The sequence below is a fragment of the Pseudovibrio flavus genome (assembly GCF_009711345.1).
GTDB classification, from domain to species: domain Bacteria; phylum Pseudomonadota; class Alphaproteobacteria; order Rhizobiales; family Stappiaceae; genus Pseudovibrio; species Pseudovibrio flavus.
In genome coordinates this window covers 111,062-157,553 of the sequence record NZ_SMMA01000056.1, presented here as the reverse complement: position 1 = coordinate 157,553, position 46,492 = coordinate 111,062, and the positions used below count along the sequence as shown (strand labels likewise).

The window sequence follows — 46,492 nt, the reverse complement described above, 5'->3', positions numbered from 1 at the left end:
TGCTCCGTAGTTGTTGTGTCTCCCTGAGGTTTTTCCGTAAGTTTTGGAACGACCTCTAAGTCCGGTGCACTTGTGGGGGTGCGTATCATGCCTCTGGCGAGTAAAATTGGTTGCGAACGCGTATCAGCCAGTCAGCTTGGAGCTGACGGTTACCCAATGCGCGCAATTGATGCCCTGGGAAGGGGAGATGGTCTGCGCAGTCACAAAGTTGCAGCCGACAATAGTGTGCAGCCTTCCATAGAAGGACGGCTTGCTTCTTTGAAACAATCAATCGACGCTGTCATGCAGGGTGATGAGGATTTCTCTCTCCTCGTGAATATGATTGAGGAAGTTCAGGGTGATCTCAGTAGCTATCAGGTTTCTGGATCTGAGCGTCTTAGAGCGGAACTTGCCGCGCAACAATGCGAACCTATTAGTAAAGAGCATGAAGCCACTATTGATGTAGCAGGCAAGCAATCTGCTGGATTGGCTGCATGTTTGTCGCTGAATGACATCAATAGTGCGCAGAGCAAGTACGCCTCTTGGGGTAAGCCCGACGGTGATATGCCATTTATGGCTGCGATAGGGCTGGCTGGAAAGGTTGGCTCTTCGCTGAATTATTCGCGAATCCCGATCTCTGACGGTCGCCTAACTCATCTCCAAGATCTTTGAACTATTAAAGTTTTAGGAAAACACCTGTCTGTTTTATCCGCTATTTTTTGGTGAATAGTGAGGTCCTCCGGCGCTATTAGGCGAGCTGGTCTGCCTAAGGCCATTTTCGCGCAAGGTTGTTGCGCGAAGTTAGCGGCAATATTGTCACCCTTTCGAGGTCCTTTATGGCAGCCCGCGAAAACGCCGAAAAAATTTACTCGAACTTGGCACAGCTTGGAACGCAGCGGCTTATAGCGCTGGCGTTTGTCGGCGTGCTTACGTTTGTGGCCATTGGCGTTGCTGCCTATTTGCTTTCTAGGCCCGATCAGGAAGTTCTTTACGCAAACCTTGCCAGAGATGATGTTAGTCAGATCGGTATGGCCCTTCAGACTGCCGGTATTCCTTTTGACGTCAGTGCTGACGGCACCGTTGTAACGGTAAGCATGGGTACAACAGCGCGGGCTCGAATGCTGTTGGCGGAGAAAGGGCTTCCTCGCGGCTCAGGCGCAGGTTACGAACTCTTTGACCAGATGGGATCACTGGGGTTGACTTCCTTTATGCAAGGCGTGACCAGAATTCGTGCGCTTGAAGGAGAAGTTGCGCGAACGATCCAGTCCATGCGAGGGGTGAAGGCCGCGCGCGTGCACCTCGTTTTGCCGGAAAAAGCAAGCTTCAGGCGTGATACTCAAAAGCCATCGGCATCTGTCGTTATTAGAACGGAAGGGGCTGCCTCCAATGCCATGGCACAGTCCATTCGCCACTTGGTTTCTGCTGCCGTGCCCGGTCTCGCTGCGGATGCGGTAACAGTTCTCGATACCGACGGTACGTTGTTGGCTGCAGGTGAGGATGCGCAGAGCGCTTCTACCGGCCGTAAAGCAACAATTGAAGATACTGTAGCGCACCGCGTTGAAAGCAACGTTCGCCGTGCGCTTGCTCCGTATCTGGGCATTGGCAATTTCGAAGTCAGTGTTGCCGCAGCGATCAACACCGATACGCAGAAGGTATCGGAGACAACGTTTGATCCGGACTCCCGCGTAGAACGCTCTTTCCGCGTTGTTCGTGAAAATAACAAGGCTCAGAATTCCTCTCTGGAAACGCCAACGACTGTTGAGCAGAACCTTCCAGAAGAAGATGTTAGCGCGCAGGGTGGTGAGCGCTCCAGTGAAGAGGCTGATCGCCGCGAAGAGCTAACCAACTACGAAATCTCCTCCCGCACCGTCGAAACATACTTTGACGATTACCGCGTAGAGCGTTTGACCATCGCAGTCGTTGTTAATCAGGAGCGTATCGGCGAAGCGCTGGCTCGCGCTGGTGGTGAAGCATCTCCTGAAGCTGTGGAAGCCAAGCTTTCTGAAATTCAGCAGATCATTTCTGCGGCCGCTGGCACCAATGCTGATCGCGGTGACACGATCAATGTTTCCGCCGTGAACTTCCTCACCAGTGAGGAGCAGCTCGCCGCAATTCCTGAAAGCACCTTGATGGATGCCTTGATGCGCAACATGGGCAGCGTTGTAAACGCACTTGCCATCCTCGTTGTGACACTGATGATCATCTGGTTCGGCTTGCGTCCAGCTGTTGCCTTCCTTCTGCCAGTTCAGCAAGAGGTGGTGGCTGAAGGTCCAAACGTTGGTGCCGATGGCAGCATGGGCACAATCCATGAAAACGTCGGCTTCGATGATGTTGATGCAATCGAGCGCCTTATCATTAATGAGGAAGAAGGCAGCACTGTCGTCAACCGTGTATCTCTCAAGAAGCTTGAACGTGCTGTGGAGCTGGATGATGTTCAGGCCGCAATCATTCTCAAGCAGTGGATGTATAACGGAGAGATGGCCTGATGGCGCGTTCCATAGCTGAATGTCTTGCGGATTTTGAAAGCTCGTCGGGATCAGCTGAAACCCAAGCTGCGGAAATGCAGGATGTCGTCTCCCTTCTTCCTAAGGGCTACGGCGAGGGCGGCGACTGGGTAACGCGCGTTTTTGAAGCTTATGAGAACGGCTTCTCCGAAGGACAAGAAGCTTCTAAAAGTGAATGCGATGCTCGTATCGAAGAGATGCGCAAGGAGATGGAAGCTGCGCTTGTAAAGGGCGAGCAAGAGTGGAAGATGCAGCAGGGGCAGGAGCTGCGCACTGCCGTTACAGCTTCGCTGCAAAACATAGAAGTGCGGGTTGCTGAAAGTGTTGCCGCTATTCTTGTTCCATTCCTTGATGAGCAGTCGCGCCACATGGCTGTCGGTGCGCTCTCGGAGGTGCTGAAGCGCCATCTTTCTGCAAGCAAAGAGCCAATTTTGGAAGTGAGCGGACCGCGCTCGCTATTTGACCTGTTTCAAGAAAAGTTGGGCGCGAATGCGCCAGCCATGGACTATGTCGAAAGTTCTGGTGTGGATTTGAATGTGTCAGTGGGGAATATGAATTTGTCCACGGGCCTTGAGCAATGGTTGCAGCAATTGCACTCGACCGTAGGTGATGGGCAGTAATGGGCAAGTTGGATCAACAAGAACTGATTATCATTCGCCGTCGCTATCAGGGGCTTGAAGAGAGCCACTCGCACGGTGTGTGGAAGATCGCCTATGCCGACTTCACAACCGCGATGATGGCTTTCTTCCTCGTCATGTGGCTGATTAACGCGTCTGATGAAACGACGCGCCAAGGCATGGTTCAGTACTTCAACCCAATCAAGCTTGTCGAGTCTGCTGCGCAACCTAAGGGCTTGCGAGACCCTCTTGATGATGCTGCTCCTTCCGATGGTGAAGAGGGGATTGATAGCGGTAAGCCCGCTGGCGTAGGTGGTACTGAGCTTGAAGGTCCATCCCAAGGCGGTGGTAGCGAACAGACAACACCGATTACAGAGAATAAGAACCTCAGCAAGCCGACAGACCGCGGTGAGACCAAAATGACCCAAGAAGGGGATGGTCGTAAATTGCTGGTTGCCGACCAGCAGTCTGAAGCGCGCTACACGGAAGAAGAACTCTTCGATAACCCATATGCCATTCTTGCTGCTTTGGCCGTCGAAGCAGAAGCTCTAGTTCATACAGATGGCTCCCCAGGTGCAGGCGGACCAGGTGCGTTGGCTCAGGCCAATACGCCGATCCTGTTTGCAGCTCCCAACCGTGATCCTGATGGTGAGGGCCTCGCTGATGGTATGAGCTTCCGTGATCCTTTCGATCCATCAGGCTGGCAGAAGGAGCCGTTGCCGGGTAATGCGGCGCTGCTCGCCACTATTCCTGCACTTGAGGTTGATGACGAAGGGCTGAAGGTAGAAGAACTGACCGCCGCGCAGATCAAGCTTCTGGAAAATGCAGCCGACCTTGCTCGCGGTGGTAAAACGATTACAGGTCTTGCTCAGGCGGACGTAACGGAAGGCGTCAAATTAAAGATTGCCTCAGTCGAACAAGAAGAAATTGAACAGTCGGACTTGGGCAAGGGTATCGCAACTCTGTTCCAGAGTGAAAAGCTCATGAAGGATGTGGCTCCTGCGCAGGAAAAGCCTGAAAAAGCTACTGTGCAAAGCCAAGTGGTTCCTCAGGTTCAAGCGGCAGAGCTCAAACAAGTAGAACAGGCCCCAGCTGCAAAGCCGGTTAAACAGCTAGAAGAAAAAACAGCTGATAAGACCGTTGAGGTTGCTTCAAAGTCAGGTGAAGACAAAGAGGTTCTGTCTGACAACAAGCTCGTTGATGTCAAAAACGCAGTAGGTAATGCGCTCGAAGGCATTGCATCAGGTGCAAGCATCGAATTTGCACAGCATGCAGACGGTGTTTTGATCCAGATTACCGATAACGAGAAATTCGGAATGTTCTCGGTTGGCTCCGCAGAGCCTCGTCCTGAAATCGTTTTGGCAATGGAAAAGATCGCGGGTGTGCTGAAGTCGCGTGAAGGTGACATCGTAGTGCGTGGCCACACCGATGGCCGGCCGTTCCGATCCAAAAACTACGATAACTGGCGTCTTTCAACTGCTCGTGCCCACATGGCTTATCACATGCTGGTGCATGGCGGCTTGGACGAAGAGAGAATTGTCGCAATCGAAGGTTATTCGGATCGTCGTTTGAAGGTCGCGGAAGACGCTTATGCGCCGCAGAACCGCCGTATCGAGATTATCTTGATGAACGGGGTTGCCGATGCTGGCTGAAAAAACTTCTAAGCTAAGAATGTGGGCAAAGGGCGCGGTATCTGCCGTCGCCCTTACTGCCGTTATTTTCAGCCATCAGGCCCACGCACAAATTGATGTCACAAGTGACCCAGATGCTATGGTTCTGGAGCTCCAAATTCTTCAAGACGAAATTATTGAAGGAAACTTGGAAGCCTACAAACTCTTGCAGCCTTCGCTTCTTGTTCTTGGTCGGCGCTTTTTGATGCTGGATGAAGCTGTATGGAATGAGCGCAGGCACGCCAACGCGGCTATTGCTTTTATGCTCAGCGGCGGTTCCGGCGCGGTGTTTCAGGAGCTAGCGCGCAGAGGCGTAGAGTTTAACGCAGACGCCAACCTGTTTGCTGGGGCAATGGCCTATTCGCAGGGCAATCGTGCAGTTGCCCGCAACCTTCTAATGAAGGTGGATGCCATGAAGCAACCGGTAAGCCTTGCAGGGCAGATTGCGCTTGCACAAGGTATCTTGCTTTCTCTGGAAGATCCAAAAGAAGCCAACCGATATTTCGATCTGGCTCGCCTGTTTATGCCCGGAACGCTAGTGGAAGAAAGTGCCTTGCGCCGTCAGACACCGCTCGTTGCTAAGATGGGTGACCACCAGAAATTCCAGCGCTTGGCACAGCGATACCTATTCCAATACGCACGTTCGGTTTTCGCAGACAGCTTCAGGGACCAGATGGCGGACGCCATTGTTGAATCCGAATACCTGAAGGCCGAGGATGACTGGACACGCGTTGAGCAGATTGTCTCCGAATTCGAAGGTAACTCTCAGGTCGTTATGCTCTCCAAAATCTCACGAGCGTCTTTGTTAAATGGCAACAAGAGCTTTGCGCTGAACGCAAGCGACCTTCTGCTTAAAAACGAAGCGCGTACCAAAGAGCAGGAAGAAGCTGCAATTGTCTACAAGGCAGGGGCAATGGCAGTGGGTGAAAGCTGGAATGAGGCATTGCGTTTAGCGTCCAGCGCAGACCACGCAAAGCTTTCTTCGCAAGATCAGGTTCTGGCAAGCGTCATCGTAGATACTGCAAACAGCATCAGAACTTGGCCAACGCCTCCAGTCTCTCATAGTGCAGAGTTTGGCGTTGCTGTCCCGCAATACGGTCTTGAGGAACGATTAAGCGATCCCGAGATGTTTGTGGGTGTTGAAGGTGCATTGGAAAGCGCGCATCAGGTGTTACTAGGAGCTGAGTTTTGAATAGCTTGCTAACAGTTCTTTCAGCCTCGTCAAATCAGATTAAGGGCGCAGCCGGTCGAACGGGCGCGGAAAATGCTGCCGCTGACGATAATGGATTTTCTTCTTTCATCGACGATATGGGCGAGCGCTCTAAAGCTTTGCAGCCCAAGGGCGAGAATACTGAAGCACCCAATGGAGATGCTCTGGAAACTACTGTTTCTGGCAGTGGTGACGGCGAAACTGGCGCGATGCCTGAAGAGCTGAAAAACCTTCTGGATTCCATCAATAAGGATAGCCAGAAAGACCTTTCTTCTCTGTTGGAGCAAGTTGGCAGCGAGCTGGAAGTTAAGCTGGACGCCTCCAAAGTTGAGAACCCAGCGGACGCACTTAAAGTACTCAAGCAAGTACTGGCAGCGCAGACTCTGCGGGCTGAGGGCGAGGGCGCTACACTTCTGCCAGCTGAGGCTGGTGAAGACGGCGTGCAGCTAAAAACAGCTCAAGCCAACACACAAGTTTCCGCCATCGATAAACTCCTCCAAACCACAGGGCTTGCTGACAGCACGAGTGCGTTGAAAGCTGCAAAGATTGGCGAGGGTCAGTCTGCGATTTTGCAAAGCTACCTTGGTACCTCAGAAAAGCCGTTGGATGCTAAGTTGCAGAGCAATTCGGCCGCGCAAGCTTTGGGGCAAAACGGAAAAGTACCTCTGGAAGGGCTGGTTAAGCCACAAGAGGTTCAGGTTCAGCTTTCTGACCAAATGGCTAAACAGCAAGGCGCGTTAGCAGACTTACAAGCATCTGGCTCGTTGAAAACGGCAGCGACGGCTTCTCAGGTTTCCGAACTCCAATTGGAGGCCGCGAACAACGGTACTGGCAAGTCAGCAGGTGCTGAGGCGCTGGACGTAAAGGTTCTGAAAACCGAAACCCACCTGCCTCCTGCGCTTGACAATCGGATTCCGGCCAAACAGGTCGGTGATGCAATTTTGAAAACCTTGCCGGAGATTAGAACCGCAAGAGAGCAGAGCGCCCAGCTGGACATTCAAAGAGCACCACAGGTGATGAAGCAGTTGGATATCCAGCTCCGTCCCGACAACCTCGGTGTTGTTAAAGTATCCATGCAGCTGCGCGGCAACGAGCTCAACGTTTCTATGGTGACAAGCACTATAGAGGCATTCGAGATGCTGCAGAAGGATACCAACGTTCTCAGCAAAATCCTCAGAGAAGCCGGTTACCGGGCAGAAAACGCCCAGATTTCAGTACAGTTTAAAGACGACGCTGCTGACAGCTTTAGGCAATCTACAGGTAACGGAGATCGTGGTTTCGTGAACCACGGACAGGACGAGCGCTCCGGTAGTTCTGGTCGTCAAGCTCAGGCAGGAGAGGGTGAGGGCGGTTCAAATAATCACGGACCGGACCATGCTGACGAACTGTTGTCATCAGGGGCAGAGCATGCGTCGCTTTCTGAGCGTGATGTGCGTAGCGGCCACTATTTCTAGTGGGGCCACATCCTCTACTCTCGCGGAAACCAAAGTAGATGTGAGGCTGTGCGAACGGGAAATGCAGAATGCGGCACGTAAATATGATGTGCCGCTCGGTATTCTCTATTCCGTTGGTATTACGGAAACCGGAAAAGGCAATTCGCTTCATCCCTATGCAATGAACATTGAGGGTAAGCCCTACTATGCGCGCTCCATAAGGGATGGTCAGCGCAAAGTCGCGTGGGAGCAGGCGAGGGGCAAAAAGCTTATCGACGTTGGCTGCATGCAGATCAACATTCACTACCACGGCCACCGGTTTGCATCTGTGTCGGATATGTTCCGACCAAGGCAGAACGTTCAATATGCTGCGCGGTTTTTGTCAGAATTAAAAAAACGAGAGGGCTCGTGGACCATGGCGGTGGCACGCTACCACGCAGGCCCAAATAACAATCCAGCGCAAAAACGCTACATCTGCCGCGTAATCACAAACATGGTTGCAAGCGGCTTTGGAAAGTGGACGCCAGAGGCGCGAACCTTCTGCAATTAAAATACAATTTAGGAAACTATCTGAGCAGATTATGCCAGTCAGGCTCGGACAAGTTTGCTCCTTTTTACTGTACCTAACGAAATTCCATTTCTGCGACAAAGGAGAACCTCATGGGCCTCTACGGTATTATGAATACCAGCGTGTCTGGCATGAACGCGCAGTCAAATAAGCTTGGCACTGTTGCCGACAACATCGCGAACGTCAGCACCATCGGCTACAAGAAGGTTTCGACTGAGTTCCAGAGCATGGTTATTGGTGGTTCCGGTGGTAACTACAACTCCGGTTCTATCAAATCCATAACGAAACAGTCTGTAACAACGGCTGGTCCTTACCAGTTCACAACAAGCGGCACTGACCTTGCTATCAATGGCTCCGGTTTCTTCGCTGTTGCGGACCAGAACGGCGCAACCTACCTGACACGCGCAGGTTCGTTTGTGATTGACGCCAAGGGCGACGTTGTAAACTCCATGGGCTACGGCTTGCAGGGAGTGCCTCTCAATGGCCGCGATCCTGAAGACGTAGACAGTGTTGCAGGTCTCCAGACCGTCAACGTTGACGGTGTGGAAATGAAAGCTTCCGCAACAACTGAAGGTCTTCTGCAGGTTAACTTGGATTCCAACGCTGCTGTTGGCGCGGTGGAAACGACTTCTATCGTTACCTACGATAACGTGGGCAACAAGGTAGAAGTCACTGCGACTTACACCAAGACTGCTGCAAACGAATGGGAAGTCGAATTTACCGACGGTGGTGGTAACACCTTGACCGGCGGCGGAACACTGGAATTCGATCCAGCAAACGGCACCCTCGTTGCTCCAGATCCAGCAAGCTTGAACGTCACCATTCCAAACGGTCAGGTCACTACTTTCAGCATTGAAGGTACCACCGAACTGGCTTCCGAGTTTTCCGCTCTTAAAGTGGAAGCAAACGGTAACGAGCCTTCCAGCATCGATGCTATCCGCATCGATGAAAGCGGTATTCTTTACGCTGTTTACGGCAACGGCGAGGAAGAAGCGCTTTACAAGCTGCCTTTGGCCGATGTTGCAAGCCCTGACAACCTTCAGCACGTTGGTAGCTCCCTTTATGCGGTCACCAACAGCTCTGGCACCATCAACTGGGGCTTCCCGTCTACCGGCGGTATGGGTTCTATGCTGAGCGGTGCACTTGAAGGTTCCAACGTTGACCTTGCATCAGAACTTACTGAAATGATCCAGGCGCAGCGTACCTACAGTGCGAACTCACGAGTATTCAGCACCAGCTCCGAGTTGCTTCAGGAACTCGTGAACCTCCGTTAAGGCTAGCTATCGATGTCTCTTACTTCGGCCATGCTGACAGCGCAGTCCTCCGTTCAGGCGAGGGCTGCTGAAATTGCGATTACAACACAGAACGTAAACGGCGCGAATAATCCTGCCTATAGCCGTCAGACCGCTGTTGTTTCCAATCTGGTAAACTCATCCGGTTCGGTTGTTTATGTTTCCAACGTATCGCGTGCTGTTAATCAGGCGGCGTCCACTGCGGTGCTCAATACCGGTTCGGTTGCAACAGCGACAGGCTCTTATGCCACGCTGCTCGATACCGTATGTGGGCCCAATTCCACGCCGCTCATGGGTGAGGTGGCGACATCGATTTCAAAGCTTGAGAGCGATCTGCAGGCATGGGCAAACGACCCGTCCAGCTTGGCTTTGGGCCAAACCGTTGTGGATTCTTCCAAGGCGCTTGTCACCAAAATCAACAACGACGCACAGTCTGTTGCCGAAGCCCGCAAACGTGCTGATGAATCCATGGCGGCAGCCGTGGACAACATCAACACGATCCTGTCGGACTTTGAAAAACTCAACACCGACATCGTCAGAAAAACCGCCCTCGGTGAAAATGTAAACCACTTGCTCGATGAACGAGACGAGATGCTTCGCGTCCTCTCGGAGGAAATCGGCATTGAGGTAATGCATCGCGATAACAACGATGTTGCAATTTACACCGACAGCGGCGTTACACTTTTTGAAAAAACCGCTCGCGAAGTAACGTTTGACTCCACTGCGACGTTCCCGTCAGGCACGACTGGTAACGCCATTTTCGTTGACGGTATTTCTGTAGCGGGTCCAAACGCGAAGAAACCAGTCTCCGGCGGCGCTATTGCCGGTTACGCCAAGATGCGTGACGAGACCGGCGTGACAATGCAAAGCCAGCTTGATGAAATGGCTAAAGCACTTGTTGCGGCGTTCAAGGAAGTTGATCCTGCAGGCGTTGGCGCGGATATGGATGGCCTGTTCACCGGAACGGACGCTGCTTCCCTTTCCATCAACGCGGCTGTTGACCCTTCACTCGGCGGTGACATCAACAAAATCCGTGACGGTATCAACTACGACTACAACACTGGCGATCTGGCAGGTTTCTCTGATCGGCTGAATCTCTTCATCACAGAGATCAATGCACCGCGCACCTTTGATGCATCGGCAGGTGTAACCACCCAGTCCAGCCTCAAAGACTTCGCTGTCAACTCGGCCAGCTGGTATTCGGCCGAGCGTCAACGCGCAACTGAATTGGCCGTGCTGGATGCTTCTGCCTACACCAGTGCTACGACTACAATGTCAAACAGCACCGGCGTTCACTTGGATACCGAGCTGTCGCGCATGCTCGCAATCGAAAGCGCGTACTCGGCATCTGCCCAGCTAATGACCATCATCGATAACATGTTCGAAGAACTCCTCACGGTGGCACGATAACTATGGCGCTCTATAACGTTTCCACGCTGACCATGACCAACAGCATGATCAGCAACATCCAGAAGAAAACGAACGAGTTTCATAAGCTCTCCAAGGAGGTGCTTGAAGGCAAGCACTACGACATGGGGCTGGAACTGGGTGCAAACCACGGCACTACCATCTCCCTTCGTAACGATTACGAGTCTATTGAAAAGCTTCTGCTTTCCAACTCCCAGACCGATATGCGGTTGGAAGCTGCCTACACGGCGATGGAAACCTCCCGCGAGACAGCTGAGAGCTTTAAAGCCGAGCTGGTTGGTCTGCGTGACAGTGGTGGCACGCTTTCTACAGCCGGTCCGCTTGCTATGGCTAATCTGGATGCTCTGCTTGGCCAGCTAAACACCAACGTTGGCGGCGTATTCGTGTTTGGCGGACAGAATGTTTCCAACGGAACAGCCAACGAATTTACCGATGCCATGAGCGCGACTGTTGACGGCTGGCTTGACGACTTCATGGCAACGGAAGGTATTGCTGACCGCGGATCCATGACGCAGGCCGACATGGAAAAGTTCCTGCAAAATGACTTCAAAACCAACTTTGATGCCATGTGGGAAGGTCAGATTTCCAACGCAACTGACGACGTGATGAAAGCTACCGTCGGCGATGGTACGACTATCGACAGCACGGTCAGCGCAAACGATCAGGCTTTCAAAGATGTAGCAGCAGCCTACGTGATGCTTGGCGTATTCGGCAGCGATGAAACACTCAGCGAAGGCGCTCAGGCCGCATTGATCGATGATGCGATTTTGACGCTGGAAAGTGGCGGCACTGCAATGACCGCAGCGCAGGCGCAAGTTGGTTCTGCAAGAAGCACTCTGGAAAATTCTGATGAGTACCTGAAGGCTGAAAAAACGCTGCTGAACACTTTCATCAACGACCTTGAAAACGTCGATATGAACCAGGTTGGCGTGGAGTTGACTGCAGTTGAAACGCAGCTGGAGAACCTCTTCGCCATTACCAACCGCATGCGCTCGCTTTCGTTGTTGAACCATCTCTAAGCGCTTGATGGTCCAGCAAATCACGACAGCTAGATAAACTGTAGGAAGCTAAAATGTACCAAATGTCCTATGCAGAAACACTGGCAGATTCTTCTCAGGATCGCCGCGCTCAGGAAAAAGAGGTCTTTACTCTGGCGATCCTCCAGCTGCGCGCCGCAAAAGAAGCGGGCGTGAATTCTGACGAGGCTGTCAAGGCACTTACGATCATTCGCCGCTTGTGGGGTTTCCTTATCGAGGATCTGGGAAGCGCGGATAACGCACTGCCAGAAAAACTGCGCGCGGAACTGATTTCTATCGGTATTTGGTGCGTGGGCCACGCCGACAAAATCCGTAGCGGCGAAAGTGAAGATTTCGACTCCCTTATCGAGATCAACGAACACATTCGTGACGGACTGAACTAGGAGGCGAACGAACCATGCGGATCTTTTTGCGGGCAGGGGAGAAAATCTTCGTCAACGGTGCGGTGATCTCCGTAAACCAGAAGACGTCGATCAATCTTCTTAACGACGCTGTATTCCTTCTGGGCAGCCACGTTCTTCAGGTGGAAGAAACGACCACGCCTTTGAAACAGCTTTACTTTGTGATCCAGAACGTACTGATCGAACCGACTGCGGAAGGTATCAGTATGGATCACTACAAGCATCTGCTTTCCGGTGTTCGTCACGCTTTTAGCAACCTTGATGTCCATAGCGGTCTTGATGATGTTGAAAGACATGTCGAAAACAAGCGCTACTTCGATGCGCTGAAAGTTCTGCGCAAGCTCTTCCCTGTAGAGCAGGAAATCATGGAAGGGCTGGATGATGCCAGCCAAGTATTTATTCGCCCTCTTGCCGCGACCGCAGCAGCATAATCTCCAAAAGGACTAAAAAATGGTCGACGCAGTATCCGGAGTTCAGCCTACGGTTCAAAATAGCCAGCAGCAGCCAACAACCAGCACTGGCAGCGAAACGCTTGATTATGACGCGTTCCTCATGCTCTTCATGGAATCCTTGAAGCATCAGGACCCGACAGAGCCAATGAGCACCGCTGAGTGGATGGGCCAGATGGCGCAGTTCTCTATCGTTGAACAGACCACCGTTACCAACCAGAACCTCGTGCACATGTTCCAGCAGGCAGCTGTTAATCAGGCGGCGAACCTGATTGGTATGGAACTGACCCTTGCTGATGGCACCAAAGGCATCATCGAAAGCGTGCAGGTCTATACTGATGGTTCTGTTGCAAAGCTTGAAGACGGCACCGTTGTTCTGCTTGAGCCGGGCGTGACAATCTCCAAGCCGGGCACTGGCGATGTGACCGACCCTGAGGTTGGCGAGCCGGACAAGCCGGGTGAGGGCGGTGAGCAGCCAGAGAAACAATTCTTCTCCTTCAACGCTTGAGCTTGACCTGAATGAATGAGGCTGATGCCCTCGATATCGTAAGAAATGCAGTCTGGACCGTGATTGTTGCAACCGGTCCAGCTGTCGGTACTGCTATGCTTGTCGGCCTTGTCATCGCGTTGTTTCAGGCCCTCACGCAAATTCAGGAAATGACGCTGACGTTCATTCCTAAAATCGTGGTCATTCTAGCCATGATCGCGATCAGCGGCCCGTTTATCGGCGGGCAGATATTCTCCTTCACGGAAGTATTATACGGGCGCATCGAAAACGGATTTTAGGGCAGATAACTGCCCTGATCTTTTCAAGGGACACTGACTTCCCCTCGCGCCTCCATCCTCACACAAGTTTATTCCCTCATTTTCCTATCCAAGTGAAAGAACGGGAGAGGTGCGTCTCGCGTTACCTCTTCCATTTGAGACTGAATTTGTAATTCTAGGCGGAATGCTACCTGATGACGGGATCCGGAAAACGCGATATTGGCTTTGCCATAGGCATCATATTTATTTTGTCGGTGCTCTTCCTGCCAATGCCGACATTTATGATCGACTTTGGCTTGGCGATTTCTGTGGCCTTTTCCGTCGTGATCCTCATGGTTTCATTGTGGATTCAACGGCCGCTTGAGTTCTCTTCCTTTCCAACAATTCTTCTTATCGCAACCATGTTGCGACTGGCGCTCAATATCGCCACAACGCGCGCAATTCTTGCCAATGGCCATGAAGGAGAGCTGGCCGCTGGTTATGTGATCTACGGCTTCTCGCAGTTTGTGATGAGCGGTGACTTTGTCATCGGTCTTATCGTGTTTGCGATCTTGGTCATTGTGAACTTCCTCGTTATCACCAAGGGTGCCACGCGTATCGCGGAAGTGGGCGCACGCTTTACCTTGGACGCGATCCCCGGCAAGCAGATGGCAATCGATGCCGATCTTTCCGCAGGTATGATCGATGATCGGGAAGCGCAGCGCCGCCGCCGCGAACTGGAAGAAGAAAGCTCTTTCTTCGGTGCGATGGACGGTGCGTCCAAGTTCGTGCGCGGTGATGCCGTTGCAGGCCTTATTATTACCGCGGTCAACATTTTGGGTGGCATCATCATCGGTGTTACCCGCTATGGCATGGAGCTGGGCGAAGCTGCTGACGTATTCACCAAGCTGTCCGTTGGTGACGGCCTTGTCTCGCAGATCCCTGCGCTGATTGTATCCCTTGCTGCTGGTCTTCTTGTTTCCAAGGGTGGTACGCGCGGTTCTGCCGAACAAGCGGTGATGGGCCAGCTAAGCGGCTATCCAAAAGCGCTGCTCATCTCCGGCGTGCTCATGGCAATCATGGGTGTGTTGCCGGGCCTGCCGTTCTTCCCGTTCATGCTCCTTTCCGGCATCCTGCTAGCTGCGGCCATCGTCATTCCTCGACAGGCCGAAGAACAGCGCAAGCTTGAAGAAGCCGAGCAGAAAAAGCAGGCGGAGCAAACACAGGCGCAAAAGAAGGAATCTGTCAAAGAAAGCCTCGATCTTCCAGAGATCGAAGTTCGCCTTGGCAAACAGCTGACAGCAAGACTACTTGCGAACAAGCCGGAGATTGCCAGCCGCATCAACAAGATGCGCAAGAAGTTTGCCGAGCAGTACGGCTTCGTGGTTCCTGAAATCAAGATCAGCGACAACATTGACCTTACGCCAAAGACCTACGAGTTCCGCATTCACGGTACAATCGTAGCCTCTCAGGCAATGCATGTTGGTGAGGTGCTGGTGATCGGCGGTGATAGAGCCCTGCCGCAATTACCGGGCAAGGAAACCAAAGAACCTGCCTTTGGCATGAAAGCCAAATGGATTGCGCCAGCATTTGAGTTTGAGGCCAAGCGCCAAGGCTACACCACGGTCGATAACCTCTCTGTAGTGCTTACCCACCTAAGCGAAGTCATCCGCAACAACCTTTCCCAGTTGTTATCCTATAAGGACGTTCGTGCACTGCTGGATCGTCTCGATCCTGCTTACAAGCGTCTGATTGACGATATCTGTCCAGCCCATATTTCGTATTCCGGCCTTCAGGCGGTCCTCAAGCTTCTTCTGGCAGAGCGTATCTCGGTCCGTAACCTTGCAATGATTATGGAAGCGATTGCTGAGATCGCGCCCCATGCACGCCGACCTGAACAGATTGCCGACCATGTGCGCGTACGCATGGCGACACAGATCTGCGGTGACATTGCTCAGGACGGTATGCTGAAGGTGCTGCGTTTGGGTAACCGCTGGGATTTGGCATTCCACCAAGCGCTACGACGTGACAATAACGGTGATCCTATCGAGTTCGATATGGAGCCAAAGCAAGTTGAAGAGTTTGCGCGAGAAAGTGCTGCCGCGATTAAGAAGAAGATTGCCGCCGGTCACCGGTTTGCCATCGTGGTATCGCCGGAAGCGCGCCAGTATGTGCGCATGATTACAGAACGTATGTTCCCATCGCTTCCTGTGCTATCTCACCTTGAGATTGCCAGAGGCGTAGAGATAGAAGCTCTGGGGACTGTTTCGTGACAACAGCCATCCTGCCGGATTACCTGCTTTCTATGTTCATCGTTTTTTGCAGGGTCGGCGGCTGTCTCATGACAATGCCGGGGTTTTCATCGCCCCGCTTGACGTTGAACATCAGGATCTTTCTGGCATTGGCTGTCTCGCTCGCCATGTCTCCTATGTTGATGCCGTTTGTTTATCCGGTCATTTCAACGGCTTCTCATTCCACCATTCTCCTAACGGTGGCAACGGAAGTCCTCATTGGTGGGCTGATCGGGTTTTTCGGTAGAGCATTCTTTGGCGCACTGCAGATGATGGCAGGCGCTATGGCGAATGCGTCCAGCTTCAACATGCCGTCCATGACCGTGGAAGAGTACGAGCAGTTGCCACCTATGGCGTCTCTCGTCACGCTTACAGCAACGGCTATGCTTTTTATTAGCGGGGCGCATGCAGACGTTTTCGTAGCTGTGGCAGAAACCTACACGGTTGCGCCCGTAGGCGAGGGCTTTGCAGCACAAGCGGCGTTTGAACAATATGTCGGCAAGCTATCAGCAGCGATGTACCTTTGCCTGCGCATTACTGCACCGTTCATGGTCTACGGTATCATCATCAACCTTTCTCTCGGTCTCACCAACCGTCTAATGCCGCAAATGCCGGTCTACTTTGTGGGTCTTCCTGCAATCGTTTGCGGCGGCCTTTTCCTTCTTTGGATGACGATCACCGAAATGGTGTCTCTCTTCTTTGAAGGGCTTGGCAACTGGCTCTCTTTGGTTTGAGAATATGGAAAAGAAGCGACTAGAGCGCCTGACGCGCATTATGAAAATGCAGCAGCAACGCGAAACAGCAGTAAAGTTTGATTTGAGCGTGGTGGATACGTCCATTGAAGAGCTCAAACAGAGCTCGACTGACTTGAGCAGTCAGTGGGGCCTGCATGATGGCGCGCTAGGCGAAATTATGAATCGGACGGTGGACCAGAAAATCCGCCGCAACGCCCGTGAGCAAGCCCGCTTGGAAAAGCGAAAAGGCGAGCTGATGGAAGAGCTGATGAACCGGCAGCGCGAAAGCAAGATGACCGAGAAAGAGCAAAAACGCGTTGGGGTGGCTTACGGAAGAAAGCAGGAAACAGAGCGGCTTTTCGAGGTTCTGGAGGGTGTTGTCTCTCAAAAAAGGTCAGGTCCGGATAAGTCTCGCTAGGTATTCTTTTGCCCAGCTGTACTGCAAAGTCTCACCCAAGGTAAGTGAATATGGCCGTTCAACCTGTAGGCGACATCATTCTTGATGTTCTAAAAGGCGCAGACCCTCTTGCAAGGGCAGAAGCGACGAGTGCGCTCTCTAGGCCAACTAAAGTGGCTGCTGATTTACCGACACTTTCTGATCCGGGCGGGTTTTCCGCTGCTATGGATAGTGCTCTGGAGCGGGTTTCATCCGTATCACGTTCTGGCGTCGCCTTTACCGGCTCTGCTAGCGAAACAGTTACAGCTATGAAGAATTTGAGCGCTACTGCACCAGCAGGCCGTGACCTTGGTCAGGAATTGGAAGCTGCCATTCTCCATACCCTTGTAGAGTCCATGATGCCGAAAGACATGGCCTCCATCTACGGCGGCGGTACAGCAGGCAACACCTACAAATCAATGTTGGCAGAGCAGCTGGCAAACAAGATTGCTGACAGCGGTGGTATCGGCCTTGCAGATATGCTCGTTACCGATGAACTTCTCAACCAGTCAGCCAAGAAAGAAGCATAATGGCCAATACTCAGGTTCCAGAAGTTTTTGAAATCCAGCAGGAATTGGTAGTCGCTGAAGAGAGCGCTCCAATCAAGTTTGTATCCAACGAAGATGTTGTGGCAATAAACAGTATCCTGAGCCGCGTGGAAGCGCTGGTTGAAGAAGAAATCGCAGGTCTCACCAACCAAGGTAAATCCGATCTTGATGACACAGCCTACCGGAAATATTCCGCGATGCTGGAACTGGAGAAGGTCAGTGAGATTATTCGCCCTGAGAACCTGCCAAGCGAGACTGTTGAGCGGCTACAAACCCTGAAAGATCGCTTGCAGTTCAACATGCGGTTGCTCGATACGCACCTTACTGCCGTGCGAAATGTTTCTGAAAGTATTTCTTCCCGTATCCGAGAAATTGAATCTGATGGCACCTATGATGCCACAGCGGGCCACTACTAGGAATTTTAGATGCTTAAGGTCCTACTGACAGGTCTTTGGATCGGCGCGGTTACACTTGGAACCGGATACGTCACTGTAAACTACAAAACCCAGAACGACCCAATGGTGCGTAAAGAGGCGCATCTGGAAGGGCTGGATTACCAGAAAACGCCAACGATCAATGTGCCTGTTCTGGAAGACGGCAAGATCCATGGCTATGTGATCGCTCAGTTCGTTTTCACGGTTGACGGTGAGACGCTTAAGAAGCTGGCTGTGCCTCCCCATGCATTCGTGGTGGACGAGGCATTCCGCTATATTTATGAGCGGGCAGACAAGCGCTTTGCTGAGCTAAGCAAACATGATCTGGGTGAGATGACGGAAGCGGTCAGAACCAACGTAAACAAGCGTTTTGGCGTTGAGATCGTGCAGCATGTTCTTGTTCAAGACTTCGCGTTCCACGTCCCTGGCATGATGGAGGGCGTGGCCGCCCAAACTGCTGGGTAGGACCTCTCATAAAACATCTACAATCGAAGCCGCATTGCTCTTGCTCTGCGGCTTTTTTGTTGCTCTGAGCCTTGGGCCGTCGGGCAGGAAAAGAGGCAATAAAAAAGGGCAGGAAGCTGACTTCCTGCCCTTCAAAACTATTTGTAACGCTATTGAAAGCTATCAGTAGCCTTGCTGCGCGTTTCTATGACGCTCTGCCTGAAGTACTGCGTATGTTGTCAGGTGGTCCATCAGCTCTTTAACGGCGATGTCAGCGCGGGCAGAATCTGAATCTGCAACAGCCTGAGCAAGGTCACGGTGAAGAATTGCGGAGTCTTCCAAACGTTCGTTACCGCGGAAAGCGCTCCACGCACGACGGCTCATGGTCTGCAGTGGTGCGACAGCGCGAGCGGTGTACGGGTTGCGCGATACTGCACAAAGCACTTCGTCGAATACTTTATCTGCACGCAGGTAGCCCTTTACATCGCCTTCGCGAGCAAAGTGTAGCATCTCTTCAGCGCAAGTAAGAAGCTGAGCGCGCTCTTCGTCTGTTGCACGTTCAACAGCAGATGCGACCAATAGCTGCTCAAGAGGACGGCGGGTTTCCAGCACCAGCACATATTCCTCTGGCTCTACTTCGGAAACGAACAAGCCTTTGCGAGGGCGAATGACAATCAGACCTTCAGTAGAAAGGCGCTTGATACCTTCGCGAACAGGCGTACGGCCGATGCCGGTGCGCTCGCAAAGGTCGCCTTCAGTCAGGGCCATGCCCGGAGAAAGGTCCAGATTAACAATCAGCTCCTCAATCAGGCGGTATGCCTTATCGGCCAGACTTTCTCTAGCAGGGTCTGCCAGAATTTGCTCACTCGCCATTCGTATTTCTTTCGTCTTCTGACTAGCCTAGTCAATTCAAAGAGTTAATTTGGCTAGGCTTTATGCCAAATACAATTGTGACACGTTGATACAGGGCGCACACTGTGCATAACCCGTGCAACGTAAGAATAGGATGCGGCTTGGTCGCTTCGCAACCCTCAAACGCACCCTAAGGTAACTTTCAGCTCTCCAGAATGCCTTCCAATGCATTCTTACTGCGTTGACTTCCCAAAAGCTTAAGAAGTGCATCACCAGAGCGCGTAAAGCGATGAGAACGCCGCGTCAAGATGAGGCCGGCTTGCGGTGCTCGTACCTCAATTGCGCTGTCACTATTCCCCGGTTCGGTGATTAGAGTCGCTAAAAGATCACCCTCCTTTACAACGTCACCGGGAGAAACGGCATACAGTATAATACCCGATGCTGGCGCATTCATCATTTCGATGTTTGGTAGCGGAACGGCAGGGCCTTCAAATGCCTTAGGGGCAGGTTTCTCGCCAGCAACGACACCCCGTGCGATGAGGAAGTTCAAAAGGTTCTGCGCATCTTCCCGCGCCATCTCTTCTCTTACATCCCTAGCGCCGCGAAGCTCTAAAGTGGAAACGACAACGCGCTCTTGCAGCTTGGCCTCTTGTCCCTCTGACAGATAAGGAGAAAGAGCAGCAGACTCGAATGGCTGATCGGCATCGCCTTTCCATAGCAGCACAGCGTCTGCCTTCAACAGCGCAGCCAGATCCTGTGTCTGCGGCCATAGCTCTTCAGCAATGTAAACGTAGTTCAGGCTTTCATCATCACAGTGAAGGTCAAGAATGATGTCATGGCCGAGCGAAAGCTTGGCAAGGCGCCACTTCAGCTTCCGGTCTACAGACATAGCGCTGTCATCTTCCAGCAGTAGGCTTGGATCTGGACGGTCCAAGTGTGGATGAGAGCGGTTGAAGTTATCGCGCGTACCGGAGTGGAAGCGGCCTTCAAGTTTTCCGGCAATAAACTGGGCAGCGCCAACTGGGTTGCAGTGTGGCACTACTGTAATATTGCCAAGAACCTTCCCTTCAGCATCAAGCGCACGCAGGTGCTCCATTAGAAAGTGCAGAACTGCAGGACCAGGAAGTTCGTCCGCATGCATTGCGCCTTGCAAATAGGCAGAAGGGGCGCCTGCGTCGCTGCCTTCAAACTTGTAGTAGGGAAAGGAGTAGGCAACACCAATCGTATCGCCGCTAATAACTTCAATGTGCTTTTGCATGTTCGGTCCGCAAGTTCTGCTCCGCCTCTATAAAGGGGAGATACGGGAAGGGGATGCTCTTAATAGTGCGGCGGCTTTTGATTGTCCGGTGCCTGATCTACAAGGTCTTGCAGATCCAGCATCTGGTCACGCATCTGTTTCATGGCCATTACAAGCTTATCGATCGTCTTGGACTGACGAGAGACAACATCGTTGAGCGCCTCGACCGTTTCGGCCTGATGAGCTACATGAATTTCCAGATCGATAATCCGTTGTTCGAGCGTGTCCTGCATTGTTTCCTGGTTCTTGGTTTTGTGATCTTTAGCGGGTCAATCTAGCAGATCCGGTTTGGTAGACCCAGACACTTGTTAGACCGACTCCTGCGCAGCCCTATTGGCGCTTTTTTTGTTCCGAATGGAAGCGTTTTTTGTGCTCTGAAAAGCACCCGCAAGCCAAATTTTCCAAATTTCGCACTTATATATGACGCAATTCACAGCTTGCTCCCAGAAAAAACAGGCTCAAAATTGGCTAAATTGTGAAAGCCTAGGGGTTTTCGCTGCTGTCGCACAAGAAAATGATTAAGCCGCTGTAAATCAAGGAATAGTTTGGAATTTCAGATTTATGGCAGCACGGTTTACCTGTTTTTCGGGTGGCCACTTTAATAGAATTTGATCTTTCCGTGCGCCTGCGCATTTGGCCGATAAGGGTATATACGAATTGCTCAAGGCCTTTTGAAATTTTCTATTGCTGAGCGGCGCTTCTGGCAAACTTTCTAAAGCTGAGCGCTGCACAGGATGAATAGAATTGCTTTCCTGTGGTGCTTGTGAGGTCGTTGAAAAATTCGGTTTCGGGCAGGGTGCGCGTTTGCGTGTCTCCGCGACGAGGGGGGATGGCCAAAGCAGGTTGAAAATATGTCAGCGGCACAGGGATGTCTCTTGCCTCTGGTTTTTCAAGATCAGTCCTGCCACCGAGCAGGTTGTTATGAAAAGCGAATAATATCGATTGGTTGAACCAGATGTAATTGGGAACTCGCCAATCAGTCACGTGCGTTAATGAGGTTTTAAATGAGCTTGAACAAGACCCTCATGGCAGGCGCGGCGATTGCTGCTCTGGCCCTTTTTTCCAGCCCGACCTTCGCAAAAACCTTGGTTTATTGCTCCGAAGGTTCTCCTGAAAGCTTTACCCCGTCTCTCCACACATCCGGTACAACATTTGATGCCAGCTCCCGCAATGTTTACAACCGTCTGGTTGAATTCAAGCGCGGCAGCACTGAAATCGTGCCTGGTCTTGCAGAACGCTGGGAGATTTCCGAGGACGGTAAAGAATACACCTTCTTCCTCCGTAAAGGTGTGAAGTTCCATTCTACTTCCTTCTTCAAGCCTACCCGCGACTTTAACGCAGACGACGTAATCTTCACCTTCGATCGTCAGGGTAATCCGGAAAACCCATACCACATGGTTTCTGGCGGTACTTACGAGTACTTCAACTCCATGCAGATGCCTTCTCTCATCGAAAAGATGGAAAAGGTTGACGACTACACTGTGAAGTTCGTTCTTTCCCGTCCAGAAGCGCCTATGATCGCTAACCTGGCGATGGACTTTGCTTCCATTCATTCCGCTGAATACGCAGACTCTCTGTTGGACAACAAAAACCAGTTCGACCAGAAGCCAGTAGGCACCGGTCCGTTCCAGTTTGTTGGCTACCAGAAAGACGCGATCATTCGCTACTCTGCGCACCCTGACTACTGGGCAGGCAAAGCTGCGATCGACACCCTCGTATTCGCAATCACTCCTGATGCATCCGTTCGCTACCAGAAGCTGGCAGCTGGCGAATGTCACATTATGCCTTATCCAAACCCAGCTGACGTTGCTGCAATGAAGAGTGATCCAAACATCACTGTTATGCAGCAGGAAGGTCTGAACATCGGTTATCTGGCATACAACACCCAGATGCCTCCGTTCGACAATCCGAAAGTTCGCAAGGCTCTGAACGCTGCGATCAATAAGCAGGCGATCGTCGATGCAGTCTTCCAGAGCGCTGGTAAGCTTGCAAAGAACCCGATCCCGCCAACAATGTGGTCTTACAACAAGGCTGTTGTTGACGATGTGTACGACCCAGAAGCAGCGAAAGCCGCTCTTGCAGCTGAAGGCGTAACCGACCTTAAGATGAAGGTCTGGGCAATGCCTGTACAGCGTCCGTACAACCCGAACGCACGTCGTATGGCTGAAATCGTTCAGGCAGACTTTGCAAAGGTTGGCGTAGAAGTTGAAATCGTTTCCTACGAGTGGGGCGAATACCTGAAGCGTTCTTCCGACGTGAAGCGTGACGGTGCTGTTCTTCTCGGTTGGACCGGCGATAACGGTGACCCAGACAACTTCCTCGGTGTGTTGCTCACATGTGATGGCGTTGGTGGTTCAAACCGCTCCAACTGGTGTAATGCCGAGTTTGATGAAATCATCCTCAAAGCGAAGATGACATCCGACGTTGCAGAGCGCACCAAGCTTTACGAGCAGGCTCAGGTTCTCTTCAAAGAGCAGGCTCCTTGGGCAACCATCGCGCACTCTCTCGTAAACGAGCCAGTAAGCGTTAAGGTTGAAAATTACAAAATCGACCCGTTTGGCGGACATTATTTCTACGGTGTAGATATTAAGTAAAAAAATCTGCTAGACATTATGTATCCCGGCGCGTATTCGCCGGGATACAATTTGTACTCACGGTTGTGTATTTGAACGTAGAGTGCGTACTATTCATATCGAGAAAAAAGTGTGACTGAAGTATGCTTCGTCTCATATTGAGAAAATTGGGGCTTCTAATTCCGACATTTATCGGCGTTACCCTCACATCCTTCTTCTTCATCCGCTTACTTCCGGGTGACCCAATTCTACTTCTTGCAGGCGAACGCGGTGTAAGTCCCGAGCGCTATCAGGAGCTTTTGGTTCAATTCGGCTATGATAAGCCCGTGTGGGTCCAGTATCTGGATTACATCTGGAACATCCTTCACGGCGATCTAGGGACCTCGATTGTAACTAAGCAACCGGTGGTCAAAGAGTTCTTCACCCTGTTCCCGGCAACAATCGAGCTGTCACTGTGTGCGATTATCTTCGCCGTGGTGCTTGGTTTGCCAGCGGGCATCCTTGCTGCTGTTAAGCGCGGTAAAACTCTCGACCATACCGTTATGACAACCGCACTGGTTGGCTACTCCATGCCAATCTTCTGGTGGGGTCTGTTGTTGATCATCTTCTTCTCAGGCATTTTGCAGTGGACGCCGGTATCTGGCCGTATCTCCCTGATGTTCTGGATTGAACCTGTCACCGGCTTCATGCTGATCGACAGTATCTTATCCGGTCAGGAAGGCGCCTTTACCTCGGCCGTCAGCCACCTCATTCTGCCTACCGTTGTTTTGGGCACTATTCCGCTAGCGGTTATCGCCCGTCAGACCCGTTCGGCAATGCTGGAAGTTCTGGATGAAGACTACGTGCGTACAGCGCGTGCAAAAGGTCTTTCCCGTTTCCGCGTTGTTGGCATTCACGCACTGCGTAACGCTTTGATCCCGGTGATCACCATCATCGGTCTTCAGATCGGCGTTCTGTTCGCTGGTGCAATTTTGACCGAAAGCATCTTCTCATGGCCGGGTATCGGCAAGTGGATGGTCGATAGTATCTTCCGCCGTGACTATCCGGTGGTGCAGGGCGGTCTGCTCATGATTGCAGCAATCATCATGATTGTGAATCTGATCGTTGACCTTGCTTACGGTCTGATCAATCCAAAAATTCGGCATACGGAGTAAACAATGGCTGATGTAACTCATGATACCGGCCCGGATACCCGCTTCGAATTGCTGATGGGCTTCTGGCGCCACTTTAAAACCAATCGTGGTGCTGTATTCGGACTTTGGTTCTTTGTCGCTCTTGTATTGATTGCGGTTCTTGCGCCTGTAATTGCGCCGCACAGCGCAACCATGCAGTACCGTGATGCGCTCCTTCTGCCACCTGTGTGGTCTGAAGGCGGTACTTGGACCCACATTCTGGGCACAGACGCGGTTGGCCGCGACCTGCTGTCTCGCTTGATCTATGGTAGCCAGTTCTCGCTGTTTATTGGCGTTGTGGTGGTGTCTGTAGCGCTGGTCGTTGGTATTTGTCTCGGTCTCGTTGCCGGTACTTTCCGCGGCTGGGTTGATACCTGCATCATGCGCGTTATGGACGTGATCCTTTCCTTCCCGTCCTTGCTTTTGGCACTCGTACTTGTTGCGATCCTTGGTCCGTCTCTCATCAACGCGATGATCGCGATCGCGATCGTTCAGCAGCCTTACTATGTTCGCCTGACCCGCGCTGCGGTAATGAGCGAAATGAGCAAGGAATACGTGATGGCGGCGAAAGTGTCCGGCGTTGGCACTTTGCGTCTGATGTTCGTAACTGTTCTGCCAAACTGTATGGCACCGCTTATCGTTCAGGCAGCTCTGTCTTTCTCGACTGCTATTCTTGACGCGGCAGCTCTCGGCTTCCTCGGCATGGGTGCCCAGCCTCCGACACCGGAATGGGGAACCATGCTTGCAGAATCCCGCGAGTTCATTCTGCGCGCTCCATGGATTGTGACGTTCCCGGGTATTGCAATTCTGACCACCGTGCTTGCGATCAACCTGATCGGTGATGGCCTGCGCGATGCCCTTGATCCGAAGTTGAAGAAGGGCTGATAGAAATGGCATTGCTTGAAATTGAAAATCTAACGGTAGAGTTCGACACCGTAGAAGGCCGTTTCCGTGCCCTCGACAATGTGAGCTACTCCGTAAACGCTGGCGAAGTTCTGGCCGTGGTTGGTGAAAGTGGTTCCGGTAAGTCCGTAGCTATGCTCGCTGTTATGGGTCTTCTTGCGCAGAACGGTCACGTATGGGCTGACAAGCTCGTATTTGAAGGCCGTGATCTGATGACCATGAGCGACAAAGAGCGCCGCAAGGTTATCGGTAAAGACATCTCCATGATCTTTCAGGAGCCGATTGCCAGCCTTAACCCATGCTTCACCGTCGGCTATCAGCTGGATGAAGCATTGGTTCAACACACCAGCTTGAACCGCAAAGAGCGTAAAGACCGTATGGTCGAGCTTATGCAGCAGGTGGGTATGCCTGAGCCGGAAAAGGCGATCAAGAAGTTCCCTCACCAGATGTCTGGTGGTCAGTGCCAGCGTGTGATGATTGCTATGGCTATCGCTTGTAGCCCTAAACTTCTCATTGCCGATGAACCGACAACCGCGCTGGACGTGACCATTCAGAAACAGATCCTTGATCTGCTTATGGACCTTCAGCAGAAAACCGGCATGGGCCTTATCATGATCACTCACGATATGGGTGTGGTTGCTGAAACCGCAGACCGCGTTATCGTGCAGTACAAAGGTAAGAAGATGGAAGAAGCCGGTGTTCTCGAACTCTTCGAGAGCCCGAAAAATCCATATACCCGTGCGCTGCTTTCTGCTTTGCCTGAAAACGCGACCGGTAACCGCCTGCCAACTGTCTCTGACTTCCATGATGGACAGGGAGGGGCTCACTAATGTCCAACAATGTTATTCTCGAAGCCCGTGACCTTGTGCGTGAATACCACACCAAAGAAGGCATGATGGGCAAAACGGTCGTAACTCGTGCTCTTAAAGGCGTGAGCTTCGATCTGGAACGCGGTAAGACCCTTGCCGTGGTGGGCGAAAGTGGCTGCGGTAAGTCCACTCTTGCGCGTATTTTGACCCTGATCGATCCGGCGACCTCTGGTGATCTGTTCATCGAGGGTAAGAAGATCGATATCTCCCAGGAACGCCTTTCTAAAGAAATGCGCGCCAAGGTGCAGATCGTTTTCCAGAACCCTTACGGCTCTTTGAACCCGCGCCAGAAAATTGGCGACGTGCTCACCGAACCTTTGATGATCAATACCAACCTGTCTCCGGCAGAGCGCCGCGAACAGGCTATGGATATGCTGATCAAGGTTGGTTTGGGCCCAGAGCACTTCAACCGCTATCCGCATATGTTTTCTGGTGGTCAGCGCCAGCGCGTCGCAATTGCTCGCGCATTGATGCTGAACCCGTCTTTGTTGATCCTTGATGAGCCGGTTTCGGCGCTGGACCTTTCCGTTCAGGCGCAGATTTTGAACCTGCTCGCAGACCTTCAGGACGAGTTCAACCTTACCTACTTGTTCATTTCCCATGACTTGTCTGTTGTGCGCTACATCGCAGACAAAGTGATGGTTATGTACTTCGGCGAAGTGGTTGAGTACGGGGACATCGAGACAGTATTCGGCGATCCTCAGCACGAGTATACCCGCACGCTGTTCAACGCGACGCCTAAGGCGGATATCGCTCACATCAAGGCACGTCTTGGCGTTGCCTAGCATTCATTGAAATGCAAAGTATTTGAAAGCCGGTCTCATCGAGATCGGCTTTTTGGTTTTGAAATGGATTTCCTGCGATATTCTTATAAGTGAAAAATATTAGCTGGATATAACGAGGTTCCTAGGAGAAATATTTCCCGAAACCTAGTAGTATTGCGATTGTGGTTTTGTTGTATCAACATCTGCCACGGGAAATGAGCAGCTCGGTCCCTCACAAGCCTTGAGCAGAGGCAGGGATACTGAGCGATCATTTGCCGAATAATCACGTCTGCCAACCGCACGTCTCGGGAGGAATGAGATAGGCCGCACGAATAAAAAGTGCATCAAGCGGGGCAGGCGCAAGCAATACCAACAGAGATGGGGGCTATCTCATGAATAAGTCGATACTTCTAGGAAGCGTATTTGCAGTTTCTATGGGCCTTACCGCCGCTGCAAATGCAAGCACCTTGGTCTATTGTTCTGAAGGTTCTCCGGAAGGCTTCACACCCGCTCTATACACCGCTGGCACAACATTCGATGCGTCCTCGCGCCAGATCTTCAACAAGCTGGTCGAGTTTGAGCGCGGCTCCACCAATATCGTGCCGGGCCTTGCTGAAAGCTGGACCGTCTCCGACGATGGCTTGGAATACACATTCAAGCTGCGTGAAGGCGTAAAGTTCCACAGCACAAAAGACTTCACTCCAACCCGTGACTTCAACGCGGACGATGTGATCTTCTCCTTCAACCGCCAGAAGGACAAAGACCATCCGTATCACTCTGTCTCTGAAGGCAGCTACGAATACTTCAACGCGATGGGTATGCCGGATCTGATCGAGGAAATCGTCAAGGTTGATGACAATACGGTCAAGTTCGTTCTTAGCCGTCCTGAATCTCCAATGATCGCCAACCTTGCTATGGACTTTGCTTCCATCCATTCCGCAGAGTATGCGGACCAGATGATGGATAATAAAGCCCAGTTTGACCAGAATCCGGTTGGTACAGGTCCGTTCCAGCTCGTTGGCTACCAAAAAGACTCGGTCATCCGCTACAAGGCTCACCCTGATTACTGGGCAGGTAAAGCTGACATCGACAACCTGATCTTTGCAATTACACCAGATGCCTCCGTTCGCTATCAGAAGATGAAAGCAGGCGAGTGCCATGTTATGCCGTATCCAAATCCGGCTGACATTGCTGCAATGAAGGAAGATCCAAATATCAACCTTATGCAGCAGGAAGGTCTGAACGTTGGTTATCTGGCCTACAACACCCAGACAGCTCCGTTTGACAATCCTAAGGTCCGCAAGGCGCTGAACTCTGCCATCAACAAGCAGGCAATTATCGACGCAGTCTTCCAAGATGCCGGTAAGATCGCAAAGAACCCGATCCCGCCGACAATGTGGTCCTACAACGAAGCCATTGTTGATGATCCATATGATCCTGAGGCAGCCAAGGCAGCGCTTGCTGAACAGGGTGTCGAGGATCTCAAGATGAAGATTTGGGCAATGCCTGTGCAGCGTCCTTACAACCCGAATGCTCGCCGCATGGCAGAGGTCTTGCAATCTGACTTTGCCAAGATTGGCGTGGATGTAGAGATCGTGTCCTACGAGTGGGGCGAGTACCTGAAGCGCTCCAAGGAACTTGACCGTGATGGCGCAGTTCTTCTGGGGTGGACAGGCGATAACGGCGATCCAGACAACTTCCTTGCCGTTCTGCTTGGCTGTGAAGGTGTTGGCGGGTCCAACCGTGCTCAGTGGTGTAACGAGGAGTTTCAGGACCTTGTTGTAAAGGCCAAGGCGACCTCTGATGTTGAGGAACGCACCGCGCTCTATGAAAAGGCGCAGGAAGTATTCAAACGTGAAGCGCCATGGGCGACAATTGCTCACTCCGTGGTTTCCGAGCCTGTGTCTGTGAAGGTAGAAAACTACAAGATCGACCCATTTGGCGGCCACATCTTCTATGGTGTCAGCGTCAAGTAACACTCTGATTTTGTGACAATGCGAGGTCCGGCAGTAACAACTGCCGGATCTTTTTCATTTCATGAGAAAAACACAGGGTATGGCGTGCTGCCATTTGAAATAGGTCAAAGGATTTTTCTTCAGCTTCCCCAAAGATAGCGCCCGAAAAAGACCGGAACTTATCGGGTTCCCGGGCAAACAATCGAACTCTTTTAAAGATTATGGGGAGGGTGCCATGGGTTACCTGAAACAACATCCTGACGCGAACGGCTTCTTTGGTGAATACGGCGGCGCATTCATTCCGCCGCAGCTGGAACCACACTTCAAGGCGATCGCAGAAGCGTATGATCGTATTGCCAGCGATGCCAGCTATATCAACGAGCTGCGTTACATCCGCAAACACTTTCAGGGTCGCCCGACCCCAGTGTCTCACGCTCGCAACCTGTCCCGCGCTATCGGCGGTGCAAACATTTACCTGAAGCGTGAAGACCTCAACCACTCCGGCGCACACAAGCTTAACCACTGCATGGGTGAGGCGCTTCTGGCTAAGCACATGGGAAAAAAGAAGCTCATCGCAGAAACCGGCGCAGGTCAGCATGGTGTAGCTCTTGCAACCGCTGCTGCTTACTTCGGTATGGAATGTGAAATCCATATGGGCGAAGTGGATATCGCGAAAGAACATCCAAACGTCATGCGTATGAAGCTTCTGGGCGCGACTGTTGTGCCGGTAAGCTTTGGTGCGCGTACGCTGAAAGAAGCTGTCGATTCTGCGTTCATGTCCTACATGGATCAGGGCGAAGAGGCTATCTACGCAATCGGTTCCGCTCTTGGTCCGCACCCATTCCCTAAAATGGTTCGCGCTTTCCAACAGATCATCGGTGAAGAAGCACGCGAGCAGTTCATCGAAATGACCGGCGAGCTTCCAGACCACGCCGTTGCTTGCGTTGGCGGCGGTTCAAACGCGATTGGCCTGTTCTCTGGCTTTATCGAAGATCCTGAAGTTCAGTTGCATGGTGTGGAGCCTCTGGGCAAAGGTCCGGGCAAAGGCAACCACGCTGCGACGATCACATACGGTAAGCCGGGTCAGATCCATGGCTTCAACTGTATTGTTCTGGCTGACGAAGAGGGTAACCCTGATCCGGTTCACTCCATCGCATCCGGTCTGGACTATCCAGGCGTTGGTCCTGAGCACTCCTACCTTCATGACCTTGGCCGCGCGACCTATGGTACTGCGGACGACAAGGAAACGCTTGAAGCATTTTACGCGCTGTCCCGTTATGAGGGTATCATTCCAGCGCTGGAAAGCTCCCACGCTGTTGCCTATGCAATGAAGCTGGCAAAGGGCCGTAACGGTCAAACCATTCTGGTTAACCTGTCTGGTCGTGGTGATAAGGATCTGGACTACGTAACCGAAAACTTCGGTTTCGGTGAAGACCTGAGCATCTAATAGCTCAACAGCTACGAATATTTGGAGAGGGCGCTTCGGCGCTCTCTTTTTTACCCCTTCCGTTTGGAAGCGATGTAAGCGCCCGTTGTAATGGCAACGCTAGAGGTGCCCGCAATGCCGGCAGCAACGCCTTTGGCCGCAAAGCCAAGTACAATGAACTGGCTTAAAACGATCACGAAGAAGATCGGCACGAACAGGGCGAAGGTCTTTCCGATAAATAAAAAAAGCTTTTCAAACAAAACGACATTCTCCTCATAACCGTCTGTATTTAGGAAGGGCGCGGAGAAAAACAAGGCCGCCCTAACGGCGGCCTATGAAAGAGAGCTGCTTTGATGCAGTTAGAAATTATAGCGCAGACCGACGTTAAAAGTATGCGCCTGAACGGTTGTGGTTAAAGAGCCGGTCCCAGCCACAGAGTACAGTTCATACTCTCCTGAGTGCAAATAGGCGTACTCACCAATGAGGTCTAGATCCTCCGAGAGGGCATAGGAGGCGCCTGCTGCTGTCCTTAAAAGCCAAGTGGTGTCACTGCCAAAAGGTGTCTGGATTCCGTTCGCAGAGGCTTGCAGGTCAAAATGCGCTAGACCGAAACCAACGCCAATATGTGGCTTAATTTTATGCTCAAACGGGATGTCGTAGTAGACGGATACGGTGCTGTAGAGTGCTGATAGTTCGCCCTCGAGCGCAGTGCCATCGAATCCCTTATTGTTGGGGTTTTGGAGGTAACCCAGATCGCCTTGAATTCGGAAGCGTTCGTTGAGGCGATATCCTGCTTGCACCGAAATGTTGTAACCTGCATCACTTGAGATGTAGTCGTGAATTGTGAAGCTTGGATTGCCTGGCGTTTTTTCGGTAATGTCGTAGTTATGTAGCAAGGATAACCCAGCGCTGGCGCCAATATACAGATTGCTCTTGCTGAACTCTGCTGCTGTGGTGGTATTTGATGCGATCAGGAGTGCCAGTAGGCTGCCGACCAAAGCGGTTTTCGTCATTGTTTGCCCCAAACATGTTTTAGATCTGTTTGTTGCGAACCTGAAGGAGCAGAGGCGGTTTTCCTATACGGGTTTCGACGCGGTTGCTGGGGTGGTTTCCGCTTATCCGCGACGATTTTTACGATTTTGGGATATAATAATACTGCAGTTTTTAAATTAAAAAAAACACCGCAGACGTCTGTCTGGGCGTTGTCATTCTTTATAATTTCTTGGGAAGAGAATGGTGGGCGATGAGAGACTCGAACTCCCGACATCTTCGGTGTAAACGAAGCGCTCTACCAACTGAGCTAATCGCCCCCGCTTGGGTGGTACGCCGTTGGGCGTGAGGAGCCATTTAGGGACTTTTTTCCATTGTGGCAAGGGGGGAAATTCGTTTTCCCCGAATGGAATATGAATTTTCCATATTTTACGGGGTACTACGTTTGTTCGCCGCTTGGAGACTGGGCAGGTTTTAGCGAACGACGGCGAAATTTTCGCATAATTCCAAGGCCGGAGAACGGATAAACCATTTTCGGTGTTTGGTGTTCTGGCGCTTGGGGCTTCTTTTTCATCAATCGGTTAGCTGTAAAGGCGCACATGCCAGTGCAGAGTACCGCGATCAGATAAATAGGAGCGTTTTCGCCTAGGATGGGCAGCAAGACGGTTGTTGCAGCCGGACCTGCGGCACAGCCCATTGCCCAAGCGAACAGTAGCCGCATTGAAAGAGCCATGCCGCTGGCCTTTTGATACTCGAACCCATGGGCAATGCACAACGTGTAGAGCGGGAAGCTAAAGCCACCAATTACAATAAGTCCGCCGGAGAGGATGAAGAGCAGCTTTAAATGATGCTGCGGATCATCATCAAGGTACTGGAACGGGTCTAGAGTGAGCTGGATGACGGCAAGTACTGCAATAACGCCCGTACAAACCATAATAAGCCAGCGTCGGTCCATCTTGTCCGATAACACGCCAAGCGGATACTGGAAGATCAACCTTCCCACATAAAGGGCGCAGATCATTATGGCGGTCATGGACGGCGCAAACCCCGCGTTCGCGAAGTTATAGGGCAGGATCGTGATCAGACTGGTGGTGACGGCACCTGAAACCAAAGCACCAGCAAGGGCGACAGGGGCGTTGTCCCAAACCTCCTTGAGTGGAATTTTTCTCGTATCGGTGGTCTGCGGCGGAATGCTATGGGTCATGCAAAGCACAACCACGGAAAACATTAGCAGAGCGCTTACCACCTCCATCAGCCGCGTAGGCGAATAGATGAGAAGGCTAACGACCCCTTGTGCCAGAATAGATGTTGCGCCCATGAACAAGGCGTTCGCAGAAAATATTCGCCCGCGTACCTGTTCCGGTGCAGCTGCGCCAAGCCAAGCATCTGCACAGGCAAAGACCATCGCAAGACAAGCACCCATGAAGAAGCGCAGTAATGCCCATATCCAGAAGTTCTGCCAAAGATCCATAACGGTAATAAGCAGAGCGGCAATAGCAGCAGCTGCGGAAAAAGCGCGGATATAACCGACGCGCCACATAAACTGCAGGCCGCGCAAACAACCGGCAACAAAGCCGAGCGAGTATGCGGTGGCGATAATACCGGCTTCGACAGAAGAGTGCCCGGACGCAGCTAATTCAAGGGGAATACTGGTAAGCAGGGTAGAGCTGGCCAACTGCGCGCAGGCATTGGCGGTCATAATCGCCAGCAGCGGCACAAGGTGATGCTGGAACAGAGCCGGACGTAGATCACTCATTATTATTTTTATCGATCTGTTTGGCTATGCTTGACTGAAACAAAGCGCGCTTAAAGGTCTAAGCAAAATCTAGCACAAAAACTCAGGTTGTACTGTGAGCCTCCAATGGTGATTTTGTGATTTTACGGTTTGCGTTAATGCGTTTGAGTGCGCCGCTGAGTACAAAAAAAAGCCCGCCACAAGGGCAGGCTTTCTTGTCTAGTAACAGAGCTAACCGGCGTTAGGCTGGCTGCTGCTCTGCCTTGATCTGCGCGATAGCCGCTTCCAACTCATTGTAGTGAGAGAAAACGATATCCGGTCCCAGTTCTTTCACTGGCACATCCGTGTAGCCGAAGTCTGCCGCGATTACAGGCAGGCCAGCGTTACGCGCCGCCTGAATGTCTGCACGGGAGTCGCCAACGAAGATGGAGCCTTCACGGGTTCCGTCTGCCATGTCGATAGCGCCGTAAACAGGCATCGCATCCGGCTTGTTCTTGGAGAATGTGTCGCCGCCGACCACAGCGTCGAACATATCAAACATATCCAGAGCCTTAAGCAGGGGCACCGCAAGGTTTTCTAGCTTGTTGGTGCACACAGCCAGCTTCCAGCCCTCTTCCTTAAGGCGGGTCAGAACTTCGACAGCCTCAGGGAACGGGTAGGAGTGGTCTGCAATATGTTTTTCGTAGTAGCTGATAAATTTCTTCAAAAGCGGATCCAGAATGTCGGGGGTCGGATCTACTTTGTTTGCTTTAAGCCCGCGGGACAGCAGCACTTTTACGCCTGCACCGACCATAGTGCGGACGTTTTCTGGTTCGATTGCTTCATAGCCTGCTTCCACCAGAACGTGGTTCATGGAAGCTGTCAGGTCACCCATAGTTTCGACAAGGGTGCCATCCAAATCAAACACCAGAACTGGGTTTGTCATGGTTCTCTGCCCGTTTCATTTCACTCTTTAAAATTGGCCGGTAACTTAGCGATTTGAAGATATCTGTCAATTTACGGATTAATGCATAGGGTGAGCTTATTACTCTTGCAAAAAAGAATATGGCCAATACTAAGAGGAAAGCGCGGTTAGTAAGCACGAACCTCTGTTTACAACACCTATGGTTTTCTGCCAGATCAGGTCTCGGTCGGCAGAATCGACCACAACAATTAAATCTAGCACTGCGGGTAATAGGGATGAACGCGAACCTCAAAGCGCAGGCGGCAGCAGCTGCTCTGGAAGAAGTAGAAAGCGGTATGCGTCTGGGCATCGGCTCCGGCTCTACAGCAAACGAAATGATCCGCCTTCTGGCAAAGAAGGTAGCCAGCGGCTTTGATGTGATTGGCGTTCCATGTTCCACACGCAGTGAAGCCCTTTGTCTGGAACTGGGCGTTCCGCTCACAACTCTGGATAAAATGCCGGAATTGGACCTGACAATTGACGGGGCAGACGAATACGACCCTGCACTTAACCTCATAAAAGGCGGGGGAGCAGCGCTTCTTCGGGAAAAGACTGTCGCGGTAGCCTCTGCACGTATGATAGTAATCGCTGACGATAGTAAACGTGTCGCTACATTGGGTCAGTTCCCGCTTCCAATTGAAGTTAACCAGTTTGGTCTGGCTTCAACCCGTATCGCGATCCAGAAGCACTTTGCCTCACGCAGAGTTTCTGGGGACCTGATACTAAGAGGGGGTGAAAATGATCCGGTGATCACCGACAATGGCAATTATATTCTGGACGCGCATTTGGGCACAATTCCAGATCCGGCGGAACTGGCTAAGGGGCTGAACGACATCCCTGGTGTGGTGGAGCACGGATTGTTTATCGGAATTGCAAAGCGCGCCTACATTGCCGGTGAAAACGGTGTGGCAGTGGTCGAGCCTAAAGCATAAGCAGCAGGTTCGATCCCTAGAAGGTTTTGTTTTTAAACAAGGGAGAGCTTGATACATGCTCGCTAAATTGAAATACGCGGTGGTTGGCGGTGTTGCTGCAGCTGTCATGGCTGGCGCTATGCTTGTTGCCCCGGTATCCGCTCAGGAAACCTTTTCCGAGTCACACATTGCTGCTGCAAAGGCTGCAATCAACGCAACACGCGCTGCAGAAACTTTTGACAACATTCTGCCAGACGTTGCCGAGCAGACCCGTACGCTCTTCATTCGCTCCAATCCGGCCATGAGTGCTGAAATCGACGTAGTTGTGAACGAAGTCGCACTGCAGATGGTTTCTCGTCGTGGTGAGCTGGATCAGGTTATCTATGAAGTATGGGCTCGCCGCTTCACTGAAGCTGAGCTGAAGCAGATCGCAGAGTTCTACAATACCGAAGCTGGTAAGAAGCTTGCAGGTCTTGGTGGTGAGTTGAGCGCTCTTTCCATCGGTGCTGCAAAGCAGTGGGGCGATGTGATCGCTACCGACATGGTTGCAATCGCTCGTGAGCAGCTGGCCAAGATGCAGGCTCAGTAACGAGCTTGTGACAGAGGTCTTTGTGACTTTGTGACAGACAAACTCTTGATTTGGGGACAAAATGCCCCAAATCGCGAGGAAAGCGAATATGCAGGGTCGACTCGCTTTAAAAACGGGTCGACCCTGCTTTGTATTTGGAAAGAATAACAGGCTTCACATGGATAACTTCGACTACGACCTCTTCGTTATCGGCGCTGGCTCCGGCGGCGTCAGGGCGGCCCGTATTGCCGCAACGCACGGCGCACGGGTAGGCATTGCAGAAGAGTATCGCTATGGCGGTACCTGCGTTATCCGCGGCTGTGTCCCTAAAAAGCTGTTTGTATACGCTTCCAAATTCTCCGAGGAATTTGAAGATGCGCAGGGCTTTGGCTGGTCCTTGAACGGTGAGCCGACTTTTGACTTCCAAAAACTGATCAATGCGAAGGATCAGGAAATTGCACGTCTGGAAAGCATCTATCGCCGCAATCTGGAACGCACCAATGTGGAAGTGCACGACACCCGTGCAGTAATTGAAGGCCCTAACACTGTCCGTCTTCTGGCAAGCGGCAAGACGGTGACTGCAGGGCGCATTCTTATTGCAACTGGCGCCACACCAAACGCTGACCAAGGCTTGGAAGGGGGCGAATATGTCGTTACCTCCAATGAGGTCTTCAATCTGGACAAACTTCCAGAGCGCGTAATGGTCGTTGGCGGCGGTTATATTGCTGTCGAGTTTGCTGGCATCTTCAACGGCATGGGTTCCAAAACCACGCTGCTTTATCGCGGTGAGGAAATTCTTCGCGGTTTTGACGATGACCTGCGCGCTATGCTCCATGAAGAGATGGACAAGAAGGGCATCGCCGTCAAAACGGAAGATACAATTGTCCGTATTGAAAAGTCTGGCGAGGTTTACACCGTTCACACCAAGGCAGGCGAAGCGATTGAAGTAGATCTGGTTGTCTCAGCAATCGGCCGTCGTCCTAATATCGCTGGCCTCGGTCTGGAAAGTGTGGGCGTTGAGGTTGATGCAGCTGGTGCAATCAAGGTTTCTGCCGACTCCCAAACCAACGTGGAAAGCATCTACGCAGTTGGCGATGTAACCAACCGTGCGAACCTTACGCCCGTTGCTATTCGCGAAGGTCACGCCTTTGCCGACAGTATCTTCGGTAACAAAGAGTGGACTGTTGACCACTCCATGATCCCGACAGCTGTTTTCTCGCAGCCTGAACTGGGTACCGTGGGTATGACGCAGGCCGAAGCGCAGAAGCTCTACAAGAACATCGACATCTACAAAGCCTCATTCCGTCCGATGAAAAACACCCTTTCAGGCCGTGATGAGAAAACCATGATGAAAATCATCGTGGACGCGGATAGCGATAAGATCTTGGGCATTCACCTCATGGGTCATGATGCTGGTGAGCTTATCCAGATCATCGGTGTCACTATGGTTATGGGCGCAACGAAAGCCGATTACGATCGCACCATTGCTGTGCATCCAACTGCTGCTGAAGAGCTGGTCACAATGCGTGAGCCAAGCGAACGCATTCGCAGCTAATGGCCAATTGATAGCACTGCAAAAATCAAAGAAGTTACAGGCGGCCCTACGGGGCCGTTTTTGTTATTGCCCACGGTTGTTGCTGTTGACTGCCGACTAGGGGACACGCAGAACTCTGGAGGGAGAGTGCCAGATGCAGGAGAGTGAGAGTTTTAGTTACTTCGGCTATGGGTCGCTGGTTAATGAAGACACCTTGCCAGAAGGAACAACGGTCGTTGCTGGGGAGCTTAGCGGCTATGTGCGCGAATGGGGCGGCTGCGCCCGTTGGAATAGCCCGACCAACCGTATTGAAAGCGGCGTGTGCGCTTTGAGCGTGCGAAAGCAGGAAGGCGCGACAATCAAAGGCGTGCTGGTGCTGGATAAGATGGTGAACCTTCCAAGGCTGGACGAGCGCGAGCGCCATTATGACCGCCTGACCTTGGACACAAAGGTGTTTGCTGCAGACAAAGCAGCAGCGCTACCAGACGACATGTTTATGTACAAAGTTAGCAAAGAGTATGCAGGGTGGGGCAGTGACGAGTATCCGATTTTGCAAAGCTATGTGGACTGTGTTCTGGCAGGCTTTGACCGCCTATGGGGACAGGCAGGCATCGACCATTTCATGCAAACCACTCTTGGCTGGGATAGGGTTCCGATCCTCAATGACAGGCATAGCCCGTTCTATCCGCGTGCCGTTTCTCTTGACCGTTCTTTGCACGAGCGTATCGATGCTGCACTTTCCTCAGTTGGCGCACGTCTTAAAGCCTTGGCGTAATTGAACAAAAGTCGATAGTCCGGTGTGATCCACAGGTCACACCTATTGCGCTATCTTCTGCTTTACTGAGAATTTCTCAAACGAGTTAGGTGGAATAATCTGCCAGTGTTCGGCCTCTTTGCGATTAACTATGCTAATATTGCTGAATATGTCGGGGTGCTGCATCGCAATGCCCCGAAAAAGAGGGGTTTAGACCACCTTTACTGTAGTTCTCTTGAGGATAAGAGGTCTGGTCACCTAACGAACAGCCGTGTATAAGCGCTGTCTGTTCAGGTTTTACCCTGAAAAAACAGTGGCGAGCCACAAGGTGGGGGCATAAGCTCTACGGCTCGCAAAGTTATTTACTGGAGTTTTACAAATGGCGGAAAAATGGACCCCGAGTTCCTGGAGATCAAAACCGATCCTTCAGGTTCCGGCTTATCCAGACCAGCAGGCAGTGGCAGACGTTGAAGCTCGCCTTGCATCTTATCCGCCGCTCGTGTTTGCTGGCGAGGCGCGGAATCTAAAAGCGCATCTTGCTGAAGTTGCCGAGGGGCGTGGTTTCCTCTTGCAGGGTGGTGATTGTGCAGAGAGCTTTGCGGAGCATCATGCAGATCACATCCGAGACTTTTTCCGCGTCTTTCTTCAAATGGCCGTTGTGCTTACCTATGGTTCCAAACTTCCTGTTGTGAAGGTTGGCCGTATTGCTGGTCAGTTCGCAAAACCTCGTTCTTCCGATTTCGAGATGAAGGATGGTGTAGAGCTGCCAAGCTACCGTGGTGACATCATCAACGGCATCGACTTCACTGAAGAAAGCCGCATTCCAGATCCAAAACGCCAGGCAATGGCATACCGCCAGTCTGCTGCAACGCTTAACCTGATCCGCGCTTTCGCGCAGGGCGGCTTTGCTAACCTTGACCACGTGCATCAGTGGATGCTCGGCTTCGTTAAGGATAGCCCGCAGAGCCACCGCTATCAGGAAACTGCAGACCGCATTTCTGAAGCGCTTGCATTCATGCGCGCCTGCGGTGTTGGTGCTGATACCACGCAGCAGCTGCGTCAGACCGATTTCTTCACCAGCCACGAAGCTCTGCTTCTAGGCTACGAAGAGGCGCTGACCCGTGTGGATTCCACCACTGGCGATTACTACGCAACTTCCGGCCATATGCTTTGGATCGGTGATCGTACCCGCCAGCCTGACCATGCGCACCTTGAGTTCTTCCGTGGTGTTAAAAACCCGATTGGCCTCAAGTGTGGTCCATCCCTCACTCCTGATGGGTTGCTGGAACTGATCGACATTCTAAACCCTGAAAACGAGCCGGGCCGCTTGACCCTGATCGCTCGCTTTGGTGCAGACAAAGTGTTTGATCATCTGCCTGCGCTTGTTCGTGCGGTTGAACGTGAAGGCCGTAAGGTTGTTTGGTCTTGTGATCCAATGCATGGCAACACAATCACATCCAACGGCTATAAGACCCGTCCATTCGACCGTGTGCTGAAAGAAGTTGAAAGCTTCTTTGCAGTTCACCGCGCCGAAGGCACCCATGCTGGCGGCGTTCACGTGGAAATGACTGGCCGTAACGTGACTGAATGTACCGGTGGTGCTCGTGAAGTTTCCCCTGAAGATCTGGGTAACCGTTATCACACCCACTGTGATCCACGTCTCAATGCCGATCAGGCCCTCGAGCTGGCGTTCCTCATTTCCGAGAACTTGCGCCGCGAGTCTGATGATCGCGTGAGCCAGGTCGCATAATCAACCGGTCTTGAAACGATTGAAATGGGGCGGTCTCGCAGAGGTCGCCCTTTTTTGTTTGCCTTCACTTTCCATTAGGTAGATTTACTGTAATCTACATACATGCTCAGCCTCCGGTAAAGAGAGGCGAGTCGTACGCAGTTGGCTGCAACTGCGTAAACCTAACTGGGGTGAGGGGCGGAAAATGCGTAATGATCCGGCTATCTTATCGGGCATTTCCGTTCTGATTGCGGAAGACAATAACTATATGCGCGGTCTGCTGCGTACGATGGTTACGGGCTTCGGCGTGCGTTCTATTTATGAAGCGCAAGATGGAGCTGACGCCATTGCTGTAGTGCTTGATCGGCAGCCCGATATCGTCTTGCTGGACTGGGTAATGAGCCCTGTTGATGGCAATGAATTTCTGCGCATCTTGCGAAGTCACAACAATCCTGAAATAGCCAAAACACCGGTCATCGTCATTAGTGCGGACTCCCGACGCTCTGTTGTTACAGCTTCCATTAATGCGGGTGTGAACCTCTTTCTCGGTAAGCCAATTTCACCAGCAGTTCTATTTGAACGTATGGCGGCGATTATCTCCGAAGGGCCGAACGTTGCCCTGGCGAAGGACCGGAGAAACAAGGCCACCGCGACAGATAAATGGCGCACGCAGATTTCACGTTTGGAAAAAGCACTCTCCAGCGGAAAAATCTCAGAGAAAGCACGTAAAGAAATTCAGGCGCTAACCAAAAACAGCGATGATGATCAGACCTTCCTGTAGATTTGATAGCTAACAAGCAATAGGGCATTGTGTATAGGAGCGCTTGTCTTTACTAAGCATTGCAAACGGTTAAAAACCCAGTGACGCTTTTATGATGACAGACAATTTTCGACTTGCCCTAATCCAGACCAACCCGCGCCTAGGTGATCTTCAGGGTAATAAGGACCTTGCTACAAAGTACCACCGTCAGGCGGCGGAAGATGGCGCTGATCTTCTTCTGTTCCCAGAGCTGTTCATCTGCGGTTATCCGCCAGAAGATCTGGTGCTAAAGCCATCCTTTGTTGCAGACTGTAAGGTTGCTGTTGAAGAGCTTGCTGAAATTACAGCAAACGGCGCTCCTGCAATGCTTGTTGGTCTGCCATGGTCGGAAGAGGGCAAGCTGTACAATGCTGTTGCTCTGCTCGACGAGGGTAAAATTCAGGCCGTCCGCTTCAAGGTTGATCTGCCGAACTACGCTGTGTTTGATGAAAAGCGCGTGTTTGCTTCCGGCCCGCTGCCGGGCCCGGTGAACTTCCGCGGTATTCGCATTGGCGTGCCGATCTGTGAAGACACATGGTCTGACGAGGTTTGTGAATGCCTTGAAGAGACTGGAGCAGAAATTCTGCTGGTTCCAAACGGATCTCCTTATCACCGTGCGAAGGTGGAAGATCGCCTACAGGTCAATCTGCAGCGTGTTGTGGAGACCGGTCTGCCGCTTGTCTACTGCAACCAGTTGGGCGGACAGGATGAGTTGGTATTTGACGGTGCATCCTTCGTAATCAACGCTGATCGCAGCCTTGCTTTGCAAATGCCGCAGATGGCAGAGGCCGTTGCCTATGTTGACTGGTCCCGCAGCGAAGACGGTAACTGGGTTGCTGCACAGGGCGAGCTTGCAGGAATTCCGAGCCATGATGAAGCGGATTGGAACGCCTGCGTTCTGGGTCTGAAAGACTACGTGAATAAGAATGGCTTCCCGGGCGTTGTGCTGGGTCTGTCCGGCGGTATCGACAGCGCGATCTGTGCTGCAATGGCGGTAGATGCACTTGGCGCAGACCGTGTTCACTGCATTATGCTTCCATACCGCTATACCTCGCAGGAAAGCCTTGTAGACGCGAAAGCCTGTGCTGAGGCTCTTGGTGTTCGTTACGACATTGTGCCAATCGCACAGCCGGTTGAGGGCTTCCTTGACTGCCTTTCTCCGATTTTTGAAGGCACCGAGAGCGGCATTACAGAAGAGAACCTTCAGTCTCGTGCACGCGGCACCATTCTCATGGCCGTATCCAACAAGTTCGGCGCAATGGTGCTGACAACGGGAAACAAGTCAGAGATGTCAGTCGGCTATGCCACCCTTTATGGCGACATGAACGGCGGCTTTAACCCGATCAAAGATCTTTACAAAACCCACGTCTATCACCTTGCAAAATGGCGAAACGAAAACTTGCCAGCTGGTGTTATGGGCCCTGCCGGTGAAGTGATCCCTAACAACATCATCGTTAAGGCACCAACCGCAGAGCTTCGCGAAAATCAGAAGGATCAGGACAGCCTGCCAGAATATGATGTTCTGGATGACATCCTCTACTGCCTCGTTGAAGAGGAAATGTCCGTCGCTGACATCATCAAGCGCGGCCATCCTGCTGAAACAGTAAAGCGCGTTGAGCACCTGCTTTATATCGCGGAGTACAAACGCCGTCAGGCAGCGCCGGGCGTAAAAATCAGCCGGAAGAACTTCGGCCGTGACCGCAGATACCCGATCACCAACCGATACCGCGATAACAACCTCTAAGGTCTCGCAGTTTATCTTTAAGCGCCGCCCACATTCAGGGCGGCGTTTTTCGTTTTAATGGCAAATATTGCCGTAAAGACAACTGCATCAACACGTAGTTCTGCGCCCTTGTAAAGGGGTAGGCACTCACCGAGAAAAGACTCGGGGAGGCCCATCTGTAATGTCCTTTACAACGTTTATTAAAGACAACGCCCGCTGGCTCGCGGGTGGCTTTATTCTGGTGCTCTGCGCCGGATACGGTCAGGTCTATGTGATCGGGCAGTTCTCTCCTTTTATCCGCGAATTATATGATCTCAGCCACGGCGAGTTCGGCAGCCTGTTCATGATGATTACGCTGTCTGCAGGCGGCTGTTTGATGTTCGCAAGCCGATATATAGATAGGCTGCCAGCTGCAAAAATGTCATGCATATGTCTGGCAATGCTTGCTGGTGCCGCCATGCTAATGGCATGCCAGACTTCCATCTACGTGCTGGCCTTCGCGTTGCTTGTCCTGCGTTTGTTTGGGCAAGGTATGTTGCCGCTTCTTTCCCAAACCGCGATGGCAAGATGGTACAACGCCTCTCGCGGTAAGGCTCTGTCAGTCAGTTCAACAGGGCACATGTGCGGTGAAGCAGTGCTGCCGCTGGTTATTCTCTCCGTTATTCTAACGTTCGGATGGCGCTGGTTCTGGGCTGGCTCGGCACTCGTTCTGGCGCTTGCTGTATTACCAGCCTGTTACTTTCTGCTGAAAAAGGAGCGGGTGCCAGAAGGCGCAGACCCAAAGCGCGCTGCAAGCCTCGTCCAAATCGATTGGCAGAAAAATCAGGTCATCCGCGACTGGCGTTTTTGGGTGGTTGTCACCGCAAGAAACCTCTATCCGTTTTTCATCACAAGCTTGATGTTCCATCAGGCCTACTTGATGGAGCTAAAAGGCTGGCAGCCGGAGATTTTTGCAGGCTTTCTTCCGCTTTATGCCGGTATTTCAGCCTGCTCAGCTTTTGGTGTCGGGTTTCTTGTTGACCGGTATAGAGGCGTCAGCCTGCTACCCTATATGACGCTGCCGCTGGTCGCTGCCATTTTGCTTTTCGGCGCCGGCACGACGACAGCCAGTTATATTGCTGCATTTGTCTGCCTTGCTGTCTCCTTCGGGTCGTGGAACGCTTCGACTGCTGCAATCCTTTCAGAAATGTACGGCACCAAACACATCGGCGAAATCAGATCGGTGCTCGCCGTTACAATGGTTGCAGCATCGGCAGTATCTCCCGGCATAACCGGAAACCTCATCGACAATGGCATCACGCTAGATATCCAGTTTATCTGGCTATCGGGTTTCGTGTTTCTCTTTGTTGCTCTCCTTTTCTTCATTCAGTCCAAAGTCCGTGCACCACGGCCACCGGCATCTTTCAAGCCTTTGTAGTGCTATGAACCTTTTTGAATTTATTGGTAAAAACCTGCGCTGGATCGGCGGTGGGTTTCTTTTGATGTTCGCAGGCGGGGCGGGGCAGGGTTACCTTTTAGGCCTCTTTTCTCCTCAGATCCGCGCGACCTATGGCCTGTCACACGGTGACTTCGGCCTGCTGTTTATGGTGGTCACGTTAGTTAGCGCCGCTTGCTTGATGTACCTTGGGCGCTACACGGACCGTTTTAGGCCCGTTCACTCAGCCGTCGTCTGCTTGGCTTTCCTCAGCCTTGGCACCTTTGGCATGTCGCTAGAAGCAGGCTTTGCGTTTTTCTGTGTGTCTTTGTTTGTCGTTCGTTTATGCGGGCAGGGCATGCTGCCGCTTGTCGCCCAAACCGCAATGGCACGCTGGTACAATGCATCCCGCGGCAAGGCACTGAGCGCCATCACCATGGGCCATATGTTTGGTGAAGCCACAATCCCATTCAGTCTGGCGCTGGTGCTGCTTACTGTCGACTGGAGAACGATCTTCTTCGCCGTTAGCATGGCCCTACTGCTGGTTATCTTGCCCGCGGTGTTCGTGCTACTGCGCAAAGACCGTACGCCGGAAAACCTGATTGTGTCGACACATGCTGGCCCTTCTCCGGTGAGTTGGACCCTAAAGCAGGCGCTGCGTGACTGGCGTTTCTGGTCAGTGCTTCTTGTGGCGAACCTTCTGCCTTTGTGTTTTGCTCCGCTTCTCTTTCACCAAGGACACTTTGCCGAAGTGAAGGGCTGGGCGATCTATGCGCTTCCAGCAGCTTTGCCGTTCTATGGTGTCGCCTCCGCAATTTCCTCTCTTGTCTGCGGTTTGCTTGTAGACCGGTTTACGGCAATCAACGTGTTTCCCCTCAATGCCGTACCGCTCGCAATTGCCATGAGCTTGCTGGCGATGTGTGATACCACCTTCTCGTTGATCATCGGGCTGCTGTTTGCCGGTATGTCCTTTGGTTTTTGGGGCTCAAGTTCTACAGCCATTTTTGCAGAGATGTATGGCACAGCTCACATCGGTTCGATCCGCTCTGTCGTTTCCGTTTCGACTGTTCTGAGTTCAGCGCTACCGCCTGCAGTGGTAGGCATTTTGATTGATAGGGGTATTGGCATCGAGCTGCAGTTCTTCTGGCTTTCAGGCCTTTGTGCGGTATCTGCTGCGTTTTTGTTCTGTGTGCTGCCTAAACTGCGTCAGCAATATGGTCCCGAAGGTTCAGGCCCTGTAAAATCGTAGATCATGGTTGTCCGCTGCTTGACCGCGTGCACGCAACGCTCTAGGGGAACGAGGACGAACCAGTTTCAAACCTATTTGTTTAAAGGCTGACTCCATGAGTGTTACCGTCCGTTTCGCACCGTCCCCGACCGGACATATCCATATCGGCAACTGCCGTCCGGCGCTGTTCAACTGGCTTTTCGCCAAGGCGCAAGGTGGAACGTATATCCTGCGTTACGACGACACCGATCAAGAGCGCTCTACTCAGGAATTTGCCGACGGTATCCTTCGCGACCTCGGCTGGCTTGGTATTCAGCCAGACCGCATTGAGCGTCAGTCAGACCGTTTTGATCGCTATGATGCAGCAGCAGACGAGCTGAAGGCAAAGGGCCTTCTGTACGCTTGCTATGAGAGCGCAGACGAACTGGAGCGCCGCCGTAACCGCGCCCGCGCGCTTGGCAAAGCACCGATCTATGATCGCGCTGGCCTTCGCTATACTCCAGAACAGATCGAGAAGTTTGAAGCCGAAGGCCGTAAGCCTCATTGGCGCTTTAAACTGCCGAACCATGAGGAAGGCGACCCGTTTGCGATCAAGCGCACCGAAGTTCACTGGGATGACCTAATTCGCGGTACGCAGACCGTTGATCTTGCTTCTCTTTCTGACCCTGTGTTGGTTCGCGCTGATGGTACCTATCTCTACACCTTGCCATCCATCGTGGATGACGCCGAGATGGAAATCACTCACGTAATTCGCGGTGAAGACCACGTCGCAAACACCGGTGTTCAGATCGCTATCTTCGAAGCGCTCGGCTGTAAGGTTCCTGAGTTTGGTCACCACAACTTGCTGACCACCGCATCGGGCGAAGGTCTGTCCAAGCGTACCGGCGCTCTTTCTATCGCTTCTTTGCGTGATGCTGGTTACGAGCCGATGGCAGTTTGCTCTTTGGCCGTTCTTACCGGTACAAGCCATGCGGTGGAACCTGCTGCAAACCTTGAAGAACTTGCCAAGATGCTGGACTTCAAAGGCATCTCCAAGTCTGCTGCAAAGTTCGATCCAGAAGACGTTGGTAACCTGACTGCACGCATTGTTCACGAAATGCCGTTTGAAGCTGCCAAAGAACGCCTTGAAGCAATGGGCATTGAAGGCGGCGAAGCATTCTGGGCAATCGTGCGCGAAAACTGCGCGAGCGTTCGTGATGCTGCTTGCTGGTGGGAAGTCGTAAAGGGTCCAATTACTGCAGTAGTTGCAGAAGAAGATGCTGACTTTATCCGCAAGGCAACTGAAATGCTGCCAGCTGAACCATGGGACGAAACCACTTGGGGCGCTTGGACAAAAGCGCTCAAGGAAGAGACCGGCCGCAAGGGCAAGGGACTATTTATGCCCCTTCGCAAAGCGGTAACAGGTCTGGACCATGGACCAGACCTGAAAGCTCTGCTTCCGCTTATTGGTCGGCAAAATACTTTGGACCGACTTGGCGAATAGGCCCTGTTTTAGGCTCTACCTTTCGAGGTAGGGCCTTTTCTTCTTCTACCGGAACGCCTTTTTCTGAAGGCTCTTCCGGAGTGACTTCCATAAGCTCGGAAGGCAATGGAATTGCAGGCTTATCAGGCACAGAAACAGTGCTGGTTGCGCCGCCCGTATCGCCCGGAACAAGCGATGGAAGAGCTTCCCCTTCAGTGATTACATCTTCGCTTGGGCTTTGAACAAAGCCGCCTTCGTGAGGCGCTGGAACCGCAGCCCGTTCTGTCTGGCCTTCACAGGCACAGCCCGAGATTTCCCCCTGCTGGAATTTATAGGCGTTCGGCAAAGCACTGTACGGCGCACCGGAAAGCGAGCGCATCTGGCCCACTTGTTCTTCGGGGCTGCGGAAAACGTAGAGCTCCATTTTCTGCCCCGGGCACATGGCGCGGCAAACGTCCTCATCTTCAACGAAAACTGTCGCATTACTGGTGTTGCTCATCGGGAAGTAATAGCCATCGCACGTGCGCACACACATGGTCTGGAATGACTGCTTAACGCTTTGATGGAACTGCACATCTGAGCCATTGGAGTTTACGCTTCCGCTGCTTGCGGAGTAGGTGGTGCTGGTCTGCGGACTTTGAGGCTCTACGGGGATAGATGGCGGCGCATAGT

45 protein-coding genes and 1 tRNA gene are annotated in these 46,492 nt (G+C 52.1%); 37 read left to right on the top strand and 9 right to left on the bottom strand.

The features are described from left to right. The first annotated feature begins 87 nt into the window (after positions 1 to 87). The 20 genes from E1162_RS05935 to E1162_RS05840 all read left to right on the top strand — a co-directional run bounded on the left by E1162_RS05935 (position 88) and on the right by E1162_RS05840 (position 18,240). Positions 88 to 651: a hypothetical protein gene (locus E1162_RS05935; protein ID WP_155128245.1), complete on the top strand. Its 564-nt coding sequence runs from the start codon at positions 88 to 90 to the stop codon at positions 649 to 651. A gap of 164 nt (positions 652 to 815) precedes the next feature. Beyond that, positions 816 to 2,465, top strand: coding sequence for a flagellar basal-body MS-ring/collar protein FliF (fliF, locus tag E1162_RS05930; protein WP_155128242.1), 1,650 nt, complete (start codon positions 816 to 818; stop codon positions 2,463 to 2,465). Then, positions 2,465 to 3,103: a hypothetical protein gene (locus tag E1162_RS05925; protein WP_155128239.1), complete on the top strand. Its 639-nt coding sequence runs from the start codon at positions 2,465 to 2,467 to the stop codon at positions 3,101 to 3,103. The genes fliF and E1162_RS05925 overlap by 1 nt, the downstream gene beginning before the upstream one ends. Then, entirely contained in the window at positions 3,103 to 4,752 is a 1,650-nt protein-coding gene (locus tag E1162_RS05920; RefSeq protein ID WP_155128236.1) for a MotB family protein, read from the top strand. The genes E1162_RS05925 and E1162_RS05920 overlap by 1 nt, the downstream gene beginning before the upstream one ends. After that, positions 4,742 to 5,962: a MotC family chemotaxis protein gene (locus E1162_RS05915; protein ID WP_155128233.1), complete on the top strand. Its 1,221-nt coding sequence runs from the start codon at positions 4,742 to 4,744 to the stop codon at positions 5,960 to 5,962. Before E1162_RS05920 ends, E1162_RS05915 begins: the two co-directional genes overlap by 11 nt. Next, positions 5,959 to 7,434 (top strand): flagellar hook-length control protein FliK, encoded by a 1,476-nt coding sequence (locus tag E1162_RS05910; protein WP_155128230.1) that lies wholly within the window; start codon positions 5,959 to 5,961, stop codon positions 7,432 to 7,434. Before E1162_RS05915 ends, E1162_RS05910 begins: the two co-directional genes overlap by 4 nt. Then, positions 7,388 to 7,963, top strand: a complete 576-nt coding sequence (locus E1162_RS05905) for a transglycosylase SLT domain-containing protein (protein WP_155128227.1) — start codon at positions 7,388 to 7,390, stop codon at positions 7,961 to 7,963. Before E1162_RS05910 ends, E1162_RS05905 begins: the two co-directional genes overlap by 47 nt. 110 nt (positions 7,964 to 8,073) lie before the next feature. After that, complete coding sequence (locus tag E1162_RS05900) at positions 8,074 to 9,255, top strand: flagellar hook protein FlgE (RefSeq protein ID WP_155128224.1); 1,182 nt, start codon at positions 8,074 to 8,076, stop codon at positions 9,253 to 9,255. A gap of 12 nt (positions 9,256 to 9,267) precedes the next feature. Then, a complete protein-coding gene (gene flgK, locus E1162_RS05895) occupies positions 9,268 to 10,683 on the top strand; it encodes a flagellar hook-associated protein FlgK (RefSeq protein WP_155128221.1) in 1,416 nt (471 codons plus the stop codon). A gap of 2 nt (positions 10,684 to 10,685) precedes the next feature. Continuing rightward, positions 10,686 to 11,720 carry a flagellar hook-associated family protein gene (locus E1162_RS05890; protein WP_155128218.1) on the top strand — a complete coding sequence of 345 codons (1,035 nt, stop codon included), beginning with the start codon at positions 10,686 to 10,688 and terminating at the stop codon, positions 11,718 to 11,720. Positions 11,721 to 11,773: 53 nt separating this feature from the next. Next, entirely contained in the window at positions 11,774 to 12,121 is a 348-nt protein-coding gene (flaF, locus tag E1162_RS05885) for a flagellar biosynthesis regulator FlaF (RefSeq protein WP_155128215.1), read from the top strand. A 14-nt stretch (positions 12,122 to 12,135) separates the two neighbouring features. Further along, a complete protein-coding gene (gene flbT / locus E1162_RS05880; RefSeq protein WP_155128212.1) occupies positions 12,136 to 12,570 on the top strand; it encodes a flagellar biosynthesis repressor FlbT in 435 nt (144 codons plus the stop codon). A 19-nt stretch (positions 12,571 to 12,589) separates the two neighbouring features. Then, complete coding sequence (locus tag E1162_RS05875) at positions 12,590 to 13,096, top strand: flagellar hook capping FlgD N-terminal domain-containing protein (protein ID WP_155128209.1); 507 nt, start codon at positions 12,590 to 12,592, stop codon at positions 13,094 to 13,096. 11 nt (positions 13,097 to 13,107) lie between these two features. Next, positions 13,108 to 13,374, top strand: a complete 267-nt coding sequence (fliQ, locus tag E1162_RS05870) for a flagellar biosynthesis protein FliQ (protein WP_155128206.1) — start codon at positions 13,108 to 13,110, stop codon at positions 13,372 to 13,374. Between the two features lie 173 nt (positions 13,375 to 13,547). Then, a complete protein-coding gene (gene flhA / locus E1162_RS05865) occupies positions 13,548 to 15,605 on the top strand; it encodes a flagellar biosynthesis protein FlhA (RefSeq protein ID WP_155128203.1) in 2,058 nt (685 codons plus the stop codon). Continuing rightward, positions 15,602 to 16,357: a flagellar biosynthetic protein FliR gene (locus E1162_RS05860; protein WP_371311822.1), complete on the top strand. Its 756-nt coding sequence runs from the start codon at positions 15,602 to 15,604 to the stop codon at positions 16,355 to 16,357. Before flhA ends, E1162_RS05860 begins: the two co-directional genes overlap by 4 nt. Before the next feature lie 4 nt (positions 16,358 to 16,361). Further along, a complete protein-coding gene (locus E1162_RS05855; RefSeq protein WP_155128201.1) occupies positions 16,362 to 16,775 on the top strand; it encodes a hypothetical protein in 414 nt (137 codons plus the stop codon). A 50-nt stretch (positions 16,776 to 16,825) separates the two neighbouring features. Further along, complete coding sequence (locus E1162_RS05850; protein ID WP_155128198.1) at positions 16,826 to 17,323, top strand: rod-binding protein; 498 nt, start codon at positions 16,826 to 16,828, stop codon at positions 17,321 to 17,323. Further along, entirely contained in the window at positions 17,323 to 17,757 is a 435-nt protein-coding gene (locus E1162_RS05845) for a hypothetical protein (RefSeq protein ID WP_155128195.1), read from the top strand. Before E1162_RS05850 ends, E1162_RS05845 begins: the two co-directional genes overlap by 1 nt. Positions 17,758 to 17,766: 9 nt before the next feature. Further along, entirely contained in the window at positions 17,767 to 18,240 is a 474-nt protein-coding gene (locus E1162_RS05840) for a hypothetical protein (protein ID WP_155128192.1), read from the top strand. Between the two features lie 162 nt (positions 18,241 to 18,402). On the opposite strand, the gene E1162_RS05835 is transcribed toward E1162_RS05840, so the two are convergent. The 3 genes from E1162_RS05835 to E1162_RS05825 form a co-directional block, all read right to left on the bottom strand. Continuing rightward, a complete protein-coding gene (locus E1162_RS05835) occupies positions 18,403 to 19,092 on the bottom strand; it encodes a GntR family transcriptional regulator (protein ID WP_155128189.1) in 690 nt (229 codons plus the stop codon). Between the two features lie 181 nt (positions 19,093 to 19,273). After that, positions 19,274 to 20,329 carry a M14 family metallopeptidase gene (locus E1162_RS05830; RefSeq protein ID WP_155128186.1) on the bottom strand — a complete coding sequence of 352 codons (1,056 nt, stop codon included), beginning with the start codon at positions 20,327 to 20,329 and terminating at the stop codon, positions 19,274 to 19,276. 59 nt (positions 20,330 to 20,388) lie between these two features. After that, positions 20,389 to 20,601, bottom strand: a complete 213-nt coding sequence (locus E1162_RS05825; RefSeq protein ID WP_155128184.1) for a SlyX family protein — start codon at positions 20,599 to 20,601, stop codon at positions 20,389 to 20,391. Between the two features lie 771 nt (positions 20,602 to 21,372). Here E1162_RS05825 and E1162_RS05820 point away from each other — a divergent pair. From E1162_RS05820 to trpB, 7 genes are all read left to right on the top strand, one after another. Further along, positions 21,373 to 22,962: an ABC transporter substrate-binding protein gene (locus E1162_RS05820; protein WP_257098691.1), complete on the top strand. Its 1,590-nt coding sequence runs from the start codon at positions 21,373 to 21,375 to the stop codon at positions 22,960 to 22,962. A 122-nt stretch (positions 22,963 to 23,084) separates the two neighbouring features. Then, positions 23,085 to 24,095: an ABC transporter permease subunit gene (locus E1162_RS05815; protein ID WP_155128181.1), complete on the top strand. Its 1,011-nt coding sequence runs from the start codon at positions 23,085 to 23,087 to the stop codon at positions 24,093 to 24,095. Positions 24,096 to 24,098: 3 nt separating this feature from the next. After that, a complete protein-coding gene (locus tag E1162_RS05810; RefSeq protein ID WP_155128178.1) occupies positions 24,099 to 24,998 on the top strand; it encodes an ABC transporter permease subunit in 900 nt (299 codons plus the stop codon). 5 nt (positions 24,999 to 25,003) lie between these two features. Continuing rightward, positions 25,004 to 25,846, top strand: a complete 843-nt coding sequence (locus E1162_RS05805; protein ID WP_155128175.1) for an ABC transporter ATP-binding protein — start codon at positions 25,004 to 25,006, stop codon at positions 25,844 to 25,846. Continuing rightward, positions 25,846 to 26,670, top strand: coding sequence for a dipeptide ABC transporter ATP-binding protein (locus E1162_RS05800; protein WP_155128172.1), 825 nt, complete (start codon positions 25,846 to 25,848; stop codon positions 26,668 to 26,670). The genes E1162_RS05805 and E1162_RS05800 overlap by 1 nt, the downstream gene beginning before the upstream one ends. Positions 26,671 to 27,041: 371 nt before the next feature. Beyond that, complete coding sequence (locus tag E1162_RS05795; RefSeq protein WP_155128169.1) at positions 27,042 to 28,625, top strand: ABC transporter substrate-binding protein; 1,584 nt, start codon at positions 27,042 to 27,044, stop codon at positions 28,623 to 28,625. 214 nt (positions 28,626 to 28,839) lie between these two features. Continuing rightward, positions 28,840 to 30,051, top strand: coding sequence for a tryptophan synthase subunit beta (gene trpB, locus E1162_RS05790; RefSeq protein WP_155128167.1), 1,212 nt, complete (start codon positions 28,840 to 28,842; stop codon positions 30,049 to 30,051). 50 nt (positions 30,052 to 30,101) lie between these two features. On the opposite strand, the gene E1162_RS05785 is transcribed toward trpB, so the two are convergent. The 5 genes from E1162_RS05785 to gph all read right to left on the bottom strand — a co-directional run bounded on the left by E1162_RS05785 (position 30,102) and on the right by gph (position 33,680). Then, complete coding sequence (locus E1162_RS05785) at positions 30,102 to 30,290, bottom strand: hypothetical protein (protein WP_155128165.1); 189 nt, start codon at positions 30,288 to 30,290, stop codon at positions 30,102 to 30,104. Positions 30,291 to 30,389: 99 nt separating this feature from the next. Then, complete coding sequence (locus tag E1162_RS05780) at positions 30,390 to 31,043, bottom strand: outer membrane protein (protein ID WP_155128161.1); 654 nt, start codon at positions 31,041 to 31,043, stop codon at positions 30,390 to 30,392. Between the two features lie 221 nt (positions 31,044 to 31,264). Further along, a tRNA-Val gene (locus E1162_RS05775) sits at positions 31,265 to 31,340 on the bottom strand. Positions 31,341 to 31,459: 119 nt separating this feature from the next. Next, complete coding sequence (locus E1162_RS05770; protein WP_155128158.1) at positions 31,460 to 32,776, bottom strand: MFS transporter; 1,317 nt, start codon at positions 32,774 to 32,776, stop codon at positions 31,460 to 31,462. 220 nt (positions 32,777 to 32,996) lie between these two features. Beyond that, a complete protein-coding gene (gene gph / locus E1162_RS05765; protein WP_155128155.1) occupies positions 32,997 to 33,680 on the bottom strand; it encodes a phosphoglycolate phosphatase in 684 nt (227 codons plus the stop codon). A 254-nt stretch (positions 33,681 to 33,934) separates the two neighbouring features. Here gph and rpiA point away from each other — a divergent pair, with 254 nt between their 5' ends. The 10 genes from rpiA (at position 33,935) to gltX (ending at position 45,841) form a co-directional block, all read left to right on the top strand. Further along, positions 33,935 to 34,630 carry a ribose-5-phosphate isomerase RpiA gene (rpiA, locus tag E1162_RS05760; protein ID WP_155128152.1) on the top strand — a complete coding sequence of 232 codons (696 nt, stop codon included), beginning with the start codon at positions 33,935 to 33,937 and terminating at the stop codon, positions 34,628 to 34,630. A gap of 55 nt (positions 34,631 to 34,685) precedes the next feature. Beyond that, entirely contained in the window at positions 34,686 to 35,198 is a 513-nt protein-coding gene (locus E1162_RS05755) for a DUF2059 domain-containing protein (protein ID WP_155128149.1), read from the top strand. Positions 35,199 to 35,355: 157 nt separating this feature from the next. Then, on the top strand, positions 35,356 to 36,732 hold the full coding sequence (gene gor / locus E1162_RS05750) for a glutathione-disulfide reductase (protein WP_155128146.1): 1,377 nt from the start codon (positions 35,356 to 35,358) through the stop codon (positions 36,730 to 36,732). Between the two features lie 133 nt (positions 36,733 to 36,865). Continuing rightward, a complete protein-coding gene (locus E1162_RS05745) occupies positions 36,866 to 37,486 on the top strand; it encodes a gamma-glutamylcyclotransferase family protein (protein ID WP_155128143.1) in 621 nt (206 codons plus the stop codon). Between the two features lie 358 nt (positions 37,487 to 37,844). Next, the gene (locus tag E1162_RS05740) at positions 37,845 to 39,215 is read left to right on the top strand and encodes a class II 3-deoxy-7-phosphoheptulonate synthase (RefSeq protein ID WP_155128140.1); all 1,371 of its coding nucleotides are present in this window, start codon (positions 37,845 to 37,847) and stop codon (positions 39,213 to 39,215) included. 184 nt (positions 39,216 to 39,399) lie between these two features. Then, positions 39,400 to 39,975, top strand: a complete 576-nt coding sequence (locus E1162_RS05735) for a response regulator (protein ID WP_155128137.1) — start codon at positions 39,400 to 39,402, stop codon at positions 39,973 to 39,975. Positions 39,976 to 40,066: 91 nt separating this feature from the next. Then, the gene (locus E1162_RS05730; protein WP_155128134.1) at positions 40,067 to 41,737 is read left to right on the top strand and encodes an NAD+ synthase; all 1,671 of its coding nucleotides are present in this window, start codon (positions 40,067 to 40,069) and stop codon (positions 41,735 to 41,737) included. 160 nt (positions 41,738 to 41,897) lie between these two features. After that, positions 41,898 to 43,133 carry an MFS transporter gene (locus E1162_RS05725; RefSeq protein ID WP_155128131.1) on the top strand — a complete coding sequence of 412 codons (1,236 nt, stop codon included), beginning with the start codon at positions 41,898 to 41,900 and terminating at the stop codon, positions 43,131 to 43,133. 4 nt (positions 43,134 to 43,137) lie between these two features. Next, positions 43,138 to 44,379, top strand: coding sequence for an MFS transporter (locus tag E1162_RS05720; protein ID WP_155128128.1), 1,242 nt, complete (start codon positions 43,138 to 43,140; stop codon positions 44,377 to 44,379). 94 nt (positions 44,380 to 44,473) lie between these two features. Next, positions 44,474 to 45,841 (top strand): glutamate--tRNA ligase, encoded by a 1,368-nt coding sequence (gltX, locus tag E1162_RS05715; protein WP_155128125.1) that lies wholly within the window; start codon positions 44,474 to 44,476, stop codon positions 45,839 to 45,841. On the opposite strand, the gene E1162_RS19495 is transcribed toward gltX, so the two are convergent. After that, on the bottom strand, positions 45,801 to 46,492 hold a 692-nt coding region (locus E1162_RS19495), incomplete at its 5' end, for a DUF2865 domain-containing protein (protein ID WP_257098690.1). The two genes, gltX and E1162_RS19495, sit on opposite strands and share 41 nt — an antisense overlap.

Excerpts from the sequence above, each read along its gene's own strand:
- E1162_RS05755 (WP_155128149.1), top strand. The coding sequence starts at position 34,686 with ATGCTCGCTAAATTGAAATACGCGGTGGTTGGCGGTGTTGCTGCAGCT.
- E1162_RS05815 (WP_155128181.1), top strand. The coding sequence starts at position 23,085 with ATGCTTCGTCTCATATTGAGAAAATTGGGGCTTCTAATTCCGACATTT.
- E1162_RS05935 (WP_155128245.1), top strand. The coding sequence starts at position 88 with ATGCCTCTGGCGAGTAAAATTGGTTGCGAACGCGTATCAGCCAGTCAG.
- E1162_RS05770 (WP_155128158.1), bottom strand. The coding sequence starts at position 32,776 with ATGAGTGATCTACGTCCGGCTCTGTTCCAGCATCACCTTGTGCCGCTG.
- E1162_RS05905 (WP_155128227.1), top strand. The coding sequence starts at position 7,388 with ATGCGTCGCTTTCTGAGCGTGATGTGCGTAGCGGCCACTATTTCTAGT.
- E1162_RS05730 (WP_155128134.1), top strand. The coding sequence starts at position 40,067 with ATGATGACAGACAATTTTCGACTTGCCCTAATCCAGACCAACCCGCGC.
- rpiA (WP_155128152.1), top strand. The coding sequence starts at position 33,935 with ATGAACGCGAACCTCAAAGCGCAGGCGGCAGCAGCTGCTCTGGAAGAA.
- E1162_RS05810 (WP_155128178.1), top strand. The coding sequence starts at position 24,099 with ATGGCTGATGTAACTCATGATACCGGCCCGGATACCCGCTTCGAATTG.
- gltX (WP_155128125.1), top strand. The coding sequence starts at position 44,474 with ATGAGTGTTACCGTCCGTTTCGCACCGTCCCCGACCGGACATATCCAT.
- E1162_RS05835 (WP_155128189.1), bottom strand. The coding sequence starts at position 19,092 with ATGGCGAGTGAGCAAATTCTGGCAGACCCTGCTAGAGAAAGTCTGGCC.
- E1162_RS05920 (WP_155128236.1), top strand. The coding sequence starts at position 3,103 with ATGGGCAAGTTGGATCAACAAGAACTGATTATCATTCGCCGTCGCTAT.
- flgK (WP_155128221.1), top strand. The coding sequence starts at position 9,268 with ATGTCTCTTACTTCGGCCATGCTGACAGCGCAGTCCTCCGTTCAGGCG.
- E1162_RS05825 (WP_155128184.1), bottom strand. The coding sequence starts at position 20,601 with ATGCAGGACACGCTCGAACAACGGATTATCGATCTGGAAATTCATGTA.
- E1162_RS05890 (WP_155128218.1), top strand. The coding sequence starts at position 10,686 with ATGGCGCTCTATAACGTTTCCACGCTGACCATGACCAACAGCATGATC.
- E1162_RS05840 (WP_155128192.1), top strand. The coding sequence starts at position 17,767 with ATGCTTAAGGTCCTACTGACAGGTCTTTGGATCGGCGCGGTTACACTT.
- E1162_RS05735 (WP_155128137.1), top strand. The coding sequence starts at position 39,400 with ATGCGTAATGATCCGGCTATCTTATCGGGCATTTCCGTTCTGATTGCG.
- flbT (WP_155128212.1), top strand. The coding sequence starts at position 12,136 with ATGCGGATCTTTTTGCGGGCAGGGGAGAAAATCTTCGTCAACGGTGCG.
- E1162_RS05745 (WP_155128143.1), top strand. The coding sequence starts at position 36,866 with ATGCAGGAGAGTGAGAGTTTTAGTTACTTCGGCTATGGGTCGCTGGTT.
- flaF (WP_155128215.1), top strand. The coding sequence starts at position 11,774 with ATGTACCAAATGTCCTATGCAGAAACACTGGCAGATTCTTCTCAGGAT.
- E1162_RS05780 (WP_155128161.1), bottom strand. The coding sequence starts at position 31,043 with ATGACGAAAACCGCTTTGGTCGGCAGCCTACTGGCACTCCTGATCGCA.
- E1162_RS05845 (WP_155128195.1), top strand. The coding sequence starts at position 17,323 with ATGGCCAATACTCAGGTTCCAGAAGTTTTTGAAATCCAGCAGGAATTG.
- E1162_RS05820 (WP_257098691.1), top strand. The coding sequence starts at position 21,373 with ATGAGCTTGAACAAGACCCTCATGGCAGGCGCGGCGATTGCTGCTCTG.
- gph (WP_155128155.1), bottom strand. The coding sequence starts at position 33,680 with ATGACAAACCCAGTTCTGGTGTTTGATTTGGATGGCACCCTTGTCGAA.
- E1162_RS05805 (WP_155128175.1), top strand. The coding sequence starts at position 25,004 with ATGGCATTGCTTGAAATTGAAAATCTAACGGTAGAGTTCGACACCGTA.
- E1162_RS05875 (WP_155128209.1), top strand. The coding sequence starts at position 12,590 with ATGGTCGACGCAGTATCCGGAGTTCAGCCTACGGTTCAAAATAGCCAG.
- gor (WP_155128146.1), top strand. The coding sequence starts at position 35,356 with ATGGATAACTTCGACTACGACCTCTTCGTTATCGGCGCTGGCTCCGGC.
- fliF (WP_155128242.1), top strand. The coding sequence starts at position 816 with ATGGCAGCCCGCGAAAACGCCGAAAAAATTTACTCGAACTTGGCACAG.
- E1162_RS05855 (WP_155128201.1), top strand. The coding sequence starts at position 16,362 with ATGGAAAAGAAGCGACTAGAGCGCCTGACGCGCATTATGAAAATGCAG.
- fliQ (WP_155128206.1), top strand. The coding sequence starts at position 13,108 with ATGAATGAGGCTGATGCCCTCGATATCGTAAGAAATGCAGTCTGGACC.
- E1162_RS05850 (WP_155128198.1), top strand. The coding sequence starts at position 16,826 with ATGGCCGTTCAACCTGTAGGCGACATCATTCTTGATGTTCTAAAAGGC.
- E1162_RS05830 (WP_155128186.1), bottom strand. The coding sequence starts at position 20,329 with ATGCAAAAGCACATTGAAGTTATTAGCGGCGATACGATTGGTGTTGCC.
- E1162_RS05800 (WP_155128172.1), top strand. The coding sequence starts at position 25,846 with ATGTCCAACAATGTTATTCTCGAAGCCCGTGACCTTGTGCGTGAATAC.
- E1162_RS05795 (WP_155128169.1), top strand. The coding sequence starts at position 27,042 with ATGAATAAGTCGATACTTCTAGGAAGCGTATTTGCAGTTTCTATGGGC.
- flhA (WP_155128203.1), top strand. The coding sequence starts at position 13,548 with ATGACGGGATCCGGAAAACGCGATATTGGCTTTGCCATAGGCATCATA.
- E1162_RS05725 (WP_155128131.1), top strand. The coding sequence starts at position 41,898 with ATGTCCTTTACAACGTTTATTAAAGACAACGCCCGCTGGCTCGCGGGT.
- E1162_RS05740 (WP_155128140.1), top strand. The coding sequence starts at position 37,845 with ATGGCGGAAAAATGGACCCCGAGTTCCTGGAGATCAAAACCGATCCTT.
- E1162_RS05925 (WP_155128239.1), top strand. The coding sequence starts at position 2,465 with ATGGCGCGTTCCATAGCTGAATGTCTTGCGGATTTTGAAAGCTCGTCG.
- E1162_RS05900 (WP_155128224.1), top strand. The coding sequence starts at position 8,074 with ATGGGCCTCTACGGTATTATGAATACCAGCGTGTCTGGCATGAACGCG.
- E1162_RS05915 (WP_155128233.1), top strand. The coding sequence starts at position 4,742 with ATGCTGGCTGAAAAAACTTCTAAGCTAAGAATGTGGGCAAAGGGCGCG.
- trpB (WP_155128167.1), top strand. The coding sequence starts at position 28,840 with ATGGGTTACCTGAAACAACATCCTGACGCGAACGGCTTCTTTGGTGAA.
- E1162_RS05720 (WP_155128128.1), top strand. The coding sequence starts at position 43,138 with ATGAACCTTTTTGAATTTATTGGTAAAAACCTGCGCTGGATCGGCGGT.